Here is a 57,671-nt window from a genome sequence, read left to right on the forward strand (position 1 = left end):
GCGAGCACAAGAAGCTCGCTCTACGCCAAGCCGCATGACCAGCTTCATGATCGCCCATTTTGCAGAACTTGACGCACACAACCATTTCCAAAAAAGGGGCTGTTCGGCAGGCGGGCAGGGCGTCTTCCTGACCCTCCCCCTTGTGGGGAGGGTCGATGCGAAGCAGCGGGGTGGGGGTCCGCGCGGCGCTGCTTGGGTTGCAAGCGCAGGCCTTCTACCTCAATCGCCCTTCGTCGCACCAATCCAGTCAGCCGCCATTTCGGCAAACAGCCAGTCGCGGAACGCCCTGATCTTCTTCTGACGCAGCGCGCCGTCGCGGTAGACGACGTAGTAGCGCGAGGCGGATTTCAGCGCGCGGTCGAAGGGACGAACCAGCCGCCCGGCGGCGAGGTCGGCCGAGACCAGCGCGCTTCGGCCCAGCAGCACGCCTTCGCCATGCACCGCGGCCTCGACGGCGAAGGTGGCGGAATCGAAGCGCACGCCGCGCTTCGGATCGACATCTGCCACGCCGGCATGTTGCAGCCATGTCGCCCAGTCGATGCGAAACGCATCATGGATCAATTTGTGATGCCCGAGATCCGCCGGCAGGCGCAACGGATGTTCGCCTTGCAGCAGTTCCGGGCTGCAGACCGGGAAGACCTCTTCATCGGCGAGAAATTCCGCGGTCACCCCGACATAGCCGCCCTTGCCGTAGCGGATGGCAATGTCGATGCCGTCGCTGACGAAATCGGAAAGCACGCCCGAGGTCGACAGCCGCACGTCGATATCGCCGTTGGCGCGATGGAAGCGATGCAGCCTCGGCACCAGCCAGCGGCCGGCAAAACCGTCCGATGTGCTGACATTCAGGATACCCGTGGTGCGGTCGGGCGTGGCGGCGATGGTGGCGGCGGCGATCTGGTCCAGCGCCTTCCTGACTTCCAATGCGTAGGCCGCGCCAACAGGAGTCAGGCGCACGGACCGCGTCCCCCGATCGAAAAGCTGGATGCCCAGCCTGTCCTCGATGTTGCGGATGGCGCGGCTGACCGCACCATGGGTGACGTTGAGTTCGCCCGCAGCCTTGGAGAAACTCAGATGCCTGGCGGCGGCCTCGAAGGCGGGCAGGGCAGTGAGCGGCGGCAGTCTGCGCGGCATGGTCCACCTGTGAGCGTTGCTCACAAATCCTGCACAAAGAGTCGTTTGTCGTCCAGCCCGGAAATGTCCAATCTACTGACGTAGCAGCGCATCCAAATCGGGTTTTCCATCTCACCGCTGCGCTGAACGACCAGAACAGTGTGAGCAATCGTCATGCTCGTCCTCCGCGGACGGCCTTGGCACGCTTGCGCCCCGGGTAAAACACAGGAGACGAACAATGAACCCGACCTTCGAATCCATCGGCGCCGCGATGAGCGGTCTTGCACTCAGAACCGCTGCAGTCGTCGAGCGCCGCCGCATGCTGCGCCGAGTTTCACGCTTCTCGAACCAACGCTTGCACGACATCGGCTTCGAGCGCGACTGGGACGGTTCCATCCTGCGCAATGGGAGGGCGATATGACCAGCACCCTGATCATCGGCGCGACGGGGCTGCTGGGTGGCGAGATGGCAAAGGCCAGCGCACACAATGGCGATCGCCTGCACGTTCTGGTTCGTCCGGCAACAGCCGGTAATGAACAGCGGCTGCGCCCGCTGAAGGAACTCGGCGCCACGGTGCATGTCGGCGATCTCGACGATTATGACAGCCTTGTCCGCGCCGTCGGCAAAGTGGATCGCGTCATCTCCTCAGTGCATGTGGATTCGGCCAGCGAGATGACGCTGGTGCGGGCGCTCAGGGATGCCGGCGTCTCCCGCTATGTACCTTCCGCCGGCTTCGGTCTCGACTTTGCCGCCGCCGCACCAGGCTCGGTCCCACCACTCGACCTCAAGAGAGCAGTCTTCGACGCGATCAAGGAGGCTGATCTGCCCTATACGGTGATCTACACCAATGGTTTCTTTTCGACCTGGGTGGCAACTCTGGGCGACCTGATGCGCTTCGGCTCGTCGCCTCTGCCGCCCGATGAGGTGACGCTCTATGGCGACGGCAATGTGCCGGCGACGTTCGTCAGCGAGAAGGATATCGCCGCTGTCACCTTGCGCGCGCTGGAGGATCCCGATGCTGTTCGCCGCGAGATGCGGATCGCACAGAATCGGACAACCCAGAACGCGATGATCGACCTGTGGCGCCGGGTCAGCGGCCGCTCGCCGCGCATCGTGCCCCAGAGTGCGGCGGAGCTTGAGGCGATGATCGCATCAGCCCCCTGGCTCGGACTGCTGCGAGCGTTTTGGATACGCGGTGAGACGGCGCTCGAAACGGCCACGCCGGAAGCCGGCGCGCTCTATCCGGAGCTGACGTTCGAGACCATCGAGAGCGCCTTTGTGGCGATGGCGGGCACCGCTGGGTGGTAGTAGCAGAAGCGCGGCGTTGCAACTGCGATCTCTCCCACAAGTGGCAGGGCTGTCGCATATGGAATTCCTGAGATGTCTGCCCGGCACGGACCCCCACCCCTAACCCCTCCCCACAAGGGGGAGGGAGACTTCCGTTGGCGCTGACCCAAGAGAATCGCCTGTCTTTTCGGCGCCAAGAAGAATTAAAGGCACGCGGCAGCGTTCCCTCTCCCTTGTGGGGAGGGTTAGGGTGGGGATTCTTCTTCGCAAGAATCCGTATGCGATAGCCCTGCCCTTGTGGGGAGATTGGCCGTGTCACTCCTTCCGCTTCTCCACCTCGGCCTTCCTCAGCAGGAACCGCTGGATCTTGCCGCTCGGCGTCTTCGGCAACTCGCTGACGAACTCGACTTCGCGCGGATAGGCGTGGGCCGAGAGGCGCTTGCGGACATGCTGCGCCAGTTCCTCGGCCAGCGCCTCGCTGCCTCGAAAGGCGGGCGCCAGAACGACGAAGGCCTTGACGATTTCGGTGCGCTGCGGGTCGGGCACACCGACGACGGCTGCCTCGTTGACCGCCGGGTGTTCGATCAGCGCGCTTTCGACGTCGAACGGGCCGATGCGGTAGCCGGCCGAGGTGATGACGTCGTCGGCGCGGCCGATGAAGGAGATCGAACCGTCGGGCTCGAACTCGACCGTGTCGCCGGTGCGGTAATAGCCGCCCGCTATGGCCGGCGTTTCCGCCTGGTGATAGCCGCCGAACCAGCGCAGCGGCGAATTGGCGATGTCGACGGCGAGAATGCCGGGCTGGTTGGGGCCAAGTTCGTGGCTGGCCTCGTTGAGCACGACGATGCGGTAGCCCGGCATGGCAAAGCCGGCCGAGCCGTGGCGCACCGGGTGCGACAGGCCATGATGGTTGTTGACCATCATGCCGTTCTCGGTCTGGCCGTAATGGTCGTGGATGGGGGCGGCGAGATGAGCGTCGAACCAGCGGATCACCTCCGGGTTGAGCGGCTCGCCGGCGCTGCTCACCACGCGCAGCCGGCCCTTGACGCGGGCGGCTGCCTCGGGTCCTTCGGCCAGCAGCAGGCGGAAGGCGGTGGGCGAGCCTGCGAGGCTGGTGACGCCGAGGCGCTCGATGATGTCGTAGGTGCTTTTGGCGGTGAAGGCGCCCTCGTTTAAGGTCGTGGCGATGCCAAGCAGCAGGGGGCCTGTGACGGCGTAATAGAGGCCGTAGGCCCAACCAGGATCGGCGATGTTCCAGAAGACGTCGTCGGGCCGCAGCCCGATGGCATCGCGCATATAGGCGCCGAAGGCCAGCAGCGCGCTGAGCGGCACCGGAACGCCCTTGGGGAAACCGGTCGTGCCCGAGGTCGACATCATCATGAACAAATCGTCGCCCTTGCGGATCACCGGCTGGCAGTCAGGCGAGGCGGCGGCAAAGGCGGCGCGGAAATCGATGTCGCCGGCCGGCAGGGCTTCGCCTGGGGCAAGGATGGTCGCAACGCGAGGGCAATCCTCCACCTCATCGAGTTTGCCGCGATTGGCAATGTTGGTGACGACGAGCTTCGCGCCGCTGGTCTTTAGCCGGTGGTCGATGGCCTTGGGGCCAAAGGCGGTGAACAGCGGCTGGTAGACCGCGCCGATACGCCAGGTGCCGAGGATGAGCGCCACCAGTTCGGGAATGCGCGGCAGCATGCCGGCGACGATGTCGCCGGGGCCGACACCAGCCGCTTTCAGCATGTTGCCGACGCGCGCCGACATCTCCTTGAGATCGTCGAAGCTGAACTCCCGCAGCTCGCCATCGGCAGAGATGGCGCGCAGCGCCAGCCGGTTCTGGCCGGTATGGCGATCGCAGCATTCGATGCAGGCGTTGATGCCCGTCGCGGGATCGCCGTGAAGTCTTGCGATCTCATCGTCGATGCGAAAGCGTGCAATGGCATCGACATAGCGCGGCAGCGCCGGTGTGTTGGTCATGGCAGTCCTCCCTGGCGGCGCCGCATCTCCCCATGCGGCGCTGTCGGGTGCGAGCTTGCCCGAAATTGTGGTTGTGGTCGATGCGGCGAAAGTTGGTGGCGGGAAGGGTTGGCGCTTGAACACCCCCCTCTGTTCTGCCGGACATCTCCCCCTCAAGGGGGGAGATTGGATGCCGCGCCGGCTTTCGCCAATTTCCAGCGGTTCAGCGGCGAAGAAAGGCGCGAAGCATGCTGCTGCCAATCTCCCCCCTTGAGATGTCCGGCAGGACAGAGGGGCGCGCGAGAAGGATCGCGGCGCTGACAATCCTGCGGCAATGCACGTGCTTGACCCGCCCGCCCATCCGGCCGATAGCACCGCCAGATTGCCCGAGAAACCCGATGACCTCAGACACCAACCTCCACGACGCGCGCGCCGCCGACCCCGATACCGCCTGGCAGGCCGAAATTCGCGCCGGCGTGCGCCACGTGCGCGATCTGGCGTCCCTGCCGTTGTCGCCAGCTGAGCGCGCGGCGGCGCAAGCGGCGGCCGCGAACCACAAGGTGCGCGCGCCCAAAGCCTATCTCGACCTGATCGACTGGAACGACCCGGCCGATCCGATCCGGGCGCAGGTCATCCCCTCTCCGCAGGAACTGGAGGAGGTGGAAGGCGAACTCGACGATCCGATCGCCGACCATGACTTCAGCCCGGTGCCGCGATTGACGCATCGCCATGCCGACCGGGTGCTGCTGTTCCCGACCTATCAATGCGCGGTCTATTGCCGGTTCTGCTTCCGCAAGGAATCGCTGACCTCGATCGGCAGGGGTTATACGCGCGAGGCGCTGGAGCCGGCGCTGGCCTATATCGCGGATCACCCCGAAATCCGTGAGGTGATCCTGACCGGCGGCGATCCGCTGTCGCTGCCTGACAAGGCACTGGCCGAAATCTTTGCGCGCATCGAAGCGATCCCCCATGTGCGGCTGCTGCGCATCCATACGCGCGTGCCGGTGGTGCTGCCGTCGCGCATTACATCAGGGCTCGTCGCGGCGCTGCAGGGCCGGCTGATGGTCACTGTCGTCACCCATTTCAACCACGCGCGCGAGATCACCGACGCAACCGAGGCCGCCTGCCGCACGCTTCGGCAAGCCGGCTTCGTGCTGCTGAACCAGAGCGTTCTGCTCAAGGGCGTCAACGACAGCATCGAGGCGCTGGAAGAACTCTGCCGCGAGCTGATGTACCGCCTCGGCGTCAAACCCTACTACCTGCACCATGGCGACCTCGCGCGCGGCATGGCGCACCGGCGCACGACGATTGCCCAGGGACAGGCGCTGACTGAAGCGCTGCGGGCGCGGCTGTCGGGCATCTGCAACCCCGTCTATGTGCTCGACCTGCCGGAAGGCGGCGGCAAGGTGCCGATCGGGCCTTGCCATGTCGAGGGACGGGACGGCGAGAACTGGCGGCTGCGCGGGCTCGATGGCGAGATGAGGGCGTATACGGAGATCGTCGGCGAATAGGGCCGCGCGCTACCGCGCGTTTTTCTCGACAAATGCCAGCACCACCACGCGCGGGGCAACGCAGTAGGCGAGGCTGGCCTTGCGGCCCGTCTTCGTCGTCGCGTGGCCTGCGTTCAGGTCGATGGTGATGTCCTCATAGCCCAGCACCTCGCGATCGAGCGGATAGACGGCCTTGTAGACGGCTTCCTTGGCGGCAAAGAGGATGCGGCCGGCAAGATGCCGGTCGGCTGCGTCCGTGCGGTCCGCAGGTGTTGTCACGAGCGCCAAAATGTCATCCGGGAGAGGCTGCGCGGGCTCGACGTCGATGCCGAGCGAGGCGATATCGCCAATCGGTGCAATCGCCGCCACGGCCATGTCGTCGTCGTGCGCGAGCGAACCGGTTATGCCGTCGGGCCAGACCGGCGCGCCGGTTGGCGAGCGCAAGATGGCGACGTCGCCGACGCCAAGCTCCGCCAGCAGTCCGTGCGCGATCCACCGGGCCGCGCCGCTGGCGCGCCGCATGCCAGGCTGACGCGCGGGGATGGAATGCGCTTCCCCAGGCAGCAGATGGGCGTCGTCGCCGTCGCGGATCATCCGGCATCCGATCCGGACTCCCGATGGTGCGATGGCGGCGATCGCTTCGGCCAAGGCGATTTCCTCGGGCAGCCGCATCACGACTCGTGCGTCCGGGGCCGGCAAAGCGAGATCGGCTATCATTTCTCCGTCCTCGTCGAGCCCTTCTTCGACGAAACCGGCGCTGCGATAGAGATTTCGCGCCGCATCGTTCTCCGGTTCGTAGCAGATCGAGACGTGGCTGATGTGGCTGAGCCCCTGGATTTCGTCCAGTACCTTACGCAGCGCGGCCTTGCCGTAGCCTTTGCCCTGAGAAGCGCGGTCGATCATGAAGCGGTAGATGCGTGCCTCGTCGTCATCCGGAGGAGCCTCGTACATCAGGAAACCGACGACACGATCCCCGGCCATGACGACCCGTGGCCGGGCGTCTTCGTCAGTCCCGGCTTCTTCCAGCGAGTCCGCATTGCCGGCGACGAAATCCCTCTGCTCCGGCGCCAGTTCCAAGGCCGTGACCAGGGCCCGGTTGGCCTCGGTCACGGCAACGAGACGGATATCTCCGGTGTTCAAGCCGATGCCCTTCGTCAAGCCGAGGCCCTTCTTCAAGCCAATGCCGGGGCCGATACCTTGGAGCCATCGTCGGTGATCGGCTCGACGAAGCGGTGCAGCTTGGCCGGGTTGCCCCGCCATATGGAGTTGGGCTCCAGCTCTTCGCCCTTCATGACGAAGGAGTCGACATCGACCACCGAGCCTTCACCCATCACGACGCCGTAATGGACAAAGGCTGAAGGTCCGAGCGTGCAGCCCTTGCCGATGCGGATGAAGTCGGACTTGAAGGCGCCTTCTTCCAGCGAATGGGCCTGGATGACGCACCCCTCGTTGAGGGTGACGTCGTCGCCGATCTCCACCAGGGAACGTTCGGTCAAATTGCTGCCGCCGTCATAGACACGGCTGCCGACCTTGACGCCCAGCAGGCGCAGGATCATCGGCCGGAACGGCGTGCCGGCGAACAGGCGCACGATCGGCGAATCCGCGAGCTTCCAGTGGCGTTCGTGACGCCAGAATGCGACGTCGTAGATCGTCGTCATTTGCGGCTTCAGCCGGCCAAAACCAAGGCTTGCCCGCTCGACCAGGATGTAGAACGGAATGGTGATTGCCGAGGTCAAAAGCACGGCAACGAACAGGGCGACCTCGGCCCATTCGGTATAGTAGTTCAGCGCCCGATCCCAGATCGCTAGCGTGGCGAACAACATGACCCATTGCGTTGCCACGAACAGAAGGATCGTCACCATGTTGTGGCGGTTCTTCAGCGGGATGCGCTGGCGCCGGTCTGCCTCGTCGATGCCGGCGATAAGCTCCTTGTCGCGGTTCACCATGCGCGGGATTTCAAAAGCAGGCGAACCGAGAAGCCCAACATTCTCGCGCAACGGCCCGTCGATGGGGATCATCACCTTGGTGCCGAGCAGGACGTTGTCGCCCGTGCGGCCATCCGGCGGATAGTAGATGTTGTTGCCGAGATAGTTGCGCTCGCCGATGCGCGTCGGCTCGAGCCGGAAGGCCGAGGCGGACTTGTGCATATTGATCATGAACAGTCCATCCGACACCATGGTCTCGGTGCCGATCTCGCACAGAAGCGGGTTTTCGTGCTGCTGGTTGCTGCCGAAGTTGGAACCGGTCTGCACCACCTTGTTGAGGTTCCAGCCGATGGCGCTGATATAGTGCACGATGGCCGAGCTGTCGCCGAACAGGAGACCCAGGACGCGGGAGTTGCTGGTGAATTCGGCGACCGTCTGCAGCCAGTAGCGGAAACCGTAGAGCGTGTAGGTGCGGCCTGGCTTCAGGATCAGGTTTGTCAGGCGCGGCACCAGCGTCGCCGCCAGAAAAGCCACGGCGATGTAGCCGAACAGCGTGACCGTGGTGCCGATCGCGACGATGCCGATCGTCTCCTGATAGTCGTCGCCGACATTTTCCCAGTAGCTGTGGAACAGCAGCGGCAAGGGAGTGACAATGGCAAACAGGCCAATCAGCTGAACCGCTTCGAACAGGAAGCGCCGGATGTTGGAAGGATCGACATTGCGCACCTTGCAATAGTCCGCCGTGGTCGGCACGGCCGGCGATCCATGCCAGCGTTCGCCGTCCGGTATGCTTTGTCCGCGATGCAGCGAAGACGAATGGCCGAGCTGGGCGCCATCCCCGATCCGGGTGTCGATGTCGAGCGTGGAGCCGACGCCGACGAAGGCATCGCGGCCGATGGTCAGCGGCCCGGTGTGGATGTAGCCGGACTGGGCCCTGAAGCCGAGGATCATCGATTCCTTGCGCAGGATGGTGTTGGCACCGATTGAAATGAGATCGGTGCAGACGGGCACGGATTTCGATTCGATGACGGCATTCTTGCCGAGCTTGGTGCCGAGAAGCTGCAGGTAGATGCTGTAGAGCGGGCTGCCGCGGAACAGCACGACCGGCGCGGTGCGGATCAACGTCTTGACCACCCAGAAGCGGAAGTAACGCACGCCCCAGATGGGAAACGCCTCCGCCTTCCAGCGGCCGACGAGCACCCATTTGGCGATGACGGCAAAGCCCGACATGCCGAAGAACACGGCGGCCGAAAGTGCCACGCAGCGCAGATACAGCTGCAGCGGATCGTCGAGCGCGTCATACATCCAGTTGAGGCCGCCATTGATCGCCCACAGGGCGCCGTAGCTGTAGAGCGCGTAGAACAGCAGCTGTGCGGCGCCGCAGGTCCAGTAGGCGAAATTCGAGGCCCGGCGGGTGAGGACGGGCTCGTTGGTGGCCGTCGTCATCTCGTCCGCCACGCCGAGATGCAGCGCGAGCCGCGCCACGGTCGGGTGGAGATAGATGTCGCGCATCGACGCCGTCGCCCATTCCTTCCTGGTGCGCAGGCGCGCGCAGAAATGCGCCATCAGCAGCGAGTTGGCGCCGAGATCGTCGAAGAAATTGTCCTCGACGGACACGTCTTCGAATTTCAATACGGCGGCCAGTGCGTCGGCCAGGAAACGCTCGTCGTCATTGGCGGGCGCGACCATGGCGCGATCGCCCGAAAGCCGCACACTTGTCGGCTTCGGCAGCTGGCGCAAATCAACCTTGTTGGAGACCGTCATCGGGATCGCCGGCAGCTCCTCGAGATAGGAGGGCACCATGTAATCCGGCAGCCGCCGCTTCATCGTCCTGGCGAGGTCCGCGCGCGAGATCGACGGTTGGCCGGCCTTGGGGGCGTAATAGGCGACGAGTTCGACGCGGCCGGGCTCGATCTCCCAGGTGGTGACCGCGGCCTGGGCGATCTCGGGCTGATCGAGCAGCACCGCCTCGATCTCGCCGAGCTCGATGCGGTAGCCGCGGATCTTGACCTGGGTGTCGATGCGGCCGTTATATTCGATCTCGCTTTGGTCGTTGATGCGGCCAAGGTCGCCGGTCCGGTAGATGCGCTTCGACGGATTGTTCGGCAGGCCGACGAAATCGGCGATGAATTTCTGTTCGGTCAGGTCAGGCCTGTTGAGATAGCCGACCGCGAGCCCGATGCCGGCAATGCCGATCTCGCCCAGTTCACCGGGCTCGGCAAGTTGCGGCAGCGAGGCGTCGAGAATGACGATGGAGTAGGTCGGCAGCGGCGCGCCGATGGTGACGGGACTGTCCGGCGTGAGCGCGCCCATTGTGGCGGTGACGGTCGCCTCGGTCGGGCCATAGGTGTTGAGGATCTGCCGCCCCGGCTTCGACCAGCGCACCACCAGATTGTGCGGGCAGGCCTCGCCGCCGACCAGCAGCGTGCGCAGGCTGGGCACATCCGATGTCATCGACGACAGCAGCGTCGGGCTGCAGGCGATGCAGGTGATGTCATGGAGCCGCAGGAAATCGGCCAGTTCCTCGCCCACCAGCGGCATCTGGCCCGGTGCCGGCACCACCGTAGCGCCGGCGACGAACGGCACCCAGATCTCTTCGGAGGAAAAGTCGAAGGCGATGGTCATGCCCTGGTAGACGCGATCGCCCGGCCGGTAGCCGTAGGAGGCGGCGGCGACGCGGATGAAATTGACGAAACTCTGGTGCTTGATGACGACGCCCTTGGGCTTGCCTGTGGTGCCCGAGGTGTAGAGGATGTAGCAGGTGTCGTCTGATGAAGCGGCCTTCGCATTCGGCTTCAGCGGCGCGCCGGACTCTTTGGAGATTTCGGCGGCAGTGCTGTCGATCAGCAGATGCGGAACCGGCAGCTGGCCGGCGCGCGACGCATAGGCGGCGATGGTGACGATCAGGCTGACGCCGGCGTCCTCGATGATGAGCGCCATCCGCTCCTCGGGGAACGCGGTCGCCAGCGGCACGAAGGCAGCGCCCGCCTTCATCACGGCGAGCAGCGCGACATAGGTCTCCGCCGAGCGGTCGAGGATAAGCCCGACGCGGTCGCCCGGCCGCACGCCGCGCTTGACCAGCAGGCGGGCGAACTGGTTGGCCCGGCTGTCCAGTTCACGATAGGTCCAGACACGCCCGTCGGAGATCACCGCCGGCAGCGCTGCAAACATTTCGGCGAGCTGTTCGAAGACGGTGTCGAGCCGCTCGCCGGGCAGGCCTTGCCGGGCAAAGTCGGCGCCCGTCAGGATCTGCCCGCGCCTGGCTGTCGCGGGGGCCGTTTTTACCAGCGCATCGACATCTGCCGGGCCGCTTTCCAGCCCCGATCGTTCCGCGTCCAGTTCGGCGATGTCGACACCGTGATCCATTTCCATACTTTCCCGTCCAGGCCGGGCATCGCCCGGCACGGCCATTTTTCCAGTTGTTGTGGGAGCTTATGCCATCCGATCTTTTCGCCAGTTTTTCCGAACTGTTGAATATTGTTTCTGAACTGTGTCTGGGCGCTCTTTTGAGCCTCCCTTGGCGGCTCTCGCCGGGCGCGCTCGGCGGCACGCGAGGGCGTGCACCCGGCGTTTTTCTGGAACCAGCCTTGAGGCCCCGCATTCTATGAGCAGGGACTTAAGGAGCGTGTCGTGAAAGCGGTTTTGGGACTGGTCTGCGGCTTCGTGCTGACCCTTGCGGTCTTCGGCAGCGGACTGGGCTTCGCCGCCTGGCTGCTTGCCGCAAAGCCGTCGCGCCAGGCAACGGCCACCGTCAGCGTGGCGGAGCTGTGGACCAAAAAAGCGCGGCCGGTGAACAAAGCCGGGCAGGGCCTCGAACGCCTGCCGGCCAAACAGTCCGCGCCGACGGACATCCCCGCCAAACCGCAGGAAACACCGCCCGACCCCACCGTCACCGGCGCCATCGCGCCCAAGACGACCGAATTGCCGCCTCCGCATCTCGCCTGGTGCGCCAGCCGCTATCGCTCCTACCATCCGGACGACAACAGCTATCTCTCCTACAGCGGGCAGCTGCGCCCCTGCATCTCGCCCTATCTCGAAGCCGCCGGTCAGCCCGTCCAGCCCACTGCCGGCGATGGCGACGAAAACGGCGCCGGCCTGGGCGTCTACGTTGCCGACGATGGCGGCGAAGCACTTTCGGCCGACCATGTCGATTACTGCTTCAGCCGCTACCGCTCCTATCGCCCGGAAGACAACTCCTACCAGCCATACTCCGGCGGGCCGAGACGGCAATGCCAATAGAGCCCGCGCGCCGCACGATCCGATCGCGCGGATTTTCCGGAGCGTTCGCATTGGCGCGGCGTTCAACCCTGACCCTAAGGAGGACTGACCATGAGCGACGACCGGGACGACAGAATTCGTGAGCGCGCCTACCAGATCTGGGAACGGGAAGGTCGCATGCAGGGCGACCCCGAACGGCACTGGCACCAGGCCGAGGCCGAGATCGACCGCGAGGCGGCCCTGCCGCTGACGGCGGACGATGCGCTGCCTGAAACCGGGGAGATCGCCAGCACCGATGTGCTGGAGGTCGAGGCGCTGGCGGTGCGCACCGGCATATCGGGCGACGAGGCACAGGAACTGATCGACCGCCTGGGCAACGACCGCGCCGCGGTGGAACAAGCCGCCCGCAGCCTCAAGGCCAAAAGGCGGCGAAACCCCGATGAGGGACTGGCCAAATGATCGAAAGCTGAAGGATGGAAATACCGGCTCCATTCACTCAAGAAGGGCGAAAACGGCGACGCCTCATCATCTTCGGCTCTGTCGCCAATCTTTTTCGCCATGGCCAGAGCCTTGGACTGGTCGTGAGCACGGCCCGCCAACGCGGCTTCTCGAAACGCTCAGGTTGCGACGGGCTGGTCGGTCATCACTTGCGCTGGACCGCGAAAGCGAAAGCCCGCGCCTCTGGCGGAGGACGCGGGCCGATCGGACGGCCGATCTTCGGCAGGCGATGGAGGGCACCACCTGCCGCACAGATCAACAATTAGCTATGGCTAATGTTCCGTCAAGCTGGATCTGAATTTACTTTCGTTCGAATGTCGGCCTCCACCGCAATTGCGCCGCTGCCTGTTTGGTCGGGAATGCACGGGTCCGGCGAGCAGCTGGTGCTGACGTCGATAGGAATTTTTTCTTGACGGGTGAGGGCAGCTATGCTACATTTCTGCCTATGGTGCTGATTTGCGCCAGTGACCCGCCGCAAAGGCGGGTTTTTTGTTGACCCGCCGCACAGTCGTCACCTGCAAGATCTCTCGCCCGCAAGATTTCTACGCCGCGCGTGGTTCGGCCGGCCTGGGCTTGACCATTGTGCGAGGACGATGCCGGCGACGATGAAGGCCGCACCGACCAGATCGTAATCGTGCAAGCCTTCGCCGAGCAGCAGATAGGCGAGGATAGCCACGAACACCGTCTGCAGGTAGAGCAGCATGCTCGCCCGGCTCGCGCCCAGCGTTTGCACGCTTTTGTTGTAGAGATAGTACATCAGGGCGCCGCCGGGGCCAGCCAGATAGGCGAGCGCGAGAAGGCTGTGGAGGTTCATGGCGGAGCGTTCGTCGTTGAACAATTCCCACAAATGGAAAGGCAAGGCGACCAGCGCACCGGCGCCGAGCAGCAGCACGACCATCGGCAGGAGTTCGATGCCGAATTTGGCACGGCGCAAAAGCACGGTGTAGACGCCCCAGCAGAACGCGCTGGCAACGATCCACAGCTCGCCGGCGTTGACCTTGAGTTGCAGCAGCGCCGTCAGGTTGCCATGGGCAACGATGAAAATCATCCCGGCAAGCGCAACCAGCGCGCCAAGCGACTTCCACAGCCCGAGCGGCTCGCCAAGCACGAAACGGGCAAGCACCATCGTCATGACAGGCGACAGCGCCATGATGATACCGGCCGTGGTGGCGTCGGTGTGGTTGAGGCCGTGGTAGATCATACCCTGGCACAGCGTCAGGCCGATCGCCCCCACGGCGACGACCTCCACGGCGCGCGTTCGCAAAAGCCCGATCATCGCGTCGTGATGACGGTGCACGATCGGCAGCAGGATGGCGCAGGCAAGCGTCAGCCGCCAGAAGCAGAGGCCCCAGGGCGGCATTTCAAGCGCCACCCATTTGGCCGCAATATAGACACCAGCCGAAAGCAGCCAGCACAGGACGGCGGCCGGATAGCCGGCCAAGGAGGGGCCGGCCACGGGTTGCGCGGCTTGATGCGCTATCGGCATTGCCTGCATGTCATGCCCCCTTCGATGACCTCGGCCCGACGGGACAACATAAACTGTGTCGTTGGGTCGTGCATCCGTTTTGAAAGGGTGGGGAGGAATCGGCGCTCGGGCGCGCGGACGGCGGAATTTGGGGACGTTTATACGCGGAGGCTGCGGATGAGCATGAGCGAAAGGTGCAGTATTCTAGGTGGCATTCGAGGGTAATCTGATGTGCATCAATTTGGAAGGCTAGAGATGGAGCCTTGCTTACGATTCTTCAGGATCCTCCTCCAGTGCGCATCTACATCCATAGTAGTAGAAAACTATCGTGGCGAGAATGTCCGAGAGCATTCTCAAATGACCATGCTCGACATCATCGAAATGCTTCTGTCCAGAATTTATGGCCGCGTATACACGGCCAGTAGCGGCGAGAATTAAATCGTCAAGACGGCCACTCATCATCAGACCCTGTTCCAGAAGGAATCCGTAGTCATCTCCACGCCAGCGTCCGCCTTGTTTTTCTGCTGAGAAAATTGACGAAACACATCCTACGATGATGTCTTCATGATCATGGTAGCGGCCAGGTGGCGTGGTCGCAGCGATTTGATCGATCACCTCATTCAAGTCGGCAGCCAGGCTAAAGGGTTCTGGGAGATATCTGCCGCTGTGCGGATCCCATCCGACTTCCCAATTGTGTTTAATATGGCTCAGTCGTCTAAGCACCATGCCGGGCACAAACGGACTCCGCGCAAAGAAATCACGAATTTGCTCCGGTGGTAGCTTGGTCATGAAGACCCGCTCTCGATTTTCTATGGTAAGAATTTGTCAAGCGACTGGAACACTCCCGCACTTTTCCAAAGAGCTCGGTTGCCGATGACATATACGGCTTCCTTGGCCCGTGTGACGGCGACGTTCAGCAGGTTGGGCCGTCCACCAGCCCATCCTCGTGCTCCGCGTTGCTCGGCATTGGGTGCTCCAAGGATGAAGAAGACCGCCTCGGCCTCCCGCCCTTGGACCGTGTGGACTGTTCCGACACGCTCGTAGATCCAAGCGAAGGGATTCTCGACCCATCCGTCAAGCAACCCGCTTGTGCGCAGCATTTCACGCATGCGGTCCTGCACCACTACAAAAGGGGTCACAATGTAAAAGTCAGGCGTGATGTCTTGCTGGCGAAGCTGCCGGAGCAAACCTAGCAATACTTGGCCCTCCTGCTGGCACCATTTCTCCTGCCCGTGTCCTTCCACATCGATCCACCGTGACGGACCGAGTACGTTCCTGATAGCCGAGGTCTTTGCAGTCCTCGCCTGAACCATCAAGTTCTCATAGGCAATTGCGTTTGACAGGCCGAACATCGGCTCTTCGCATCGCCGATGAACCAGAAGTGGTACCCCGACTTCCCGCATGCCAAGTTTGGTTTCGAAGGTGCCGTAATATTCCGTCGCGCTGTCGGCCAGTGTTTGGACAGATGCTCCCGGCGGGCTATAGATCACGGGATCGACCCCGAATTGGTGACACATCGCTTCGGTCAATTGATCTGGCAAGACCACGACAGGTTCGATCTGAATCGGATCGCCCACAACGATAGCTCGCTTCGTTCTTATTAAAGCGCCGACAGCCGCCTGCGGTAGGGCCTGACCGGCTTCATCGACAAGAAGCCAGCCGAATTCTTCGGGGCCGATCTTGGGGAACATGCGGGAGACTGACGCGAACGTCGTGGAAACAACTGGCACGAGAAGAAAGAGAGTCGACCACAGGTGGGGGATAAGTGCGTCCTTTTCTTCACTGCCAAGTGATCGAGTGCCAAACCCGTCCATCAGCGCATTCAGATTGTGACGAATTGGCTGGGCCGCCGCATCGATGAATGCGCGATGCAGCGCCATCGCTGCCTCGAAGACATCATTGCGAAGCCGCGCGCTTTTCCCGTCTAACCACGGTGCGGCCTTTTGTTTGTCCGCGTGCCGTTGATCGAAAAATTGGTCAGATACAACAGTGCCCGGATACTGGCGAACGAGAGGTGAGTAGCGCTGTTTGTCTTGATCCAACGCCGAGGTCAGACCTGCTTTTGTCTTTTGTAGCCTTTGGAGATCCGCTGCCAACCGTGCATGTTCATGAATCCTAGTATCGGAAATCTTCTTCGAGTCAGCACACAAAGTCCTCGCCTCGGTGAGCCTTGTAAGGACCGCGCCGTGCTCGGCTTGCCATGTGCGGTAGGGCGTCGTTCGGAAAACACGACTCAAGAAGCCGGGCCGGGAATGCAACGCGCCAGCTGCATTGCGTTGAGAGGTTTCTAAATTTTTTTGCTGTTTTTGATGGATCAGAGTTGCTGCCTGAGCGACATCTTCGGCACGACCGACAGTGGGCTGCAGAGACGCAATCTCAGCCTCAACCTCTGCGATAGCTGCCTGTCCCTTTGCGATGGCAGCCAAAAGATCATGGATATGTTGCAGGTCCGCGAGTGCTTTCTTCGCCTCGGTGAGCACCGCTGTAAACCGCTGGCGCGCCTTGCGCCACCGCCGCAAGGCCTCCTCATGATCTGCTGGCGGGCGTTCCTGTGCAACGACACGAGGCGGTCTTTGCCGTGTCCCGTCCTCGGTCTTTTCGTTGATCAGCTGCGGGTTGCCGCTTGCCTGCTGCAAATAGCGCTGGAAGCCGACATCCTCATCCCACCAGAAGGTTTGCCGGAAATCGTTTCTGTTTCGGGCGTTGCCGAGAACTGCTGCAACAACGCCCCAGCTATCGCGCGCCAGCAGCGCATCTGAAACCGTTTTGAAGTAACGCAGTTCCGTGGCATCGGCGGCGATAGCGCCCATCCCCGGCAATTCAGCGCTGACATTTTCGACCGCCTTGTTGTTCGAGGAAGCGACGATGATTTCATGCCCTCGAAGCTTATCGTGGAGTTTGTAGAGGTGAATGAAAGAATTCCCTCTTTTGAGTTTTGACCGGAAGGCGAAAACGCGTCCTTCGGATCACTAAAGGAACAAAGAAGCTCCGCCCGCTTGGTGACGATAGCAGCCACAACGTCCCGTAGGAGGGTTGTTTTGCCTGTACCCGGCGGACCGTTGACGGCAACAATTCCATCTGTTTTCAAATCGTGCAGCGCCAGATTGACGGCACATTGCTGGAGCATCGCCAAGGGATGTCGTCCGGCGCCGGGCCAGGAACCTAGGGGAAATTTTGCAGGCTCCAACGCATCTGCTATCGCGCGGTTGTCCGTCATTAAATTTCGGCGAGCTTTCGGCTTCGTAGCGCCGATGTAGCGGTTGAAATTACCCGTAGCTTTGCCGTCGGCAGCCAACCCCTGGGCTAGGGCAAGGTCTTCGAGAAAGAATGAATTCAGCAGGATCGATTCAGGAGGATCTTGCAATTTGAAATACTGATACGAGCGCACTGCGAATACAGGCGCTTTCGTGAAGCGAGAGTCGATTCCGATTTTCGCTACCAGCCAGCGATAGGCCGCTTCGATTGCATTTCTCGTGAGAGGCTTCGGCCGTCCTTCATCATCTTCGGTTACGACCCGTTGGCCAAGTTCTTCAGTTAAACGCCGCTCGATTTGAGACCACGTGCCGAGGTCTCTCAGTTGTCCGGACAAGGCCACCGGCATACCCCAGCCGAAACTGGAAATAGCCACGGCGTCGCTTTCAACGGGGCGGCCCTCACGATCAACCATGATGGTTGCAAGCACAGCCTCGCCCCGCGCTGATGGTCTCTCAATTCTGCTGTCGGTGTAGACCTGCAGAAGCGCGGAAACGGCAGCCTCCATGTCAACGCTTCCCAGAATAATCTGATAGTAGAGTTTCTGGTTAGGACGGCTGCGCTCTCCGCCGCTCTCCCATGGAAGATCCGGCTTGTCGAGCTGTGCAATTCGGGAGCGATCGCCGCTGGCCAGGTCCTCAGGTTTGCGGAAGGACGGGGGCGAAAGCACCTCCATTGCGGTCCATGTTGACAACACATCGGCTGCGTTGTTCGTGATGGGTGGCCGCTGGAGTAACGGTCGCGATGCTGCTGGGGTCGGCCCCTTTTCCGGTTGCGAGGGTGGTTCGAGCGTAACTTGCTGTAAGGGCGTCGCCACTACCCTGACGGCCGGCGCGACGGCGGCGGCAGTAGCATCCTCATTCCGAATGCCGTTGCGGTGCTGGGTTGTTGCCTTTGGATTCGTCCCAGCTGCCTGTATCGCTCGGCGCTTTAGTTCCTGCGCGCGAGGGACCGTTCGCTCGGCTAGCTCGGCAATCAGAATTTTCAGAAAATTCGGATCATCGCGTTTTTGGTCGAAGAGCTTTTCAAGCTCCGCTACCCCTTTTTGCATCAATGGTCTTGGAGGCATAATTCTTCTGTCGTATCCTAGTCTTCTAAGATTTTTCGCGAAATTTCTCTTCGGATCAATTTATCAAGATTTCCGACGAGACGTCCATCAACCCGTCAGGTGCTTTGAATGCGTGCGTTCATTTGTGCCTCTTCGTCACTACCTAAGTTCATAGTGAACCTACCGAAAATGTTCGCCGTTACCAGCGCTTCAGGCACCGACTGGCGCTGTCAGGAATTTGGCTCCCGACCCCATCCCACCCCTCCTCATTAACCATTCGTTAACCATTCCTTCGCTAGCGTTTACCTCTCAGTAAGGATTCGCCAGCCGTGACCTTTGCCGCCCCCATCGAGGCCAAATCCATTCGTTTTCGCGCGCGTTCTTTCGTCGCTTTCACGCTGACGCCCGAAGCGCCTTTGGACGTGTGGCTCGAGGGGCTGGATCACTGGATCGGCAACTCGCCGGGCTATTTTGCCGGGCGGCCGGTGGTGCTTGATCTCAACACCTTGAAGCCCGATGTCGCCGCGATCGAATCGCTGGTCGGCGTGCTTGGCCATCGTGGCATCCGCATCTACGCCATCGAGCTCGACGGCCACACCGCACTCGAGCCCAACCTGCCGCCGGTGCTGGTCGGCGCCAAGGAGGCGACGACGGATGGGTTGCTGCCCCGCGAGGCGCGGGCGGAGAGTTTCGACAAGGCCGAGGGCAGGGCACCTAAACAACTCGCGGACGCGGGTAGCTCGGCCAAGGTCGGCGACGGCAAGGCTGGCGCAAGCAAGGCCGGCGATAGCGAGCCGCAGGTTGAAGCTTCGGGCACGCTGATGGTCAAGTCGCCGATCCGCTCCGGCCAGACGATCGTGCATCCGCATGGCGATGTCATCGTGCTGGGTTCGGTCGCTTCCGGGTCGGAGATCATCGCGGCGGGTTCGATCCATGTCTACGGCACGCTGCGCGGGCGCGCTTCGGCGGGTGCGCTGGGCAACAAAAGCGCGCGCATCTTCTGCCGCAAGAACGAGGCGGAACTGCTGGCGGTCGACGGCTGGTACGTCACCGCCGAGGAGATGGAAGGTGTTTCGCGCGGCAAGCCGGTGCAGGCATTTCTCGACGGGGACGCGCTGCGGGTTTCGACGCTGAGCTGACTTCGACCGGGCGGCGAGGGCCGCTCGACCAAAAACAAATGAACAACAACGGAGGCTATTCAATGGGCAAGGTAGTGGTGGTCACCTCGGGCAAGGGGGGCGTCGGCAAGACGACCTCGACGGCGGCCCTCGGGGCGGCCGTGGCCAAGACCGGCAAGAAGGTGGCCTTGGTCGACTTTGACGTCGGCCTGCGCAACCTCGACCTGATCATGGGCGCCGAGCGGCGGGTGGTGTTCGACCTCGTCAACGTCATCCAGGGCCAGGCGAAACTCTCGCAGGCGCTGATCCGCGACAAGCGGGTCGAGACGCTGTTCCTGCTGCCTGCCTCGCAGACGCGCGACAAGGATGCGCTGACCGAGGAGGGCGTCGGCGAAGTCATCGACAAGCTGCGCTCGGTGTTCGACTACGTGTTCTGCGACAGCCCGGCCGGCATCGAGCGCGGCGCGCAGCTCGCCATGCGCTTTGCCGACGAGGCGGTCATCGTCACCAATCCGGAAGTGTCGTCGGTGCGCGATTCCGATCGCATCATCGGCCTGCTCGATGCCCGCACCTTGCGGGCCGAGCAGGGCGAGCAGATCGCCAAGCATGTGCTGGTCACCCGCTACGACGCGGCGCGCGCGTCGCGCGGCGAAATGCTGTCCATCGACGACGTTCTGGAAATCCTGTCGGTGCCGCTGCTCGGCATCATCCCCGAGAGCCAGGACGTGCTGCGCGCCTCCAACCTCGGTTCGCCGGTGACCCTGTCGGAACCGCTCAATGCGGCCGCCAAGGCCTATATCGACGCCGCCAGGCGGCTGGAGGGCGAGGAATTGCCCGTCATCGTGCCCTTCGAGCGCAAGGGCTTCCTCGATCGTCTTTTGGGAAGGAGGGCGGCATGAACCTGCTCGACATCTTCAAGCGGCGCTCCAGCGCCCCGGTGGCGCGCGAGCGGCTGCAAGTGCTGCTCGCCTACGAGCGCCGCAACCGCAGCCAGCCCGACCTCGTCTCCATCCTGCGCGAGGAGATCATGGCCGTCATCGCCAAGCATGTGCAGATCGACCAGGATTATCTGCAAGTCTCGATGGACCGCGGCGAGACCATGTCGACGCTGGAAATCGACATCCAGATCCCCAACAAGAGCGCCGTGCCGCTGGCCATGGCGGGGTGACTTTACCTCCCCCTTGTGGGGGTCCGAAGGACGGGCGAGACCGGTGGCTCGCCCCCGCAAGTCGATCCGCAAAGCGGATCGGGGTGGGGGTTGGCGCCAGCACCCCCACCCGGACCTGCGGTCCGACCTCCCCACAAGGGGGAGGTGGGGAGCCCAGTCCGCTCCCTCCGCGTGTGGAGCGGCATCGCCTGCCATCGTTAGGACGTTGATAAGCATTTGGTAATAAAAAGCCGGAAATGAGATGCTGGCTCGATTTGACATGCGCAATGCTGTCGTTCTCGGCGGAGCCATGACATGCGTATCAAGAGCCAGATCATTCTCTCCATGGTGGCCGCCGCGGCCCTGATCGGGCTGGTCGGCGGCGTTGCGATCTTTACGCAGATAGCGGCGACCAAATCGTTGGGGTTGACCGAAGCGACCAACGTCGCGCGGGAATTGGCCGACACCATCGTTTTCAAATCATCCGATGGGACGCCTTCGCTGCTCGAGCGGCCCGAGGCGCTCAAGCAATTCATGGAGCACCAGCACCGCCGCCTGCACCGGGATTTCCTGGTCCTCGACAACAACAAGACCATCCTTGCCCATGCCGCCGACGAAGAGCACCAGGTCGGCGACAAATTCGGTCACGACCCCGGCAACGAAATAGGCCAGACCTTGGCGGACGGCATTCCGCGCAGATTTGTCGACCCGGAGGAAGTGAACGCCATACTGGCCGTTCCGATCGAAAATCCCAAGGATACGATCATCGGCGCCGTGCTGCTGGAATATGACCCCGTTCTGCAGGCCGCCGAACAAAGCACCAACAGCCTGCTCTGGCTGGTTGGCCTCAGCGCGACGGCCGCCGTGCTGGTCGCGGTCGGCTTCGCATGGCTGCTGCTCCGTCGTTTCAGCTCTGGCCTCGGGGACATGATGCGCGGCATGGAAGCGCTGGCGAAAGGCAACGCCATGACGCGCATCAGCCACGCCCGCAACGATGAATTCGGGCAGCTGGCCCATGGCTTCAACACGATGGCGGACCAGCTTGCATCGGCGCGTGCGCATGTCGAGGACATCGTCGAAACGGCTGCCGAAGGCATCGCGGTTCTGAACGGCGACGGCCGCGTCGCCAGCGCCAATCCAGCGGCGGCAACGATGATCGGGCGGCGCGCCGACAAGATCGTCGGGCAGCAATGGGATTCGGTGCTGACGGTTCGCGACCCCAGAGGCGGTGCGTTCGCCGCTGGCGCTTCTCCCATCGAAATGGCGTTAGCCACGGGCCGGCAACACCAGGGCGAAGTGCGCCTGACCAGATCCGACGGCTCGCATCTGCCGGTCATCGCCAGTTGCAGTCCGCTCAGCAGATCCGAAGGCGGCCTGGTCCTCACGCTCAACGACATCAGCGAGCTGCGCCGCGCGGAAGGAGTGGTCAATGAGCGTGCCGATCAGCTGGCGCTCCTCAACCGCGAACTGCACGACAAGTCCGAAACCACGACTCGTCTGGTGAAGCTTGGCGAACTGCTGCAGGCCTGCGTCACCTTCCCGGAAGCGTTCTCGGTGGTCGGCACGGCCATGGCCGAGTTCCTCGGTGGCTTGAGCGGAACCGTCCACTTGACCAGCGCGTCGCGCAACCTGGTGGAAGAGATGGCGCATTGGGGCGACGTGCGCTCGAGCGCCACGCAATTCGCGCCGGAAGACTGCTGGGCGCTCAGGCGCGGCCAGGAACATGTCGCTGGCCCCGGCATGCTCACGCCGCGCTGCGCGCATATCACCGAGAACGGCAAAAAGGGCTATGTCTGCATGCCCCTGGCGGCCCAAGGCGAAACGCTGGGCATCCTTCATCTGTGCGAGCCGAATGCGTCCGAGAAGCCACAATGGCTGTCTGAAAGACAGCAGATCCTGCGCGGTGTCGTCGACACGCTGGCGCTCGCCCTGGCCAATCTGCGCCTGCGCGAGACGCTGCGGCAGCAGTCGATCCGCGATCCGAACACCAGTCTGTTCAACCGGCGATATCTCGAGGAGACGAGCAGCCGCGAACTGCGCCGGATGGAGCGCTCGGGCCAGCCGCTGGTGATCATCATGCTCGATGTCGACCATTTCAAGCAGTTCAACGATACGTTCGGCCACGAAGCCGGCGATCTCGTCCTGAAGCAGGTCGCCGCCACCTTGATCGAGCACGCCAGGGATAGCGATGTCGTGTCGCGCTACGGCGGCGAGGAGTTTGCCCTGGTCATGCCGGGAAGCTCGGTCCAGGAAGGTGCCGAGCGGGCGGAAGCGCTGCGCCAGGCAATCAGGAAGCTTCATTTGACGCATCGCGGCCGAACGCTGGGCACCGTCACAGCCTCCTTCGGTGTCGCCGCCTACCCCGAGCATGGCGTGGGCTGGGCCGAATTGACCAATGCCGCGGATCACGCGCTCTACGAGGCCAAGGGTAGTGGACGCGACCGCGTCGCCATCGCGCTGGGCAACGCGTCCGGCGAGCGACCTCCGATCCAGTTGGTACCAGCCCCGAAAAGCAGCTGAAACCGTTTGGGGTAGAGACTCGGCCCGGCCCGCGATAGTCATCCTGCGCCTGCCAAGAGGGATCAGGCAAGTTCTCTCTGCCCTCGAGGTCTTCGCGCGCGGGCTCTTCCTGAGCGGCCGCGGTCTTGCCGTCCTTCAGACCTCCACACTGTCAGAGGATCCAGCTCTTTTCGGCTGCGGCATTGGTTGTTCGGGCTATTTCAACCCCCAAATGTCCCAAATTTACCTTTGTGCCGACGGGGCTTCCCCTGCGCAAGCAGCGGATGTAAAGATATATTAGCAATTTGTTAAGTTCGAAGCGAGGTATGCGTAAGGGGAGTTTGGTGATGAACTTCAGAGGCCTGATCAAGCGTGCTGAAGACGTGGATAAAGCGATCCAGGACCTGCAGATCGATTTGGCGGACGCGCTGGATGCAAGTCTCGACGCCGACGACCTGGTGCCGTCGGAGAGCGACGATGTGCCGGATGCCCAGGCGGCACCCGATGACGGGCCACCCCAGGCCGACGCGGCAAATGACGACAACGCCAGGAAGGCCGACGCCGCGGGCGATGCGGACAGTTCCGAAACCGCGCCACGACTGACGGCCCATACACAGACCCGGCTGGCTGCATTGAGCGCCTTCGAGGGTCTCTTCCATGACGCCAGGGACTATCTGGAGGAGATCAACGACAAGCTGTCGGAGATCGGCACCTCACACCATCTGACGCGTGAATTCCTCAACATCCTGCACAGCGACATCCTGCGCGCCAACGAGTTGGAGGTTGCCAATGCCGCCCTGGCCGCCGAACAGAGGGCGCTGTCGGAGAAGCTGCACGATGCGACGAGAAAATTGCGCGAGCGTGACGGCGCTTTCGAAGCGCTGCAGCAGCGCGAGGCAAGCCTGGTTCAGGACCGGGAGACGCTTCGTGCGGCGCTTGCCGCGGTGAGGCTGGAACTGGTGGAGACAGCCAATGCGAGCGCCAAACGCGAAGCGGAGTTCGGCGACATCGCCAAGCGGCTGACCGCCAGGACGGTCGAGGCCAACAGGCGCTTGCGCGAAAGCAAGATGCTGCGCGAAAAGCACGTCAACCTGTCGCTCGAACTCGACAAGGCACTGAAGCGGGAATCGCAGGCGCGCCACAGGCTCGACGAGCTGTCGGCGGTCCATGCCAGCGAAGCAGCGCGGCTGGCGGAGCTGCTGGCGGCGCTAGGCAAGAGCGAGAAAGAGGAGATGCGGCTCCAGAAGTCGCTCGAGGCCGCACAGGCGAAGCTGTCGGAAACGAACGAAGCAGCACGCATGATGGAAGGCGACAAGGAAGCCGAGCTGGCTCGCAGCCAGGCGGAAATGCGCGGGTTGAGCTCGGAGATCCAGAACCTGCAATCGCGGCTGGAGCAAACCTCGACCGAAAACAGCGAAGCCGCAGGCGAGATCGCCAGGCTCAAGAGCGAACTGAACGATGCCTTGGCCGAAAAGAAGATCGCCGATGAAAGATTGTCCGCGCTGACCCAGGAGAGCGAAAGCGACAAGATGAGTCTTTCCAAGGTGAACGCCAACCTTTCTCAGCTGACGCTGCAACAGGCGTCCGAACAGATACAGTTCGACGTACAGAGTCAGGAGTGCGAGGACCTCAAAGCCGAAATCGCGTCGCTCAATGCCCGGATCAAGGAGTTGCTGCCCTACGAGCGGCTCCACAAGGCCACCAATGGCAGGCCGCGCGAGGACGGCGTGGTCGAGATAACCGGGGCGATGGCGAAGAAAGCACGGACGACGGGCAGGCGGCGCATGCGCAGGAATGTCGGCGCCGCTGGCTGAAGTGTGGCGCTGAAGGGCTTCCGGCGACCCGCTTCAGGTCTTTGTTTTTGTGCATGGGAGGCCGGCACCTCACCCGGAGAGTAAGCCCAATGGGGCACCGGCCAGGCGGATCGACAGGTCCGCCGCACAGACAAGGTAGCGCGCCTCGATTCCGCACGGCATTGGTGCGATCACGGAAGGTGCCAGCGGCACTTCCCCAAGCTTCTGATTCGAACCTTTGCGACGACCCGCCGGCCGGAGGCTGCAAACACGCCGGGAAACGATCGCGGCCGGTCCGGTGCCTCCTCAGTCGAGCGGCTCGTGCTGATAAAGCTCGTCCATGCTGAGCGAGGCCAGGGCGCCGAAAGGGGCCTGCTTTTTCACACGGCCGCCGCTCAGGATCACCACGTCGTTGCAGAACGAGATGGTGCTGTGGTGGTGGCTGATGACGATGGTCGTGCGGCGGCCGGCTCTCGACTTCAGGGTCTCGACGATGGCCGCTTCCGACAGCCCGTCCACCGCATTGGTGGCTTCGTCCAGGATGAGGAGATCGGGATCGCGGACCAGGGCTCTCGCCAAGGCGATCCGCTGCCTCTGTCCCGCCGACAGATTGACGCCCCTGTAGCCGACCAGCGTCTCGTAGCCCTGAGGCAGCCTTTCGATGAACTCGTGCGCTTCGGCCAGTCTTGCGGCGGCCTCGGCATCGCCGGCTGTCGCCGCATCCTGCCCGTAGGTTATGTTTTCAAAAATGCTGCCATCGACCAGTTCCAGTTCCTGACTGGCCAGGGCGATGTGCCGTCGCCACTGGCTGGCGTCGATCCCGTCGAGCGGCGATCCATCGACGAGAATGCTGCCGGTGTCCGGTTCGACGAAGCGGCACAGGAGATTGACGATCGTCGTCTTGCCGGCGCCCGAGCGGCCGATCAGCGCCGTCGAGCGGCCGCCGCGGATTTCGAATGTCGCCGCATGCAGCACCACCTCGCGCCGGTCCGTACCGGAATAGGTGAATGTCACATCGTCGAACTTGATGCCCTGGCGCAGGCCGTGGAACGGCTCGTCGCCTTGCGGCGGTTGCGGCTTGCCGGCGGGATCCAGCAGCCATGTCACCTCTTCGAGCGATCCGCTCAGGCCCTGCAGCTGGCTCCACGACCCCTGCAGGGCCCGCATATGCGGCTGCAGCCTGTAGAGCAGGATGACGAAGGCGATGATCAGCGGGAAACTCACCTGCGCCAGCCAGGCGCCGATCACCACCGCCAGGAACAGCATGGCGTGGAGAACCTCCGTCAGCGGCGGCAGCGCTCCCTGGCGCACGAGCAGCGCGAAGGAGGCGCGGCGAACCGCATCCGACGCCGTGTCGAATATCGCCTTTTCCCGGTTCTCCTGCCCGAAGATGCGGATCAGCCGTCCGGCATGCACAAGGTGAAGCATCTGCGAGGCGAGGTGGCCGTTGCGCGAAGCGACGCTGCGGCTGGGCTCCTTCAGATTGGCAGAGAAGATGGCGTGCGCGATCTGGACGAGCGCCAGTCCGAGCGTGACCAGAAGCGTCATGCGCCACGAAAGCAGCAACAGGAAAGCCAAGAGGATGATGGCGGCCGATGCGCTGACGATGGCCGACAGCATGATCTGGATCGCATCGGAGGCCCGCCAGGACTCGTTGGAGATGATGTTGAGCAGGCGTCCGGGGCTTTGCCGCAGGAAGAATGGGTAGCCGACCCGCAACAGCTGCTCCGACAGGGCGCCACGGATGGAATGGCTTGCCTTGCCGGAGATGAAGGTCGTCAGCAGCGTGTTGGCGAAGGCGAAGACGTTCTTCAGGATGATCGAGCCGAGGATGGCGACCGAAATGACAATCAGCCGGTCGCGCTCGCTCAAGCCCGATCCGACATGCTGGAGGACAGCGGAGAAGCCGCCCATTCCGGCCGCACCCCCGTGTCCCATGATGATGCCCAGCAACGGGATGATCAGGCCGATGCCGAACCCCTCGAGGACGGCGCTGAGCAGGCCGAGTACCACCACCGCCGGAAGCAGGCGCAGTTGCCGCTTTCCGAACGCCCGGAACAGCATGGGCAGGTTTGGCGGCAGCATTGGCATTATTGCGTTTCACCTCGCCTGGGCATTGGCTTGTTGATCTTGCCGCGCCGGCTCGGCCCGCGGCCGTCTGGCCAGCAGGAGAACCGCGAACCTGGCCGCGCCGAGCAAATTCATGGCGACGATCGGCCAGTGCGGCAGGTTGAGTTCACGATCGAAGGCGGGGCCTCCCGCCAATTCCCGGATAGCCCCTCTTGCAGCCCAGTAGAAATGGCGAAGCAGCCAGGGCGCGTGGCGAACATGCTTGAGGCAGAGCCCGCCATTGCCCAGGCTGTAGTCGCGGTGCAGCTTTTCGATGGCTTTGCGATCCCGCCGGCCATGATGATGGAATATTGTCATATCAGGCACATACTCGACTGCGATGCCGAGCAGCATCGCGCGCACGAGATAATCGGTATCCTCGGCCGACCGCAATGGTCCGCCGGCGCCGAAGCGTTCGTCGAAATAGCCGATGCGGGCCGCGACGTCGCGGTGCATCGTCATGTTGCAGCCCAGCACGAAACCGCCGGGATGAACATCTGGCGTCAGCCGCTCGCGCGCCCACGACCGCTTGATGGTGAACGGCAAATCCCTGGCATCGCCAAGCTCGACACGTCCGCCCCGGATGAGCCATTGTTCCCCGGACGCATAGTGTCGCTCCAGATCGCGCAAATAGTCGCGATGGACCGCGCAGTCATCGTCGACGAAGACCAGCACATGGCCGCGCGCGCGCCGCAGCCCGGCGTTGCGCGCGGCCGCCAGTCCGGGGCGCGGCTCGCAGATCGGCGTGAACGGAATGTCCGACGCAGCGGCGATGCTGGCCAGGCGTTCGGCCGTGCGGTCGCTCGAACCGTTGTCGACGACCACGAGTTCGGCGGCGAAGCCGGCATGTGCGCGGCAGGCGGCTTGCACCGACTTGATGCAGGCGTCGAGCACCGCGACGCGGTTGCGCGTGCAGATGATGAAGCTGACTTCCGGCGCCGATCGTTCCGGGCGGGGACCGGCCGGGGCAGGGCCAAGCGCCGTCGAACGATCGCGCTGCAGAGGTTGGTTGGCTTTGACGATCATCCCTCAGCCCGCCTGATAAGGTGCCAGCACCGCCGCGGCAGGCGCGGATTTGAAGAAATATGCCATGGCATCGGCTTGCCTGGCGGCCGACAGCGAGGCAAGGCTGAGCCAGGGCGCCCAGGCGCCGGGCCGCAGCGCATATTGCTCGCGGCGCCGGATGGCATTCCATTTGGCGGTCCGCGTCAGCAATTCATGCGTCAGCGCGGGCTGCTTTTCGTCGGCGACGAGCTGGTAGAGGAAATAGAACAGGTTCAGCGCGCCGGCCTCGAAGCTCGGCCGCGTCGCCGCCGGCAGCGAGCGGATTTCCTCCTCCAGCGCGACGATGAAGCTGGCCGCACGGGCGACCGTGTCGTGCCTGACCGCATCGCCGATGTCGCGCAGGTCCCGCGTGGCCTGCGCCAGACCCTGGCGCTCAAGGTTCTCGGCGACGATCCGCAAATGCGTCCTGCGCATCTCCGTGACGTGCTGGCTGGTCACGCTTGCCTGATGGACGCGGTACACGACCAGGTTTTCGGGCATCATGGCTGCCGGGTAACGGCTGGCCAGCCGCCTGAAAAGATCGAAATCCTCGGCGTGCCTGTAGGCCTGGTCGTAGTGGAGAACGCTGTCGTCGACGACCCTCCTGTTGTAGACGACCGTCGGGTGCATGAAGATCGTGAAGAACATCGCCAATACAGGTATGCGGCCGAACTGGAACACGGGATCGGGCTTGCCCCTGGCGATGCGGCCGCGGATCAACATGTCGACGCCGGCGCCGCAGAAGCCCAGTTCGGGCCGCCGCTCGAACAGCGCCACCTGGCGCGACAAACGCCAGGGATAGGCGACGTCGTCGGCGTCCATCCGCGCGACCAGTTCGCCCCGGGCGAGCGCCAGCCCTTCGTTGAGCGTCGCGACAAGGCCGCGGTTTTCGCGCGAGATGATCGAAATGCGGCTGTCGGCCTTTTGGCATCGCTCGAGTATCTCGAGCGAATTGTCGGTCGAGCCATCATCGATCGCGATGATCTCCAGGCGGCCGTAGTCCTGCCGCAGGATGCTTCCCAGCGCGGCGGCGAGATAGGGACCGGCATTGTAGACCGGCAACAGGACGGAGACGAGCGGCGCGGCGGTCATCGTCTTGTATCCGTGCGCTGGAGTTCGAGCGCCGGTGTGCGGCCATCGGGCTGTCCGACGGCTGCCGTCGCGAGCCAGCCGCCATGGCTGCCCTGTGCGGGGCGGGTGCGCGCGACATAGGGGAAGTGGCGCTTGAGGCTGTTGAGCGGCCTCTCGAAAACCACCCAGGAAATCCAGGCCGCGACAATCGTGGCGGCGCTCGCAACCAGGAATCGCCCTGGCCCTTGCTCCGAGACGTTGAGCGGAATCCAGGGCTGCGCCTTGACGGCGAGCGACAGCAATATTGGATGGTAGAGATAGACACCGTAGCTGATGCGGCCGAGGCCAAGCAGCGGCGGCAGTTCGGCAAGCTTGCCAAGGGGGCCGCCAAGGCCGCGCGAACAGGCCGCGACGATAGCCATCAGCGGTACCAGGGGCAGGACTTGCCGCACGAGCCAGTGGGTCCATTCCAGCATCGGATCGGCAGGCGCTGGCACAAACCACTCGATGAAAAGGAATGCGGCCGCGAAGGCAGGCCAGCCCAGTCGCATCCAGTGCGGCAGGGCCGCCCCCCTGGACCTCCAGCAGGCAAGTAGCGCGCCCGTCGCCAGCGCATCCATGGACGCCGGCGGCAGCAGGTCGCGCGCCAGCGCCGGCGTGGCGGTGATCGGCCAATAGAAGCGATAGGCCAGCGACAGCGCGATGACGCCGATGCAGATCTGTTCGAAGCGGCGGCGTGGGGCCAAAAGGACGACCAGCGGCCAGGCAAGATAGAACTGCTCCTCGATGCTCAGGCTCCAGAAATGGCACAGCACCCAAGGGTTCCAGTCATTGCGCAGCGCATACCAGAAATTCGACAGGTAAAGCGCATGCCAGACCAGCGATCCCCTGGATTGGTCCAGGTCGACCAGCCAGACGAAACCCAGGACGGCAAAATAGGGCGGAAATATCCGCAAGCCTCGCCTGATATAGAAGGATCGCAGCGCGGGGCCGGTCTCGAATTCGGCGGCCGAACGCGCGTCCAGGAGCAGGCGCGTGATGAGGAAGCCGCTCAGCACAAAGAACAGCCGCACGCCGATATGGCCCCAGAATGAAGATCCTCCAGCGGCGAAGAAATGGGAATACAACACCATCGTCACGGCGATGGCTCTCAACGCATCAAGTTGGACGTCGCGGGCGCTTCCCATCAGCGGCTTCCGCCGGCGTTACGCCAGCCCGCCGTTTCGAGCGGCAGGCCAAGGCGGACGAGATCCGCCATGGCGCCGGCAAACGCGCGCTTTGCGAGTCCGATTGGGGCGAGTCCGTTCGGGCCGGGCCCGAAATCGACGGACGGACAGCTCAAGCTAGTCAACCTGACGGGATCCTCCACGGCATATGTCCAGTCGCAAACGAGTCCCCCAGGAGATCGTTCGGCTACGGCATTGTGCGGCGCAACACAAAAAATCTACCCAGCTGAAATACTTATGTGAGCAAGCGCTAAAAATTGACAAAAACCGGGCGGTTATCGCCAATTTTGGCAATTTTCTTCAGAACTTAAACGCTGTGGTTTAAATTGTTCCGATGTTCCCGCCTCGGTTGATCGGAGAACACTTGGCTTGAGAGCCTAGTTCTTTGTTAGATCACAAGAAATTTTGTAATCTATATTCTGGCTATATGGGCTCGGTCCTGGATCCTTAGAGAAATGATTTGGAACCATTGGCTTTGCGCGGTGCAGCATCGTCTCTATTTTTCGTCGGTTGCCGTGCGCAACGCCGGTTACTCGGCTGACCGCCGACCGTCACACGGCCTCGAACACCACCGTCTGCTCCAGTCCGCCGCCCCGGCGGTTTTGCAGCGTCACGATGCCGCCGTAGCGCTCGATGATTTCCTTGGCGATGGCGAGGCCAAGACCGGCTCCGGGGACGGATTGCAGGCGGCCGGGGTCGACGCGGAAGAAGGGCTCGAACGCCTTGTTCAGGAGTTCCGCGGGTATGCCCGGGCCATGGTCAGATATGGTCAGCACGGCGCGATTGTCGGCTGCCGCCAGGTCGATGCGGCATGCCTTGCCATGGGTGGCGGCGTTGACGATCAGATTGCGCAAGGCGCGGCGCAGGCCAAGCGCGCCGGCCCGCACGCAAACCTTGTCCAGGTGCCCGATCGAGACCGCATGGCCGAGCGATACCATCTCGGCTTCGATATCGCGCACCGTCTTTGCCAGGTCGACCGGTTCGACGGCGTCCTGGTTCACTTCTTCGCGCACCAGGCGGATGGCGCTATCGGCGATGCGGTCGAGCTCGTCGAGGTCGTGAAGCCATTTGTCGCGTTCGTCGTCGAGGAATTCGGCGCGCAGCCGCATGCGCGTCATCGGCGTTCGCAGATCATGGCCGGCGGCGGCGACCAGCCGCATTCGGCTTTCCATGGCGGTCCGCAGCCGCGACGAGAGCTGGTTCAGCGCATGCGCGGTGGCCTTGACCTCGGCCGAGCCCACTTCCGGCACCGCCGCCAGCACGCCGTCCGATCCTATCTTGGAGACGGCGGCCTCCAGCATCTCGAGCGGGCGGATCAGCACCGAGGTGAAATAGACCGACACCGCCGTGGCGCCGGCGACGATCAGCGAGATCCAGCCGGCCAAGACCAGCCATTCGCGCCTTGGCGGCTTGAGATGCGGCACCTCCATGATCGCCCAGCGGCGGTCAGGCAGGTGCATCGATGCGATCTGGCCGGGTTCGTCCGTCTTCTCGTTGACGACCGCCGGAAAGTCGAGGCCACGGCGGTGCAGGATGTCGTTGAGCATCGCCGTTTCCGCACGAGCCACCTTGCCGCCCGCCGGATGGTCGGCGAATTGCACCCGCAGGACGTCGGGGATCGGCCCCGGCAAAAGCCGCACCACCAATTCCATCTGTTGGGCAATCCAGGGTACGGTCAGTTCCGGCGGCGGTCCGCCGCCGCGCACGCTGATGACGGCGGCCGTCGCCAGGCCGACGACGCCGACGATCGAGGCGACCAGCAGCAGGATGAGACGGCGGCGCAGCGAGTTCACGCGTGGCTCTCCACGGTCTCGACGCGCGCGGTGAGTTGGTAGCCGCCATTGCGCACGGTCTTGAACAGCGGCCCGTCGCCGGTGTCGGAAAATTTGCGGCGCAGCCGGCTCACCAGCACATCGACCGAACGCTCGAGCGGGTCGCGCTCGCGGCCTTGCGTCAGGTCGAGAAGCTGGTCGCGCGATAAAAGCCGGCCGGGGCGGTCGAGAAACACCTGCAAGAGGTCGAACTCGGCGCCCGTAAGGTCGACGGCCACGCCTTGTGCATCCGTCACCTTGCGGGTGTCCGGCTCCAGCCTGTAGCCGGCGAAGCGGTAGGTACGCGCGCGCGGGGAGGCGGGCGCCTCCTCGGGAGCCGAGCGCCTGAGCACGGCACGGATGCGGGCAATGAGCTCACGCGGGTTGAACGGCTTGCCGAGATAGTCGTCGGCGCCGAGTTCCAGGCCGATGATGCGGTCGACGTCTTCTTTCAGCGCCGTCAGCAGGATGACCGGGATATGCGGCTTGCGGTCGCGCAAGGCCCGGCAGATATCGAGCCCCGAGCCGTCCGGCAGCATGACGTCGAGCACGATCAGGTCGAACTGGCCCGCGCCCAGCCTCTGCTCGCATTCGCGCCGGTCCGCCGCAGCTGTGACACGAAAGCCCTGGCTGTCGAGATAGCGCTGGAGAAGTGTCCTGATCTCGCGGTCGTCGTCGACGACGAGGATATGGGGTTGTGACTGCATGACCGTGCCCTTGCCTTGGCCGCGATTATACGGAGAGCCGCGTCCAAGCGGCACGGAAAATTGCAACTGAATGTTTCCGGCAGGCCGTGGGAAACATTCAGTTACAAATTGCCCTCTTGCGGAAACCTTCGGCAATACGCCGACGCGAAGCGGACAAACACGCTTCCTATCCTCTCATTTGTCCGAAGCATGAGAGAAAGGAACACCGTCATGCGAAGCAGACTTCTTGCGCTCGGCCTGTTTTCCGTCGCCGCAATTCACCCCGTGCTGGCGGCACAGCGCGATCCGGGTGCCGCCCCCGGCGAGCCGCCACCGGTCATGGCCCAGCAGAGTGGGGCAATGCAGGATGGACCCGATCATGGCCCGATGGCCGGACCCGGCCCGCACGGGCCGATGCGGCATGGTCCGCAGGGTTTTGGCCCGCGAGGTTTTGGACCGGAAGGCTTTGGCCCCCGCCGCATGGGTCCGCCGCCGGAATTCATGCTGGCCGCCCGGCTGGCCGCGCTCGAGACCCGCGTTGGCATCCGCACCGAACAGCTCGACGCCTGGCGCGACTACACCAGCGCGCTGCAGGCGGTGCTTTCGCCGCCACGGCCCGATCATGGGCGGCCCGATGGTCCTGATGGCTCCGGCGGTCCTGAAGCGAAGGGCTCCGACTCAGCCGGCCCTGACGGCAAGCGCGATCCCTTCGCCTTCCAGGAAAAACTGGCCGACGACGTCACGGCCCGCGCGGTTTCGGCCGGCAAGCTGAAAGACGCGATCGCGGCACTGCGCGCCAAGCTGACGCCCGAACAGCTCGAAATCCTCGCTTCGGCGGAACGTCCCCACGGACCACCCCCCGGTCCCTGGGGCGGTCCGCCGGATGATGCAGCCGGCCCCCGAGGTCTGCCCAACGATGGCAGTCCGCCGCCCCAGCCCGGGAACGGCTGAGAACTCTGACCGGCTGCGCCGGCCGGCCCGGTACCCAACCCGTTCTCGGGCCGGCCGGTCTCTTTCAGGGATGGCGGGCGTATCTTCGCCATCCCTGTTTTTCAAATCATGCCCAGTTCAAATCAACGGAAGCACGACAATGTGGGAAGCCATGATACTGCTGCGGCTGCTCGCGTCCGCCAGCCCGAGATTGTCACTCGACCATGCCGGACGCGGTCTTCCGCTGTCCGGACGCGGTCTTCCGCTGTCCGGACGCGGCCTGCCACTGGCTCTGCCGGCCGACACGCTGAAGGGCGCGATCCGCCTGCGCTTCGCCGCCTGGCGGCTGTCGCTTCCGCTCTCGCAGTCGCTCGACAACCATGGACATCATGACCGCAAGATCGCGTGAACTCCGGCAAGGCGCTTGGCATGTCCTCGCTGATCGGCATAATGATGTTGGTGGGCATCGCGGCCAGCTACTCGACCTTCGAGCAGCTCCGGCCGACGAGAAGGAGCGCGACATGAGCCGCTTCGAAGCATTGCTCGTCGCCGCCCGCCGACGGGTGCGGCCTATCATCATATGGATCGGCATGCCCTCGACCAAGCGGTCCATTGCCAGCGCGTACGCAACTCCAGGGAAAGATCCAGGCCATGATTTCCAAGTCTAGCCAGCCTCGTTTTTCGGCACGCCGTCTGGCGCCCTGGGCCGCGATGTTCGCCGCCACTCTTCTGCTGGCGTCCTGCTCGCAGGAGGGCAGCGCCCCCGCCGGCATGGGCGCGCCCGGCAAACCGGAAGTCGGTGTCGTCACCTTGCATCCGCAATCGGTGGCGATCACCGCCGAGCTGTCGGGACGCACGGCGGCCTCGCTGGTTGCCGAGGTGCGCCCGCAAGTGAACGGCATCATCCAGCAGCGCCTGTTCAAGGAGGGCAGCGAGGTGGCGGCTGGACAACCGCTCTACCTCATCGATCCGGCGAGCTACAAGGCGTCGTATGACAGCGCGGTCGCCGCACAGCAGAAGGCGCAAGCGGCGGTGCCCACCGCACAGGCCAAGTTCGACCGTTATGCCGGTCTGTTGAAGCAGAACGTTGTTTCCAAACAGGATTATGACGATGCCGCCGCCACGCTGGCACAGGCGCAAGCCGATGTCGCCTCGGCCAAGGCCAGTGCCGAGACAGCGCGCATCAGCCTCGATCGGACCTCGATCACCGCGCCGATCGCCGGGCGCATCGACAAGTCCACGCTGACGCCGGGTGCGCTGGTGACCGCCAACCAGGACACTGTGCTGACGACCATCCGTGCCCTCGATCCCATCAATGTCGACGTCACACAGTCGAGCACCAACCTGCTCAACCTGCGCCAGGCGATCTCGGAAGGGCGGCTGAAGTTCAGCGGCCCCAATGTCAGCGTCAAGCTGAAGCTCGAGAACGGCACCATCTACACGCAGACCGGCAAGCTGGAATTCGCCGGCGCCAATGTCGACCAGACCACCGGCACCTTCGCGCTCAGAGCCGAGTTTCCCAATCCCGACCGCCTGCTTTTGCCCGGCATGTATGTGCGGGCGCTGGTCGAGGAGGGCGTCGCGCAGAATAGTTTCCTGGTGCCGCAGCGCGCCGTCAGCCGCAACACCAAGGGCGAGGCCACCGCCATGGTCATCAATGCGCAGGGCAAGGTCGAGACGCGCGTGCTCGCAGTGCGCAACAGCGTCGGCAACAATTGGCTGGTGGATTCGGGTGTCGGCGACGGCGACCATGTCATCGTCGAGGGCATGCAGCTGGTGCGTCCCGGCGGCGATGCGACGGGCGTCGAAGTGACGATCGACGAGACGACAGGCGAGGTCAAGGACCGCGGGCAGGGCACTTCCGCCGCGCCGGCCGCGTCCAATGCGGCGAAACCGGCGCCTGCCGCCGCGGCCGGGAACTGAGCGATGTCCGTATTCTTCATCAACCGGCCGATCTTCGCCTGGGTGATCGCCATCGTGATCATGCTGGGCGGGCTTCTGGCGCTCACCTCGCTGCCGATCTCGCAATATCCGCAGATCGCGCCGACCACGGTCAATATCAGCGCCACCTATCCGGGCGCCGACGCGCAGACCGTCGAGAACTCGGTGACCAAGGTCATCGAGCAGGGCATGACCGGCATCGACAATCTCGACTACATGACGGCGACCTCGACCTCGACCGGTTCGGCCTCGATCACGCTGACCTTCACCACATCAGCCGATCCCGATACCGCCCAGGTGCAGACGCAGAACAAGCTGCAGCTGGTGCAGTCGCAGCTGCCGCAGGTGGTGCAGAGCAACGGCATCACCGTCTCCAAATCCTCGACCGGCTTCCTGATGGTCATCGGCTTCGTGTCGACCGACGGCAAGATGAACTCGACCGATCTCGCCGACTATGTCGATGCCACCGTCAACGACACGCTGAAGCGCGTCGAGGGTGTCGGCTCGACGCAGCTGTTCGGCTCCGGCTATGCCATGCGCATCTGGCTCGACCCCGACAAGCTCGCCAAATACGCCTTGATGCCGAGCGACGTGGCCTCGGCGATCGAGGCGCAGAACACGCAGGTTTCGGCCGGCCAGCTCGGCGGCCTGCCGGCGCGCAAGGGCCAGCAGCTCAATGCCACGGTGACGGCCAAGAGCCGGCTGCAGACCGCCGAACAGTTCCGCAACATCATCCTGAAGAGCCAGACGGACGGCTCGCTGGTACGCCTCAACGACGTCGCCACCGTCGAACTCGGCGCCGAAAGCTATACGACACAGGCCAATTACAACGGCAAGCCGGCGGCTGGCGTCGCCGTCAATTTGGCGACCGGCGCCAACGCCATCAACACCGCCGAGGCGGTGCGTTCGACGATCGCCCGGCTGAGCTCGACCTTCCCGCAAGGCGTCGAGGTCGTCTATCCCTACGACACTTCGCCTTTCGTGCGGCTGTCGATCGAGGAGGTGGTCAAGACGCTGGCCGAAGCGATCGTGCTGGTGTTCCTGGTGATGTTCATCTTCCTGCAGAATTTGCGCGCCACCATCATCCCGACGATTGCCGTGCCGGTGGTGCTGCTCGGCACGTTCGGCGTGCTGTCGCTGTTCGGCTATTCCGTCAACACGCTGACCATGTTCGCAATGGTGCTGGCGATCGGCTTGCTGGTCGACGACGCCATCGTCGTGGTCGAGAATGTCGAACGCGTGATGCAGGAAGAGGGTCTGCCGCCGAAGGAGGCGACGCGCAGGTCGATGCACGAAATCACCGGCGCGCTGATCGGCATCGCCACCGTGCTTTCGGCCGTGTTCGTGCCGATGGCTTTCTTCGGCGGTTCGACCGGCATCATCTACCGGCAATTCTCGGTGACCATCGTCTCGGCGATGGTGCTGTCCGTGCTGGTCGCACTGGTGCTGACGCCCGCACTTTGCGCCACGATCCTGCGGCCGCCCAAGGACCATGCGACGCAGACCGGTCCGTTCGGCTGGTTCAACCGGGTCTTCGATCGCGGCACGCTTGCCTATCGTGACGGCTCGCATGGCATCATCAACCGGTCCTGGCGCTTCCTCGTCGTGTTCCTGGCCATCGTCGTTGCCGTGGGCTGGATGTTTGCCCGGCTGCCGAGTTCGTTCCTGCCGGAAGAGGACCAGGGCATCCTGATCACCAGCGTGCAGCTGCCGGTCGGCGCGACGCAGGATCGCACGGAGCGCGTGCTGGCAGAGGTGACCAACCATTATCTCAACCAGGAGAAGGACGTCGTCGACGGGGTGTTCACCGCCTCCGGCTTCGGCTTCGGCGGCGCAGGGCAGAATGTCGGCATCGCTTTCGTGCGGCTGAAGGATTTCGACCTGCGCAAATCGCCGGCCTCGGCCGCACAGGCAATCGCCGGCCGGGCAATGGGCGCGTTTTCGAAGATCAGGGATGCTCAGGTCTTTGCGCTTGCGCCTCCAGCCATCCAGGGCTTCGGCAACACCAACGGCTTCGACTTCTACCTGCAGGACGTCAACGGCGCGGGCCATGACGCGCTGATCCAGACGCGCAACCAGCTTCTGGCCCTGGCCGGGCAGAGCAAGGTGCTCGCCAACACAAGGCCCAACGGGCAGGAAGACCAGCCGCAATTCTCGGTCGACATCGACCAGGAAAAAGCCAGCGCGTTGGGCGTCAGCCTGGCCGACATCAACAACACGCTTTCGACCGCCTGGGGCAGCGACTACGTCAACGACTTCATCGATCGCGGGCGGGTGAAACCGGTCTATCTGCAGTCGGACCCGAACTTCCGCATGCAGCCGGAAGATTTGGACAAATGGCAGGTCCGCAATGCCAGCGGCGCGATGGTGCCGTTCTCGGCCTTTGCCTCCAGCCATTGGACATTCGGTTCGCCCAGGCTGGAGCGCTACAATGGTTCGGCGGCGGTCGAGATCCAGGGAGCGGCGGCCACGGGCGTCAGCTCGGGTGCCGCCATGGACGAGATCGACAAGCTTGTCGCGCAACTGCCTGCCGGCTATTCCCACGAATGGACAGGGCTGTCGCACCAGGAGAAGCTTTCCGGCAACCAGGCACTGTCGCTCTATGCGATCTCGGCCCTTGTGGTGTTCCTTTGCCTGGCAGCACTTTATGAGAGCTGGTCGATCCCGTTCGCGGTCATGCTGTCGGTGCCGATCGGCATCTTCGGCGCGCTGCTGGCGGCAAGCCTGTTCGGCCAGTCCAACGACGTCTATTTCAAGGTCGGCCTGCTGACCACGATCGGTCTCGCCGCCAAGAACGCCATCCTGATCGTCGAGTTCGCCATCGAGCGGCAGACCGCCGGGATGGGGCTGGTCGAGGCGACACTTGAGGCAGCACGACAGCGGCTGCGGCCGATCCTGATGACGTCTCTGGCCTTCATCCTCGGCGTGCTGCCGCTGGCGATTGCCAGCGGCGCGGGCTCGGGCGCGCAGAACTCCGTCGGCATCGGCGTGATGGGCGGCATGATCGCGGCGACGGTCATCGGCGTGTTCCTGGTACCGCTATTGTTCGTCACGGTGCGACGCATCTTCAAGGGCAGGGCGGCCAAACCAGATACGGGCGAGACGCCGGTGACGGTCAACCAGCAATAAGGAAAACTTCACATGACAGGCTTGGAACGTGGCTCGGTGGCCGCGAGGCGGCTCCTTGCGCCTATGCTTACCGCTGTCCTGCTCGCGGGATGCGTCGTCGGCCCGGATTATCAGACGCCGATATTGGCGATGCCTGCAAGCTGGAGCGGCCAGAAGCCAAAGCCTGCCCAGCCGGCGCAACTGTCGAAATGGTGGCAGCGGCTGCGCGATCCCGAGTTGAACACGCTTGTCGAGGAAGCGGTTGCCGGCAATCTCGATGTCGCCACCGCCAAGGCAAAAATCCGCGAGGCGCGCGCCAGCTATCGCCAGAGTGCAGGCACGTTGCTGCCGTCGGCCGAGGGCTCCGGCTCGGTCTCCCGCAACAAGTCGTCAGAAGCCACGTCTGGCTCTGATGCCACCTACAGCGAGTATCAGGCCGGCTTTGACGCCAGCTGGGAACTCGACCTGTTCGGCGCCAACCGCAGGGGCGTCGAGGCTGCCCGCTATGGGCTGGACGCCTCGCAGGAGGAACTGCGCTCGACGCTTCTCACCCTGGTCGGCGATGTCGCTTCCTATTATGCCCAGGCGCGCGGCTACCAGGCCCGCATCGCGCTCGCCCGCCGTTCGGCCGCGTCGCAAAGGCAGACCGCCGAACTTACCCGCACCATGGCGCAGGCGGGCACGGCGACCGCCGCCGATGTCGCCAAGGCGATGGGGCAGGCAGCGAGCACCGAAGCCGCGGTGCCGACACTGGAGGCAAGCTATGCCCAGGCCGTGCATCGTCTCGCGGTGCTGGCCGGCCGGCCGCCTGCCTCGCTCAACGAGCGGCTGAAGCGGGTCGCGCCAATCCCTGCACCACGCCTGCCGATGCCTACCGGAATTCCCGCCGACCTCCTGCTGTCGCGGCCCGATTTGCGCATGGCGGAGCGCCAATATGCGCAATACACCGCCAAAGTCGGCCAGGCCGAAGCCGCCCGCTATCCCTCCGTCAGCCTGACGGGAGACATCAGCACGGCGGCGCTGAAGCTCGGCGATCTCGGCAAGAATTCGTCGATTGGCTGGTCGTTCGGGCCGACGCTCAGCGTGCCGTTGTTCAATGCCGGCCAATTGCAGGCCGCCGTCGAGGTCGCCAAGGCGCAGCGCGATCAATATTTCATCGCATACCGGTCTTCGGTGCTGACGGCGCTCGAGGATGTCGAGAACGCGCTGGTGCTGTTGTCGCAGGAGCGCATCCGGATCGGCAAGCTCGCCTCGTCGGCGAAGTCCTATGGCGAGGCGGCAAGTCTCGAAGGCACGCTCTACAAGGCCGGCGAGACCAGCCTTCTCGATGTGCTCGACGCCCAGCGCTCTCTCTACTCGGCCGAGGACTCGCTGCTGCAAAGCCGCGTCCTGCTGGCGACCAACTACATCGCCCTCAACAAGGCGCTCGGCGGCGGTTGGGACGGCGCGGTGGACAGTGCCAAGCCAGAGATCGTCGACCTCAAGACCGGTCCACGGCTGGCGTCGAAGCCGGCGGCCTGAGCGGTTTCCAAGGCTTCGGTCAAGTATTTCGAGGCGGCTACGCAGATTTCGAGATTGTGCGACACACCGCTCGTGGCGGCGCGCGAAATGCCGCCTCGTGCTTTGGCGATGGCGGCGTGATCGTATCGCTGTTATTGATGGTGATTACACAGCACAGGCGCCGCAGATGACATCCGATACACAGAAGGCCGAAGCGGTCGGGCAGCTGCTCGAAACGCCGGACCTTGCCAGCGCGCTGGAAAGCGAACAGTTCAAGAAGTTCCTCGACCAGGTGCCGATCGCCATTGCCGTCTCCGACCTCGGTGCGAAGGAGCGTGTCGTCTATGCCAATCCGGAATTCGAGAAACTGTCCGGCCTCAAGGCGGCGACGCTCGCTCGGCAACACTGGGCGGCGCTTTCCGGCACCGGCCTGCACAAGCAGAAGGGCCGGCCGCTGTTCGAGGCCGTGGTCGAGGACACCGATTTCATCGGCACGTTCCGGCTGGAGCGGAAGGAAGACCAACAGGCGATCGTCGACGTCTATTCCAATGTCATCGAGGACGACAATGGCAAGGCCTGCTTCCGGCTGGTGGCGCTGGTCGACGTCTCTGCCCATGGCGAAACCGAAGATGCGCGATCGATTGATGAGCGCATCCGCGAGAAGGACACGCTGCTGCGCGAACTGCAGCACCGGGTGAAGAACAATCTGCAAATGATCACCGCGCTGATCCGGATGGAGACGCGAAACGCGGCCGAACCGGATCAGAAGCGTTTCGAGAGGCTGGCAGGTCGCGTCGATGCGCTGGCGATCCTCTACCAGACGCTGTCGGGGGACGATGGCAAGGATGAGGTCGATCTCGGTGTCTATCTCAGCCAGATCGCGTCGGCGGTGATGAACTCGCATGCGGTCGAGGGCATCCGCCTCGACATGAAGGTCGATACCTATCCGGTGTCGATCAATGTCGCCATGCCGACCGGGCTGGTGGTGAACGAGCTTATGACCAATGCGCTCAAACATGCCTTCCAGGGACGCGACGGCGGCACGATCACGCTGCACAGCATCGTTGACGGTGATGGCTGCCGCATCGTGATCGCCGATGACGGCATCGGCCTGCCGGACGGCGAGAGCTGGCCCAAGAGCGGCAAGCTCGGCGCGCTGATTGCCCGCTCGCTAACCGAGAATGCCAAGGCGGAGTTCGATGTGAAGTCGAGCGCTGCCGAGGGTACGCGGGTCACCATCGTCTTCAAGCGCTCGGCCGCCACCGCCTAAAGCGTTGTCGTTGCGCTCTCACACCTACAGGATCATCTCCAGCTATTCCTTGTCCGCCGCGGCAATGAACGCTTCGCGGCCCGGGAGGCTCATAGCGTGCCTGCAGTCCGTGCCCCAGCAGCCAGTTGCCGCTGCCTCACGACAGGCCGGCCGGTTCGCCCTATCTCCATGCCGCCGGTCGGGTTTGGACCCGGCGGTATGGAGGATGGGATCACGTGACATCGACGCCGATTGCCAGTCGCGAAGCAGCGCCCTTGCCGGTCGCGGCACTGATGGGCGCCATGGTGTCGATCCAGATCGGCGCCACCTTCGCCAAGGGCCTGTTCCCGCAGATCGGCGCGCAAGGCACGACGACGCTTAGGCTGGTCATCGGTGCGCTGATGCTGATCGCGGTGCTGCGGCCCTGGCAGATGCGGCCCTCGCGTGCCACCATGCCGTGGCTGGTCGCCTATGGGGTGACGCTGGCCGCGCTCAATCTCCTGTTCTACGCAGCGCTGGCCAGGATTCCGCTCGGCATCGCGGTGGCGCTGGAGTTTACCGGCCCGCTTCTGGTGGCGACCTTGAGCTCGCGGCACGCCAGCGACTTTGCCTGGATCGCGCTGGCGGTGGCTGGCATCCTGCTGTTGTCGCCTTTCGTCCATTCTGTCGCGCCGCTTGACCCGATCGGGGTGATGCTGGCGCTGGCGGCTGGCGGCTTCTGGGCGCTTTATATCGTGCTTGCCCAGAAGGCCGGCGCGGAGCTTGGCACCCGCACCACCGCCTACGGCATGGCGATCGCCGCCGTGCTGGTGCTGCCCTTCGGCGTGGCACAGGCGGGAACCGCGCTGCTCGCACCGTCGATCCTAGTCAGCGCGCTGTTGGTCGGCCTGTTTTCCAGCGCGTTGCCATTCTTCCTGGAGATGGTGGCGCTGACCCGCATGCCGGCGCGCATCTACGGCACGCTGACCTGCCTGGAGCCGGGGCTGGGCGCACTGGCCGGCTTCCTGTTCCTGCATGAAAGCCTGACCGCAACGCAACTGGCCGGGATCGCAGCCGTCGTTGTCGCCGCCTTCGGCACGGCGCTGACATCACGGCCGCCGGTTCCATCGCCGGAGTAGGGTGGGGCGGAGTAGGGTGGGAGGGATATGCGGGATCGTGCCGTAAAGCCGGTCCCGTCGCCGACCGCCGTTCGGGCGTTGCCTTTGTCCGGCCGGCGCGCTTCGTTGCCGTCAGAACTTGATACCGAGATCGACCTTGGCGCCCTGATCGACCGTGCCGCCACCGAACTGGCCGGAATAGGACACACCGAGCGTCGCGTTGGCCGACATGTTGAAGTCGAGACCGGCCTCGATGACGGCCGCATCCCTGGCGATCGGCACGCCGGCGATGCTGAATTGATCGCCGCCGGCGAAGGCGAAGCTGGAGGTCGGCGTGACGTCGCCGAACGCGTGGCGCCAGCCGAGCATGCCGCGCGCCGTGGCGTTCATGCCCCCGAGCGCGAAATCGGTCGAACCGCGCAGGCCCAGCGTGGTGAAGGTCGCATCGGTGTTCGAGCCGGCGCTGGTCAGTGCCGCATCGCCACCGTCTTCGGTGAAGCCGTCGGTATGGACGCTGACATAGGCCAGGTTGGCGAACGGTTCGAACTTGAATTGTCCGGCATCGGCCTTGTAGGCGAGTTCGCCGAACATTTGCGCGGTACCGGCATCGTAGTCGGCCGACAACCCATCCGTGAAGCCGTTGAAAGCAACCGAGCGTTTGGTCGAAAGGCTGCTCCAGGAGTAGGCAGCACCGGTACGGAAAGCGATGGCGCCCCAGTTGGTGCCACCATAGAGGCCGAGATGATAGCTGTCGCTCTTGCCCGAAGAGTTGCGATCGTCGGCGTCGAAGCTCGAATGGCTGTAGCCGCCGAGAACACCGACGCGCCAGCCGCCGACCAGCGTGTCGGCGCCGGCCAGCAGGCCGCCGGTCGAACGATCGAAGGCGGCGGCGTTGCCGTCGCTGTCGGTATTGCCCCAGGACCCAAAGGCCTGGCCCCAGACGGCGAAACGGTCGGTGTCGGCCGCGACCATTTCGGGGCCACCTTCGCCATAAGCCATGACCGGCAATGCGGCCGCGCCAATATCGCCGAAAGCGGACATGATACGATTGGTGACTGCGTCGCGGACGAAGCGGCTGTCCTCGACCAGCATGCCCTTGGCCGAGGCGTGGATTTCGCCCGAAAGCTGGTCGAAGGCTGCCCGGGCTTCGGCGTCGCTCGGCAATGCAAAGATGGCATCGAAAAGCGTATTGCCGCTGCCAAGACTTTCCGCGCCGCCGCCCGTGGCGATCTGGTTGGGCGTCAGGCCGACCGAGGCGAAGGACTTTGCCTGCACCACGTCGAGATAGACATGCGTTAGGTCGTAATTGGCGACAAGGCCGATGAACGGGCCGGCGCCGCTGAGCGTGTAGGTGCCGGTGACGCCTGTATCGGCCTGCAGCACGGTGTAATGCGTGCCCAGCACATAAGGCGCGGCATCGGTCTTGACCACGTCGAGGACAGCGCCGGCCGCGATCGTCGCGGTGCCCGTCGCCTGGATGAGATCGGACTGACCGGTCGAGGTCAGCTCGACCTGATAGATCGAGCCCGCCGTGTGATCGACATTGCCCGCGACATGGAGCGTGCCGATCGAATTGCCCGGTTCGATGACACTGCCCGGCTGTGCCAGGATGCCGCCGACCGTGCCGTTGCCGCTCAATATGCCGCCGGAGATCGTCACCAGCGAACCGGCCAGCGAACCATTCACGGCCAGCCGTCCGCCGACCACGTAGGTGGCGCCGGTGAAGCCGCTCGAATCGGTCGTCAAGTTCGTCGTGCCGGCGATCTGGTTGATCGTGCCGATACCGCCGATCGCCGAGGCGAAGGCGTAGTTCGTGTCGGTGTGGTTGAAGTTGATTGTGCCGGTGCCCGATCCGAATTGGACGCTCGCGGCGTTGAGCAAGCCCGGCGCCAGCGCAGCCGCTCCAGTCGCGCCGCCGATATTGAGGGTGCCGACGGAGCTGGCGTGGCTGGCTATGGTAACTATGCTCCCGCCTGAAACCGCGCCGCCGTTCGAGATCGTCAGCGTACCCGTGCCGTCGAGGCCGACCGCGAGGCCCGCACTGCTGGTCCAGGTCGAGCCGGCGCCATCGACCGTCGCGGTGCCGGTCGAGCCTGGATTGTAGCCGACATAGCCCATGGCATTGCTGACCGCGCCGCCGTTCAAGACATTCAGGGTGCCGGTTCCGAGGTTGCCGAGGTAGACATCGCCGCTGTTGATCCAGGTGGAATTCGCACCGCCCACCGTCACGACGCCCGTACCTGTGCCGACGCCGCCAACGGTGCCGGCAGCGCTCTTGACGGTTCCGCCGTTCGAGACGGTCAGCGTGCCGGTGCCCGCGGTGCCGACGGACAAGGCCGAGCTGTTGATCCAGATCGAACCCGTTCCGTCGACGGTCACCGTTCCGGTGGAGCCGGCCGAGTTCCCCAGGTGGCCAACGGTGTTTTTCACAATGCCGCCGCCCTGGATAGTGAGCGTGCCGACACCGCCCCCGCTGACGCCGACATAGAGGGCCGAGCTGCTGTTCCATGTCGAGCCTGTGCCAGTGACCACGGCGGTGCCGACGGAGTAGTTGCCGAGATAGCTCAGCACGCTGTCGACGGTGCCGCCGTTCGAAATGGTCAGCGTGCCGGTTCCTGCACGGCCGACGACGAACAAGCTTCCGCTGTTGGTCCAGGTCGAGCCGGCGCCGTCGACCGTCACGGTGCCGACCGAGACGGCACCATAGCCGATATAGGTCGAGTCGCTGCTGACGGCGCCGCCGTTCGAGATCGACAGCGTGCCCGTGCTGAGGCCGCCCACATACATGTCCGCGCTGGTCCAGGTCGAGTCGGCGCCGGCGACGGACACCATGCCGGTCGAGCCGGCCGAATTGCCGACATAGGCTGTGTCGTTGCTGACGTTGGCGCCGTTGGTGATCGCCAGAGTGCCGGAACCGAAATCGCCGACAGCCAGGTTGGAACTGTTGGTCCAGGTCGAGCCGGCACCGTCGACGAACACCATGCCGGTCGAGCCCGCGATCGCGCCAATGGCCCCGCCGCCATTGCTGACGGCGCCGCCATGGGTGATCGCCAGGTTGCCAGTGCCGAAATCGCCGACGGACAGCGATCCGCTACTGGTCCAGGTCGAGCCGGAGCCATCGACGAACACCATGCCGGTCGAGCCCGCCAAGTGGCCGACACGGGCCGAGGCGTTGCTGACGGAGCCGGCGTTCGAGACCGTCAGCGTTCCCGTACCCTGATCGCCGACGAGCAGATTGGAACTGTTTGTCCAGGTCGAGCCCGTACCGTCTACCGTCACCATGCCATTGGAATCTGCATGCCAACCGATGGTGCCCAGGGCATTGCTGACCGCGCCGCCCTTGGTGACGACAAGCGTGCCGGTGCCAAGTCCGGCGATATAGAGGTCGCCACTGTTGGTCCAGGTCGAGCCGGTACCGTCGACAGTCACGGTGCCGGTGCCCTGGCCGTAGCCGACATGGCCGACAGTGTCGGTTACGGTGCCGCCATTCGAGATCGCCAAGGTGCCGTTGCTGTTGGTACCCAAAGCAAGGGAAAGATCCGAACTGTTGTTCCAGGCCGAGCCTGCTCCCGTAACGGTCACGACGCCGTTCGCGTTCGAAAGATAGCCGACAAAACCTGCGGTGCTGGCGAGCGTACCGCCGTTTTTGATCGTCAGCGAGCCTGTATAGCTGTCGATGGTGCCAAGATACAGATAATGCGCGGCCGCGTTCGGCCCATTGACCACGGTCGGATTCGGGAACGCCGCGTTGAGCACAACGTCGTCACCCGACGTGGGAACAGCGCTGTTGTTCCAGTTTCCGGCGGTGAACCAATCCGTGGAAATAGCCCCGGCCCAGGTCTCGGCAGCCGAGGCAGTGATTGGCTGGCCAAGACAGACCAGTGCGGTCGACGTCAATGCGAGATACTTCAACGTCTTCGCCTTGCGGCACCCCAAACCATTCTGCGGCATTCAGTCCCCTGACGTCACGGTCGTTTCACCCTGAGGCTGACATCGCATCGCGGACAGGGATTGTCTTGGGCTGGGCCGCACTGGAATTGGACTGGAGTGAAGAGCGGTTCATTTTGTGCGCACTGTGGCAGTTCGGTGCGATCGCGCAGGTGCGCCGGCGGAGGAGCCAACCCTATCTGGCTCTCGTCGGCGTATGGCCGAACCGGCGGCGAAAGCAGCGGTTGAAATACGACACATCGCTGAACCCGCTCATCATGGCGATGTCGCTGACCCGCGTGTCATCGTGTCTCTGCGAGAGCACCTTGCGGGCGCGCTGCAAGCGCAGTTCGAGAACGCGCTCGGTGAAGCTGGTGCCCGTCTCCTGAAGAAGGTCGTGGACGTAGCGCACCGAGAGGCCGAGTTCTTGTGCGACGCCTTGGGCGGAGATGCCGGGGTTGACGAAATCGTCGGCGATCTTGGCCAGGACCGCTTGCAGGCGGGCGGCGCGCAGGCCGCGAAGGCCCGCCAGTTCGGCGGCCTTGCCTTTCGCGCCGGTCACCAGCCCGATCAGATCGACAATCGTTTCCGTGGCGTGCGCTATGAGATCGGGCGAGGCGAGGGGGCGGCCGGCTTCAAGAAGCAGGCAATACCGCTTGAGAAGATCGAGCGCTTCGTTTTCAGCGCCGATCTTCAACGCCAGCCTGTCGTCGATCTGTGGGAAGGCTTGGGTGAGGATGGCGCGCGGGACAACTATGTTTGCCCACACATTGCTGTCGGCTCCGCCCATTTTCAGCGCTTCCGACGCCGTGACGAGGACGGCTTCGCCCTGACCGATGCCGTATTCGCGGCCGAGCTGAGCCCCGGACAACACGGTGTCGGCCTTATTGATCAGCAGCAGGTATCCGTCATTGTCGTCGTCGGCGATGTTGCTCGCCCTCCTCGTCGCGTCCTTGATGGTTCCCGACATCTGGCCAAGGACGAGCGGCCCGACAGCCGTGGCTTCGATCGCCGCTTCGAAAGGCAGGTTTTCCGATATGCCGTACTCGACCGACCATATCTGCGCGACGTGAATGTCTTGCCAGAGGGCAAATCGTTCGCGTTCGCTAAGATGCGATGGCAACTGAGCCGATGAAAAGATCGTCTTTTGTGACAATGGTGCAACCCGATATATATTCGCTCTCTCTAATATATTGAGCGCGATGCTTCCCATTCCTAGAATAACCAGCGACAATAGCCGCCAGGTATCAACTGATCGAATTCAAATCCTTAATCGAGATCAACCGCGCGTGGCGTCACCTGAAAGTATGACGCCACAAATTCCTTCGAGGCGAGATCGGAGCAAAATGGGGGGCGTGTGGAGAGGCTGAGCAGCGAAATTCTCTGTTCGATCATCGGCGATATCTATGATTGCGTCCTGGACCCCGACGGTTGGGCGGGGGTGATGATCCGGATCACTGGGGCTGTCGACGCGGCCTATACGACCATCGCGCTTGCCAGCACCGCCGGCAACCATGGCCGCTTCGCGGCCCAATCGCCCTGGGATCCCGAGCAGATGCGCGTGCTCCAGGAGGATTATGATTTTGACATGATTCCCGGGCTGAAGGCTGCGGTCGTCGGCGACATCGACACCCCTGTCGCAACGCTGTCGCAGATGAGCGAAGCCGAGCTCCAGCAAACAGCATTTTTTCTGAATTGGGCCAAACCGCAGGGGCTGCGAGAAGGCTGCATCACCAAGTTCGTTCATACGCCGGACCGGATCGGGCTGATGGGTTGCACCACGCGGGCCACCAGGGAGGCCATATCAGCCGAAGATCAGCGTTTCCTGGCGTTGCTCTCGCCGCATCTGCGCCGTGCGTCGCTGATCGGAGACCTGCTCGATCAGAGCCGCGTCACCGCCAATCTCTACCGCCAGGCACTCGACCATCTGGCGGTGCCTGTTGTCCTGACCGGTGCCAATGGAGCGATCCTCCACGCCAACGGCGCCGCCGAAGGGATGTTTTCCGCGCAAGGCCCCATTCTTTCCAGGAACGGCGTGCTCCAGGTGCAAAATCCGGCGGTGGCCCGCGCCCTGCTGGAAGCGATCGCCAGCGCGGCGAGCGCGGATTTTCTGCTTGGCTCCCGCGGCATTGGCCTGCCCATTTCGGCCCCGGGCCAGCCGCCCGCCGTGGCATATGTGCTGCCGTTGAGCGAAGGAACGGCTCGCGCCGCTTTCCAGCCCGCATGCGCCGCTGTCTTCGTGTCGACGACGACGTCCTCTTCCCCACTCCCCGAGGCCGTTCTCACCACCTTGTTCGACCTTACGCCGGCGGAGGCGCGGGTCCTGCTGCGCATCGGCAGCGGATTGTCCGCCTCGAAGAGCGCATTGTCGCTTGGCATTGGCGAGAACACGCTGAAGACGCATCTCAACCGTATCTTCGCCAAAACTGGCACGAGACGCCAAGCCGATCTCGTCAAACTCGTCTCGGACATGGGCACGCCGCTCGCGGTTCAGGCTCAATAGGATAGAGCCCGCCGCTCGCCGCCGAACACCTCCCGAGCGCCCGTGGAGCGGGGACGGGTCGCGATCAGGCTCGATGCTGACCTGCCGAACACAGGCAGCCGATCGCCTGAGGCTGAATGGCCACACCGACCGAGAAAGCGTCGCAGTGCTCTCCAGGACAATTCGGGTGCGGCCCAGCCCAAGACGCGGCCGGCGGACAATGCAACACCGTATTTCTCGACAACAGCTGGATCTCCGCGGGCAACCTCGGCGGGGACCATGACAAATTGGGGCAGCAGACAACAATGAAAACTCTTCTTCTCGCAACGGCCTTCATTCTCGCGCCGCTCGGTATGGCGTGTGCGGCCGACATCAATGAGGCTTCGCCTGTTGCCTCCACCTATGACTGGTCAGGCCTCTATGCTGGCGTTCACTTCGGTTACGCAGCCGGAAAATCCAATCTGTTCATCGCCGGCGGCGGACTGGGCGGGGCCACCGATCTCAATGTCTCCACCGATCCGAACGGGTTTATCGGCGGCGTCCATATCGGCGCCAATTACCAGATGGAGAACAGCTTCGTGATCGGCGCCGAGGCCGACATTGTGTACAGCAATATAGATGGGCTGACGGCCCTCGACGCCGGCGGCGGCGGTGTCACCACCTTGCTCAAGAGCGAACTCAAATGGTCGGGGTCGGCGCGGCTGCGGGCCGGCTATGCTTTCGATCGGACCTTGCCCTACATCACTGCCGGCGTCGCCGCGGCCAAGTATGAGCTTATTGCGGTCAGCGCCGGTGGCCCTGCCGCCGAAGTAACGCTCCACAGCGACAGCCATGTCGGCTGGACCGTTGGCGCCGGCATCGAGCACGCCTTTACCGACAAGTGGATCGCGCGGGCCGAATATCGTTACTCGGATTTCGGCAGCCAGGACCTCTCGGTGGCCGCCGGCCTGCCTACCGAAACGCATGTCGATCTGCAGACGCAGGATATCCGGGTCGGGCTCAGCTACAAATTCTGACCTGTCGTCGCTGAACAAACCCCCGCGCTTTTTTCGCGCGGGGCGAGGCAATAGTTTCGGGATAGCAAACGATGAAAACCATCCTTCTCGCCACAGCCTTCATCCTCACGCCTGTCGGTATGGCGTCCGCAGCGGACACCAGCGAGGTCTTGCCTGTCGCAGCCACCTACGACTGGTCCGGCGGCTATATTGGCGCGCATGCCGGATATGCCTGGGGGAACGCAAGGGCAGGGCAAGTCTTTGCCCCGGACAGCTTCGACAATTACGGCTGGGGCTACAGTCCGTCCGGTGGTTTCGGCGGTCTTTATGGCGGCTACAACAAGCAGTTCGACGGTGGGCTGGTTCTCGGCATCGAGGGCGACTACAGCTTCGCAAGCGTGAAGGACACGACGCTCTATCGGGCGCTCGGCATCGATGACCCGGCCTTTGGCGGCGAGCTCAAGATGGAGTCAGTTGGCTCCGTGCGCCTGCGGGCCGGCTATGCGATGGATCGCTGGCTTCCCTTTGTCACCGGCGGCCTGGCTGTGGCAAGCTACAAGCACACCACCACCGATATTCCGGGCGGTCCCTATGCCGACGTGAAGGATACCGTAACGGGCTATACGCTGGGCGCCGGCGCCGAATACGCCGTCACCGACAATTGGGTGGTTCGCGGCGAGTACCGGTTCGCCGATTTCGGCCGCCACAACTCCCTGCGTCACGCGTTCGTCAACGGAGCTCCCCTCAATCCCGACGAGATTGAACTGACGACGCATGATGTCCCGGATCGGCGTCGCCTATAAGTTCTGATCGTTGGAACTGCCGAACTCCCCCAAGCCGGTTCCGAAGGGGGGCGGCAGCTTCGGTGTTGCTCTCTAGATCAGCTTCTCAAGCGTGATCGGCAAATCCCTTACTCTCTTTCCCGTCGCATGGAACACCGCGTTGGCAATCGCCGGCGCCACGCCGACAATGGCCAGTTCGCCGACGCCTTTGCCGCCGAGCACGGAGGAATGCGGGTCGGGGATGCCGACCGAGATCACCTCGATGTCGGGAATGTCGGCGTTGGTTGGCACGAGGTAATCGGCGAGGTTGTTGTTGACGACACGGCCGTGGCGGCGGTCGACGATGCCTTCTTCCAGCAGTGCCTGGCCGATGCCCATGATGATGCCGCTCTTCCATTGGCTTTCGGCAAGTTTCGGGTTGTAGAGCCGCCCCGAATCCAGCGCCGACACCACACGCGATACACGCACCGTGCCGAAATCCTCGTCGACGCGCACCTCGATGAAATGCGCGCACCAGGAGTGGCGGGAATAGTCGCCCTCGGTGTGCGGCACCGACATGGCGATGGTGGTGTAGTTCTTGTAGCGCTCCTCGGCGGTCGAGTTTTCCGGCATGGTGTCGCCGGTGGCTTCGATATGGTCGCGGCCGACGCTTATAAGTAGTTCGGCGATCGAGGCATCGGGGCCGTCGCCGCGCGGCGAGGCGATGCGGCCATTGGCGACGACCAAAGTGTTCGCCTGCAGCGCATGGAAGGGCGAGCGCGGGTCGCTGATCGCCAGCCCGACCAGTTGGTCCAGCGCCGAGGTCGCCGCCTTATGGACCGCGCCGGTCATCACACCGGCCAGCCGCGAACCGCCGGTGACGCCGGCCCGGGGGAAACGGGAGTCGCCGAGCTTCACCACCACGTCGTCGGCTCGCACGCCGACCGTTTCGGCGGCGGTCTGCGCCAGGATGGTGTAGGTCCCTTGACCCATGTCGATCGACGAGCTTTCGACCTCGACCGAGCCGTCGGCCAGGATGCGCACGATCGCCTCGCCATAGGCGCGCCGAACCGGATAGGTGCCGGCCGCGACTCCCCAGCCGATCAGCTGGTTGCCGTCGCGCATCGAGCGCGGTTCGGGCGAGCGCCTGGCCCAGCCGAAGCGCTCCGCGCCTGCGGCAAAAGCCTCGCGCAACTGTCTGGTCGACCAGGCTTTCTTGGCATGCGGATCCTGCTCGGCATAGTTCCGGAGCCGGATTTCCAGCGGGTCAATGCCGACCACGTAAGCGAGCTCGTCGATGGCGCTTTCGATGCCGAAGGCCGAGGGGTTTTCGCCCGGCGCGCGCATGGCGCCCGGCACCACCGAATTGACCCGCACGACATTCTGCTTCGAGGAGAAATTTGGCGTCGCATACATGATCGAGGTGACCGATCCCAGCGGCTCGACCCACATGCCGTCGATGGATGTTTCATTGACGCCGCGATGCACGATCGACTGGATTTTTCCTTGCGCGTCGGCGCCGATCGTCACCGTCTGCCGCGTTGCGGCACGGCCGCCATAGCCGGTGAAAGTCTGCGGCCGCGTCATCACCAGCCGCACCGGCCGGCCGAGCATCTTGGCCGCACATGCGGCCACCGCGCCATGGCTGAGCGCCAGCGCCTTGGAGCCGAAGCCGCCGCCAATATAGGGCGAGACCAGCCGCACATTCTCGAACGGCACGCCGAACCATTCGGCATAGGTGCGCGCCATACCGTCCAGCCATTGGCTTGGCTCCCACACGGTGAGCTTGTCGCTTTCCCAGCGCGCGATCAGGCCATGCGGCTCCATCGGCGCCTGGTATTCGCGCGGCGTGTTGTAGGCGGCGCAGATGCGGACCGGTGCCGAGGCGAACGCACCTTGCGCATCGCCCCATTCCTTGGTCATGGCGTCGATCGGGATGCCGTCGCCGGCCTTGGCATCGCTGAGGTCGACGATGGAAGATGTCTCGTCATAGCTGACCTTGACCAGGGCCGCCGCCGCGACCGCCCGCTCGAAGGTCTCGGCGACGACAGCGGCGACATGCTGGCCCGAAAAAGTGATGTCGCGCGCGAGCGGGCAATAGGGCTTGTCGGGCGGCGGCGTGCCGAACCAGTCCGCCGCGGTCCTCAGGCTGATGATGGTGTCCGGCGTCAACACCTGCAGCACGCCGGGCGCCGCCTCGGCGGCAGTTGTGTCGATCGAGCGCACCTTGCCAGATGCAATCGTGCTTTCGACCAGCACGGCGTAGGCGAGGCCTTGGAGTTGCTGCTCGACGGCGTATTTCGCCGCACCGGTGATCTTGGCCGGGCCGTCGACGCGCGACAGCCGGCCGCCGACGGCTTCGGCAAAAGCGCCGTCGGACGCATCGCCGTGTCTTCCGACGGGAACGGTCCTTGCGATGTGAACGGTCATGCCGTTTCTCCCAATTTGAGGATGGCGCGCGCGACGACGCGCGGCGCGAGCTCGATCTTGTAGTGGTTGGCGCCATGGTCGACGGCGCCTTCGACAGCGAGCAGGCTGGCGGACCGCACGGTTTCCGGCTCCAGCGCCTTGCCCTTCAGCGCGTCTTCCACGGTCCGCGCCCGCCATGGTTTCGTCGCGACACCGCCGAGTGCGACGCGCAGATCGCGGATGGTGCGCCCGTCAGCCTCGAATTCGATACCGACAGCCGCACTTGCGGCGGCAAACTCATAGGATTGCCGGTCGCGGATTTTCAGGTAGGTCGACCGCCGGGCAGCGGCCGAGCCGGGGATCTCGATGGCGGTGATCATCTCGCCCGGTTCCATCGCATGTTCCCTATCCGGCGTGGTGCCGGGCAGCAGGAAAAAGTCGTCGACCGGGATCTGGCGCTCGCCCACATGCACGATCGCGTCGAAGGCGACCAGCGCCACGGCGAGGTCGCCCGGATACATGGCGATGCAGGCCTCGCTGGTGCCGAGCACGGCATGGCCACGGGTAACGCCCCCGATCGCCGAACAGCCAGAGCCGGGCTCGCGCTTGTTGCAGGCGGAAAAATTCGCCGGGTCGCGGAAATAGGGGCAGCGCGTGCGCTGCATCAGATTGCCGCCGATGGTTGCCATGTTGCGGATCTGCGCGGAAGCCGCCTGCCACAGGGCTTCCGACACCGCAGGAAAGCGGCTCTTGATGTCGGCATGGTCGGCGACATGGCTCATCCTGGCCAGCGCGCCGATGGTGGCGCCGCGTTCGTCCACCTCGATGCTGTCCAATCCCTTGAGATGAGCGATGTCGACCAGTGTCTCGGGCTCGGCGACGCCGCATTTGGCGAGATCGATCAGCGTGGTGCCGCCGGCCAAGAGCATGGCGCCGGGCAGGGCGGCCGCCTGGCGTGCCGCATCGACCGAGCTGGCGCGAAAATAGGAAAAGTCCCTCATGATGCGACCTCCAAGGCGGCTTGGCGAATGGCGGCGACGATGTGCGGATAGGCGCCGCAGCGGCAGAGATTGCCGGCCATGTATTCGCGGATCTCGTCGTCGGAGCCGGCATGGCCTTCCCGGATGCAAGCGACCGCCGACATGATCTGGCCCGGCGTGCAATAGCCGCACTGGAAGGCGTCCTGTTCAAGGAAGGCAGCCTGCACGGGATGCATTTCGCCCTCCCGTGCAAGCCCCTCTATGGTGGTGACGGTGCGGCCTTCGGCCTGGGCGGCCAGCGTCAGGCAAGCCAGTACACGCTCGCCGTCGATATGCACCGTGCAGGCGCCGCACTGGCCGTGGTCGCAGCCCTTCTTGGTGCCGGTCAGGCCGAGCCGGTCGCGCAAGGCGTCGAGCAGCGTCACACGCGGCTCGATGTCGAGCCCGTGAAGGTGGCCGTTGATGTCGAGATGGACGGGGATCGTTGTTTTCGTCATGGGCATCTGGCTCCAGTTGCTTGACGCGAAGTCGTTGATCTTATGTTGGGCCGGCGAGGACCTAACGCCCGCTGTCCGGCCCTTCGCTGTCGCTCCGGACCCTTCGGGCGTTCAGCCCTTAAAAGGTCCGCTGGACCTTTTGATCCGCCCGAAAGCGGACCGGGCTTTCACCGTTCGTCGTTCGGGAAGCCGAGCAATTGGCTTCCCGTCCGCTAGGCGGACCACTCCTCACCCCAGCAGGTCCTCGATGCGGATCGGAAAGCGCCGGGGCCGCACGCCGGTTGCATGCCAGACTGCATTGGCGACGGCGCCGGCCGTGCCGGTGATGCCGATTTCGCCAACGCCCTTGATGCCGAGCGCGTTGACATGAGGGTCGTCCTCGTGGACCAGCAGCGCCTCGACCGACGAAACGTCGGCATTCACCGGGACATGATATTCGGCGAGGTTGGCATTCTGGATCCGGCCCGAGCGCCGGTCGGTGATGGCTTCCTCATGCAGCGCGAACGAGACGCCCCAGATCATGCCGCCATAATACTGGCTGCGCACCAGCCTGGGATTGATGATCCTTCCAGCGGCGAACGCGCCGACAAGTCTTGTGACGCGGATCTGGCCGAAATCCGGATCGACCTTCACCTCGGCAAACACGGCGCCATGCGCGTGCTTGGCATAGGCCTCCTGGGACGCCGGGTCGGGAGCGCCCTTGCCATGGCCCTCGATCTCGGTGAGGCCCGCGCGCGTGAGGATCTCGGCATAGCTTTCACCGCGGCTTTCATCGTCGCGCCGATAGAGGTGGCCACCGCGCGCCAGCACGCCTTCATTGCCGGCGCCGAACAGCGGCGAGGCCTCGTTGCCGGTGGCGAGATCGGCGAGCCTGGCGATGACGGCGGCGCCCGCATTGTGGATCGCCATGCCGGCCGTCGCCGTGTGGCCGGAGCCGCCGGCAATGCCTGCATTGGGCAGATCGGAACTGCCGGCCCTGAAATCGACTTGGTCGATATCCAGTCCCAGCCCGTCGGCGGCGATCTGGGCAAAGGCGGTCCAGGCGCCTTGCCCCATGTCCTGCGCGCCGGTCTCCATCAGGCCGCTGCCATCGCTTCTCAGCACGGCGCGGGCCTCGGCCTGGAACATCAGGGCCGGAAACGTCGCCGTGCCCATGCCCCAGCCGGTCAGGAAACCGTCCGCGTCGCGCATCAGCCGGGGCTGAAGCGGGCGGCTCGCCCAGCCGAACGTCTCGGCCGCTTGCCTGTAGCACTCGCGCAGCGCCTTGGAGGAAAACGGCTTGCCGGTCATCGGCTCGACCTCGGCATAGTTCCGCAGCCGGAACTCCAGTGGGTCCATGCCGCAGGCGTGTGCCGCCTCATCGATGGCGCTTTCGAGCGCGATCGAGCCGGTGGCTTCGCCGGGCGCCCGCATGAACAGCGGCGTACCGGTGTCCAACCGCACCGCATCGTGCGAGGTGGCGATGGCCGGGCTGGCATAGAGCGTGTGCGAGGCATCCGCCGCCGGTTCGAAGAAATCGTCGAACGTGCTCGACGCAGTCTTGGCGTGATGGTCGAGTGCCGTCAGCCGCCCTTCGCCATCCATGCCCATGCGCAGCGTCTGGCGCGTCGGCGCACGGTGGCCGACCGGGCCGTACATCTGCTCACGCCGCAGCACCAGCTTGACCGGACGGCCGACGAGGCGCGCCGCCAGGATGCCGAGCACCTGCGGCCCGGAGATCATGCCTTTCGAGCCAAAGCCGCCACCCAGGAACGGGCTCCGGATGTGGACGTTTTCCGGCGCGATGCCGAACAGGCCGGCGATGCGGCCCTGCGCCATGGCAAGGCCCTGACTCGGCGTGTCGATCGACAGTGTGTCGCCATCCCAGGCGACGACGATCGCATGCGGCTCCATGGCGTTGTGGTACTGGGCCGGCGTCTCGTAGGTGGCCTCTATCCGCGTCTTTGCGGATTTGAGGCCGGCCTCGACATCGCCCTTGTGCTGCACCGCCGGACCGCCGACGCCGACACCGCGCGGCACGAAGCTTTCAGCGCCGTCGAGGCCAACGCGCGCCGGCAGCACTTCATAACGCGGCGACAGCAGCGCCGCCCCCTCGGTCGCCGCCTCCAGCGTCTCGGCGATCACCACGGCGATGCTCTGGTTGGGGTAGCGGACCTGATCGTTTTGCAGCAGGTCGAGCCGGAACATGAAGGGATGGTCCTTGGCATCCGGATCGGCGGCGAGCGCCGGCCGGTTCTTGGGCGTCATCACCTCGACCACGCCCTGGTGCGCCTTGGCCGCCTCGATATCCAGCGCGGCAACGCGGCCGCGCGCGATGCTAGAGACAGCGAGCACGGCGTAAAGCATGCCGGGCGGATGGTTGTCGGCGGCATAGCGCGCGGCTCCGGTGACTTTCAGAAAGCCGTCGCGACGGGTCAGCGGCTGGCCGATGCTGGAGCCCTGCCGGGCATGGGCGGGTTGCTGGTTGAGGCTGAGTTCAAGCGTCATGGCGCGCTCCGGGAATGTTTGAGAACGGGGAGGCAGGAAGGGCTGGCAGCCGCTCGGGCGTTCCCGCCTGGGCAGACATCAGCGCCCTGACCACGATGCGTCGGGCAAGCTCGATCTTGAACGCATTGTCGCCGGATGGGCTGGCATCGGCCAGGGCGGCCTCCGCGGCGCTGGCGAAGGTCACCTCGTTGGCGTCGGCGCCAAGCAGGACGGCTTCCGCCGTTCGTGCCCGCCACGGCTTGGCCGCGACGCCGCCCAGCGCCAGCCTTGCGGCGCGGATCTTGCCGCCATCCACGACGAGCGCTGCCGCGGCCGATACGACGGCAAAAGCATAAGAGGTGCGTTCGCGGACTTTCAGGTAGCGGGCATTGGCGGAGAAGGAGGCCGCCTCCGCCGGCAGACGCACCGCCACGATCAGGTCGCCGGGCTCCAGCGCATTCTCCCGCTGCGGCGTTTCGCCGGGAAGCCGGTGGAATTCCTCCAGCGTCACATGGCGCCGGCCCTTCTTGCCTTCGATCTCGACCACGGCGTCGAGCGCCACCAGCGGCACGCAGAAGTCCG

The 57,671-nt window shown here is 64.1% G+C and carries 42 protein-coding genes (1 of these 42 running past the window's edge); 20 read left to right on the forward strand and 22 right to left on the reverse strand.

What is annotated here, in order from left to right; translation table 11 throughout:
- Window positions 1–219: 219 nt before the first annotated feature.
- Together NKH52_RS18665 and NKH52_RS18670 are read right to left on the reverse strand one after the other, a co-directional pair.
- The gene (locus NKH52_RS18665; RefSeq protein ID WP_352732424.1) at window positions 220–1,131 is read right to left on the reverse strand and encodes a transcriptional regulator GcvA; all 912 of its coding nucleotides are present in this window, start codon (window positions 1,129–1,131) and stop codon (window positions 220–222) included.
- Window positions 1,132–1,151: 20 nt separating this feature from the next.
- Window positions 1,152–1,286, reverse strand: coding sequence for a hypothetical protein (locus tag NKH52_RS18670; protein WP_352674136.1), 135 nt, complete (start codon window positions 1,284–1,286; stop codon window positions 1,152–1,154).
- Between the two features lie 62 nt (window positions 1,287–1,348).
- Between NKH52_RS18670 and NKH52_RS18675 the strand changes: the two genes are divergently transcribed.
- A complete protein-coding gene (locus tag NKH52_RS18675) occupies window positions 1,349–1,531 on the forward strand; it encodes a DUF1127 domain-containing protein (protein ID WP_352674138.1) in 183 nt (60 codons plus the stop codon).
- On the forward strand, window positions 1,528–2,418 hold the full coding sequence (locus NKH52_RS18680) for an NmrA family NAD(P)-binding protein (RefSeq protein WP_352732421.1): 891 nt from the start codon (window positions 1,528–1,530) through the stop codon (window positions 2,416–2,418). Before NKH52_RS18675 ends, NKH52_RS18680 begins: the two co-directional genes overlap by 4 nt.
- Before the next feature lie 294 nt (window positions 2,419–2,712).
- Here the strand turns inward: NKH52_RS18680 and NKH52_RS18685 are convergent, their stop codons facing one another.
- Window positions 2,713–4,368 carry an acyl-CoA synthetase gene (locus NKH52_RS18685; RefSeq protein ID WP_352732418.1) on the reverse strand — a complete coding sequence of 552 codons (1,656 nt, stop codon included), beginning with the start codon at window positions 4,366–4,368 and terminating at the stop codon, window positions 2,713–2,715.
- 377 nt (window positions 4,369–4,745) lie between these two features.
- On the opposite strand from NKH52_RS18685, the gene NKH52_RS18690 reads away from it, so the two are divergent.
- Window positions 4,746–5,858 carry a KamA family radical SAM protein gene (locus NKH52_RS18690; protein WP_352732415.1) on the forward strand — a complete coding sequence of 371 codons (1,113 nt, stop codon included), beginning with the start codon at window positions 4,746–4,748 and terminating at the stop codon, window positions 5,856–5,858.
- 9 nt (window positions 5,859–5,867) lie between these two features.
- Here NKH52_RS18690 and NKH52_RS18695 read toward each other — a convergent pair whose 3' ends face one another.
- Window positions 5,868–6,995 carry a GNAT family N-acetyltransferase gene (locus NKH52_RS18695; protein WP_352967584.1) on the reverse strand — a complete coding sequence of 376 codons (1,128 nt, stop codon included), beginning with the start codon at window positions 6,993–6,995 and terminating at the stop codon, window positions 5,868–5,870.
- Window positions 6,996–7,009: 14 nt separating this feature from the next.
- Entirely contained in the window at window positions 7,010–11,134 is a 4,125-nt protein-coding gene (locus NKH52_RS18700; RefSeq protein WP_352732410.1) for a Pls/PosA family non-ribosomal peptide synthetase, read from the reverse strand.
- Between the two features lie 258 nt (window positions 11,135–11,392).
- Here NKH52_RS18700 and NKH52_RS18705 point away from each other — a divergent pair, with 258 nt between their 5' ends.
- A complete protein-coding gene (locus tag NKH52_RS18705; protein WP_352732407.1) occupies window positions 11,393–12,001 on the forward strand; it encodes a BA14K family protein in 609 nt (202 codons plus the stop codon).
- Between the two features lie 90 nt (window positions 12,002–12,091).
- Window positions 12,092–12,439 carry a DUF2934 domain-containing protein gene (locus NKH52_RS18710; protein ID WP_352732404.1) on the forward strand — a complete coding sequence of 116 codons (348 nt, stop codon included), beginning with the start codon at window positions 12,092–12,094 and terminating at the stop codon, window positions 12,437–12,439.
- A gap of 550 nt (window positions 12,440–12,989) precedes the next feature.
- On the opposite strand, the gene NKH52_RS18715 is transcribed toward NKH52_RS18710, so the two are convergent.
- The 4 genes from NKH52_RS18715 to NKH52_RS18730 form a co-directional block, all read right to left on the reverse strand.
- Window positions 12,990–13,973, reverse strand: a complete 984-nt coding sequence (locus NKH52_RS18715) for a DMT family transporter (protein ID WP_352732402.1) — start codon at window positions 13,971–13,973, stop codon at window positions 12,990–12,992.
- Window positions 13,974–14,210: 237 nt separating this feature from the next.
- Window positions 14,211–14,732, reverse strand: a complete 522-nt coding sequence (locus NKH52_RS18720; RefSeq protein WP_352732399.1) for a hypothetical protein — start codon at window positions 14,730–14,732, stop codon at window positions 14,211–14,213.
- A gap of 20 nt (window positions 14,733–14,752) precedes the next feature.
- Window positions 14,753–15,823, reverse strand: coding sequence for a DEAD/DEAH box helicase (locus tag NKH52_RS18725; protein WP_352967626.1), 1,071 nt, complete (start codon window positions 15,821–15,823; stop codon window positions 14,753–14,755).
- A 725-nt stretch (window positions 15,824–16,548) separates the two neighbouring features.
- Window positions 16,549–18,246, reverse strand: a complete 1,698-nt coding sequence (locus NKH52_RS18730; protein ID WP_352732395.1) for a hypothetical protein — start codon at window positions 18,244–18,246, stop codon at window positions 16,549–16,551.
- Between the two features lie 326 nt (window positions 18,247–18,572).
- On the opposite strand from NKH52_RS18730, the gene minC reads away from it, so the two are divergent.
- The 5 genes from minC (at window position 18,573) to NKH52_RS18755 (ending at window position 24,821) form a co-directional block, all read left to right on the forward strand.
- On the forward strand, window positions 18,573–19,382 hold the full coding sequence (gene minC / locus NKH52_RS18735; protein ID WP_352732392.1) for a septum site-determining protein MinC: 810 nt from the start codon (window positions 18,573–18,575) through the stop codon (window positions 19,380–19,382).
- Window positions 19,383–19,444: 62 nt separating this feature from the next.
- Window positions 19,445–20,260 carry a septum site-determining protein MinD gene (gene minD / locus NKH52_RS18740; protein WP_127296957.1) on the forward strand — a complete coding sequence of 272 codons (816 nt, stop codon included), beginning with the start codon at window positions 19,445–19,447 and terminating at the stop codon, window positions 20,258–20,260.
- On the forward strand, window positions 20,257–20,529 hold the full coding sequence (gene minE / locus NKH52_RS18745) for a cell division topological specificity factor MinE (RefSeq protein WP_024501686.1): 273 nt from the start codon (window positions 20,257–20,259) through the stop codon (window positions 20,527–20,529). The genes minD and minE overlap by 4 nt, the downstream gene beginning before the upstream one ends.
- A gap of 294 nt (window positions 20,530–20,823) precedes the next feature.
- The gene (locus tag NKH52_RS18750) at window positions 20,824–23,028 is read left to right on the forward strand and encodes a sensor domain-containing diguanylate cyclase (RefSeq protein WP_352732389.1); all 2,205 of its coding nucleotides are present in this window, start codon (window positions 20,824–20,826) and stop codon (window positions 23,026–23,028) included.
- Window positions 23,029–23,354: 326 nt separating this feature from the next.
- Window positions 23,355–24,821 (forward strand): coiled-coil domain-containing protein, encoded by a 1,467-nt coding sequence (locus NKH52_RS18755; RefSeq protein WP_352732387.1) that lies wholly within the window; start codon window positions 23,355–23,357, stop codon window positions 24,819–24,821.
- A 285-nt stretch (window positions 24,822–25,106) separates the two neighbouring features.
- On the opposite strand, the gene NKH52_RS18760 is transcribed toward NKH52_RS18755, so the two are convergent.
- From NKH52_RS18760 to NKH52_RS18785, 6 genes are all read right to left on the reverse strand, one after another.
- On the reverse strand, window positions 25,107–26,891 hold the full coding sequence (locus NKH52_RS18760) for an ABC transporter ATP-binding protein (protein WP_352732385.1): 1,785 nt from the start codon (window positions 26,889–26,891) through the stop codon (window positions 25,107–25,109).
- A gap of 9 nt (window positions 26,892–26,900) precedes the next feature.
- Window positions 26,901–27,935, reverse strand: a complete 1,035-nt coding sequence (locus tag NKH52_RS18765) for a glycosyltransferase family 2 protein (RefSeq protein WP_127296961.1) — start codon at window positions 27,933–27,935, stop codon at window positions 26,901–26,903.
- Window positions 27,936–27,938: 3 nt separating this feature from the next.
- Entirely contained in the window at window positions 27,939–29,045 is a 1,107-nt protein-coding gene (locus tag NKH52_RS18770; protein ID WP_352732381.1) for a glycosyltransferase family 2 protein, read from the reverse strand.
- Window positions 29,042–30,211, reverse strand: coding sequence for an acyltransferase family protein (locus NKH52_RS18775; protein ID WP_352732378.1), 1,170 nt, complete (start codon window positions 30,209–30,211; stop codon window positions 29,042–29,044). Before NKH52_RS18775 ends, NKH52_RS18770 begins: the two co-directional genes overlap by 4 nt.
- 590 nt (window positions 30,212–30,801) lie before the next feature.
- Window positions 30,802–32,043 carry an ATP-binding protein gene (locus NKH52_RS18780; RefSeq protein ID WP_352732376.1) on the reverse strand — a complete coding sequence of 414 codons (1,242 nt, stop codon included), beginning with the start codon at window positions 32,041–32,043 and terminating at the stop codon, window positions 30,802–30,804.
- On the reverse strand, window positions 32,040–32,768 hold the full coding sequence (locus NKH52_RS18785) for a response regulator (protein WP_127296965.1): 729 nt from the start codon (window positions 32,766–32,768) through the stop codon (window positions 32,040–32,042). Before NKH52_RS18785 ends, NKH52_RS18780 begins: the two co-directional genes overlap by 4 nt.
- 210 nt (window positions 32,769–32,978) lie before the next feature.
- Here NKH52_RS18785 and NKH52_RS18790 point away from each other — a divergent pair, with 210 nt between their 5' ends.
- From NKH52_RS18790 to NKH52_RS18820, 7 genes are all read left to right on the forward strand, one after another.
- Window positions 32,979–33,698, forward strand: a complete 720-nt coding sequence (locus NKH52_RS18790; protein WP_352732373.1) for a hypothetical protein — start codon at window positions 32,979–32,981, stop codon at window positions 33,696–33,698.
- 139 nt (window positions 33,699–33,837) lie between these two features.
- Window positions 33,838–34,086, forward strand: a complete 249-nt coding sequence (locus NKH52_RS18795) for a hypothetical protein (RefSeq protein ID WP_352674162.1) — start codon at window positions 33,838–33,840, stop codon at window positions 34,084–34,086.
- Between the two features lie 242 nt (window positions 34,087–34,328).
- Window positions 34,329–35,600, forward strand: a complete 1,272-nt coding sequence (locus NKH52_RS18800; protein WP_502908060.1) for an efflux RND transporter periplasmic adaptor subunit — start codon at window positions 34,329–34,331, stop codon at window positions 35,598–35,600.
- A 3-nt stretch (window positions 35,601–35,603) separates the two neighbouring features.
- Entirely contained in the window at window positions 35,604–38,747 is a 3,144-nt protein-coding gene (locus NKH52_RS18805) for an efflux RND transporter permease subunit (protein WP_352732370.1), read from the forward strand.
- A 12-nt stretch (window positions 38,748–38,759) separates the two neighbouring features.
- Complete coding sequence (locus NKH52_RS18810) at window positions 38,760–40,247, forward strand: efflux transporter outer membrane subunit (RefSeq protein WP_127296970.1); 1,488 nt, start codon at window positions 38,760–38,762, stop codon at window positions 40,245–40,247.
- 166 nt (window positions 40,248–40,413) lie between these two features.
- Entirely contained in the window at window positions 40,414–41,496 is a 1,083-nt protein-coding gene (locus NKH52_RS18815) for a sensor histidine kinase (protein ID WP_352732367.1), read from the forward strand.
- A 215-nt stretch (window positions 41,497–41,711) separates the two neighbouring features.
- Complete coding sequence (locus NKH52_RS18820) at window positions 41,712–42,593, forward strand: EamA family transporter (RefSeq protein ID WP_127296972.1); 882 nt, start codon at window positions 41,712–41,714, stop codon at window positions 42,591–42,593.
- Between the two features lie 111 nt (window positions 42,594–42,704).
- Here NKH52_RS18820 and NKH52_RS18825 read toward each other — a convergent pair whose 3' ends face one another.
- Both NKH52_RS18825 and NKH52_RS18830 read right to left on the reverse strand, forming a co-directional pair.
- Window positions 42,705–46,523, reverse strand: coding sequence for an autotransporter outer membrane beta-barrel domain-containing protein (locus NKH52_RS18825; RefSeq protein ID WP_352732364.1), 3,819 nt, complete (start codon window positions 46,521–46,523; stop codon window positions 42,705–42,707).
- Window positions 46,524–46,695: 172 nt separating this feature from the next.
- Window positions 46,696–47,622 (reverse strand): AraC family transcriptional regulator, encoded by a 927-nt coding sequence (locus NKH52_RS18830; protein ID WP_352732362.1) that lies wholly within the window; start codon window positions 47,620–47,622, stop codon window positions 46,696–46,698.
- 234 nt (window positions 47,623–47,856) lie between these two features.
- On the opposite strand from NKH52_RS18830, the gene NKH52_RS18835 reads away from it, so the two are divergent.
- From NKH52_RS18835 to NKH52_RS18845, 3 genes are all read left to right on the forward strand, one after another.
- Window positions 47,857–49,002, forward strand: coding sequence for a helix-turn-helix transcriptional regulator (locus tag NKH52_RS18835; protein ID WP_352732359.1), 1,146 nt, complete (start codon window positions 47,857–47,859; stop codon window positions 49,000–49,002).
- 284 nt (window positions 49,003–49,286) lie between these two features.
- On the forward strand, window positions 49,287–49,997 hold the full coding sequence (locus NKH52_RS18840; RefSeq protein ID WP_352732356.1) for an outer membrane protein: 711 nt from the start codon (window positions 49,287–49,289) through the stop codon (window positions 49,995–49,997).
- A 71-nt stretch (window positions 49,998–50,068) separates the two neighbouring features.
- On the forward strand, window positions 50,069–50,779 hold the full coding sequence (locus NKH52_RS18845; protein WP_352732353.1) for an outer membrane protein: 711 nt from the start codon (window positions 50,069–50,071) through the stop codon (window positions 50,777–50,779).
- A gap of 72 nt (window positions 50,780–50,851) precedes the next feature.
- On the opposite strand, the gene NKH52_RS18850 is transcribed toward NKH52_RS18845, so the two are convergent.
- The 5 genes from NKH52_RS18850 to NKH52_RS18870 all read right to left on the reverse strand — a co-directional run.
- Window positions 50,852–53,167 carry a xanthine dehydrogenase family protein molybdopterin-binding subunit gene (locus NKH52_RS18850; protein ID WP_352732350.1) on the reverse strand — a complete coding sequence of 772 codons (2,316 nt, stop codon included), beginning with the start codon at window positions 53,165–53,167 and terminating at the stop codon, window positions 50,852–50,854.
- Window positions 53,164–54,147 (reverse strand): FAD binding domain-containing protein, encoded by a 984-nt coding sequence (locus NKH52_RS18855; protein ID WP_352732348.1) that lies wholly within the window; start codon window positions 54,145–54,147, stop codon window positions 53,164–53,166. The genes NKH52_RS18850 and NKH52_RS18855 overlap by 4 nt, the downstream gene beginning before the upstream one ends.
- Window positions 54,144–54,623, reverse strand: coding sequence for a (2Fe-2S)-binding protein (locus NKH52_RS18860; protein ID WP_352732345.1), 480 nt, complete (start codon window positions 54,621–54,623; stop codon window positions 54,144–54,146). The genes NKH52_RS18855 and NKH52_RS18860 overlap by 4 nt, the downstream gene beginning before the upstream one ends.
- Before the next feature lie 228 nt (window positions 54,624–54,851).
- Window positions 54,852–57,110, reverse strand: a complete 2,259-nt coding sequence (locus NKH52_RS18865; RefSeq protein ID WP_352732342.1) for a xanthine dehydrogenase family protein molybdopterin-binding subunit — start codon at window positions 57,108–57,110, stop codon at window positions 54,852–54,854.
- On the reverse strand, window positions 57,100–57,671 hold the 3' portion of the coding sequence (locus NKH52_RS18870) for an FAD binding domain-containing protein (protein ID WP_352732340.1). The gene runs 487 nt beyond the window's last position; only the last 572 of its 1,059 coding nucleotides appear in the window; the start codon falls outside the window, past its right edge — the gene reads right to left on this strand; its stop codon occupies window positions 57,100–57,102. The genes NKH52_RS18865 and NKH52_RS18870 overlap by 11 nt, the downstream gene beginning before the upstream one ends.

The organism is Mesorhizobium sp. M1066, assembly GCF_040318635.1.
Classification (GTDB): domain Bacteria; phylum Pseudomonadota; class Alphaproteobacteria; order Rhizobiales; family Rhizobiaceae; genus Mesorhizobium.

Excerpts from the sequence above, each read along its gene's own strand:
- NKH52_RS18730 (WP_352732395.1), bottom strand. The coding sequence starts at position 18,246 with ATGCAAAAAGGGGTAGCGGAGCTTGAAAAGCTCTTCGACCAAAAACGC.
- NKH52_RS18790 (WP_352732373.1), top strand. The coding sequence starts at position 32,979 with ATGCGAAGCAGACTTCTTGCGCTCGGCCTGTTTTCCGTCGCCGCAATT.
- NKH52_RS18755 (WP_352732387.1), top strand. The coding sequence starts at position 23,355 with ATGAACTTCAGAGGCCTGATCAAGCGTGCTGAAGACGTGGATAAAGCG.
- NKH52_RS18840 (WP_352732356.1), top strand. The coding sequence starts at position 49,287 with ATGAAAACTCTTCTTCTCGCAACGGCCTTCATTCTCGCGCCGCTCGGT.
- NKH52_RS18720 (WP_352732399.1), bottom strand. The coding sequence starts at position 14,732 with ATGACCAAGCTACCACCGGAGCAAATTCGTGATTTCTTTGCGCGGAGT.
- NKH52_RS18690 (WP_352732415.1), top strand. The coding sequence starts at position 4,746 with ATGACCTCAGACACCAACCTCCACGACGCGCGCGCCGCCGACCCCGAT.
- NKH52_RS18750 (WP_352732389.1), top strand. The coding sequence starts at position 20,824 with ATGCGTATCAAGAGCCAGATCATTCTCTCCATGGTGGCCGCCGCGGCC.
- NKH52_RS18685 (WP_352732418.1), bottom strand. The coding sequence starts at position 4,368 with ATGACCAACACACCGGCGCTGCCGCGCTATGTCGATGCCATTGCACGC.
- NKH52_RS18865 (WP_352732342.1), bottom strand. The coding sequence starts at position 57,110 with ATGACGCTTGAACTCAGCCTCAACCAGCAACCCGCCCATGCCCGGCAG.
- minE (WP_024501686.1), top strand. The coding sequence starts at position 20,257 with ATGAACCTGCTCGACATCTTCAAGCGGCGCTCCAGCGCCCCGGTGGCG.
- NKH52_RS18860 (WP_352732345.1), bottom strand. The coding sequence starts at position 54,623 with ATGACGAAAACAACGATCCCCGTCCATCTCGACATCAACGGCCACCTT.
- NKH52_RS18785 (WP_127296965.1), bottom strand. The coding sequence starts at position 32,768 with ATGCAGTCACAACCCCATATCCTCGTCGTCGACGACGACCGCGAGATC.
- NKH52_RS18805 (WP_352732370.1), top strand. The coding sequence starts at position 35,604 with ATGTCCGTATTCTTCATCAACCGGCCGATCTTCGCCTGGGTGATCGCC.
- NKH52_RS18760 (WP_352732385.1), bottom strand. The coding sequence starts at position 26,891 with ATGCCAATGCTGCCGCCAAACCTGCCCATGCTGTTCCGGGCGTTCGGA.
- minD (WP_127296957.1), top strand. The coding sequence starts at position 19,445 with ATGGGCAAGGTAGTGGTGGTCACCTCGGGCAAGGGGGGCGTCGGCAAG.
- NKH52_RS18795 (WP_352674162.1), top strand. The coding sequence starts at position 33,838 with ATGTGGGAAGCCATGATACTGCTGCGGCTGCTCGCGTCCGCCAGCCCG.
- NKH52_RS18700 (WP_352732410.1), bottom strand. The coding sequence starts at position 11,134 with ATGGAAATGGATCACGGTGTCGACATCGCCGAACTGGACGCGGAACGA.
- NKH52_RS18800 (WP_502908060.1), top strand. The coding sequence starts at position 34,329 with ATGATTTCCAAGTCTAGCCAGCCTCGTTTTTCGGCACGCCGTCTGGCG.
- NKH52_RS18665 (WP_352732424.1), bottom strand. The coding sequence starts at position 1,131 with ATGCCGCGCAGACTGCCGCCGCTCACTGCCCTGCCCGCCTTCGAGGCC.
- NKH52_RS18855 (WP_352732348.1), bottom strand. The coding sequence starts at position 54,147 with ATGAGGGACTTTTCCTATTTTCGCGCCAGCTCGGTCGATGCGGCACGC.
- NKH52_RS18810 (WP_127296970.1), top strand. The coding sequence starts at position 38,760 with ATGACAGGCTTGGAACGTGGCTCGGTGGCCGCGAGGCGGCTCCTTGCG.
- NKH52_RS18670 (WP_352674136.1), bottom strand. The coding sequence starts at position 1,286 with ATGACGATTGCTCACACTGTTCTGGTCGTTCAGCGCAGCGGTGAGATG.
- NKH52_RS18715 (WP_352732402.1), bottom strand. The coding sequence starts at position 13,973 with ATGCAGGCAATGCCGATAGCGCATCAAGCCGCGCAACCCGTGGCCGGC.
- NKH52_RS18815 (WP_352732367.1), top strand. The coding sequence starts at position 40,414 with ATGACATCCGATACACAGAAGGCCGAAGCGGTCGGGCAGCTGCTCGAA.
- NKH52_RS18675 (WP_352674138.1), top strand. The coding sequence starts at position 1,349 with ATGAACCCGACCTTCGAATCCATCGGCGCCGCGATGAGCGGTCTTGCA.
- NKH52_RS18775 (WP_352732378.1), bottom strand. The coding sequence starts at position 30,211 with ATGGGAAGCGCCCGCGACGTCCAACTTGATGCGTTGAGAGCCATCGCC.
- NKH52_RS18725 (WP_352967626.1), bottom strand. The coding sequence starts at position 15,823 with ATGGCGCTGCATCGCGCATTCATCGATGCGGCGGCCCAGCCAATTCGT.
- NKH52_RS18845 (WP_352732353.1), top strand. The coding sequence starts at position 50,069 with ATGAAAACCATCCTTCTCGCCACAGCCTTCATCCTCACGCCTGTCGGT.
- NKH52_RS18825 (WP_352732364.1), bottom strand. The coding sequence starts at position 46,523 with ATGCCGCAGAATGGTTTGGGGTGCCGCAAGGCGAAGACGTTGAAGTAT.
- NKH52_RS18770 (WP_352732381.1), bottom strand. The coding sequence starts at position 29,045 with ATGACCGCCGCGCCGCTCGTCTCCGTCCTGTTGCCGGTCTACAATGCC.
- NKH52_RS18680 (WP_352732421.1), top strand. The coding sequence starts at position 1,528 with ATGACCAGCACCCTGATCATCGGCGCGACGGGGCTGCTGGGTGGCGAG.
- NKH52_RS18765 (WP_127296961.1), bottom strand. The coding sequence starts at position 27,935 with ATGATCGTCAAAGCCAACCAACCTCTGCAGCGCGATCGTTCGACGGCG.
- NKH52_RS18850 (WP_352732350.1), bottom strand. The coding sequence starts at position 53,167 with ATGACCGTTCACATCGCAAGGACCGTTCCCGTCGGAAGACACGGCGAT.
- NKH52_RS18710 (WP_352732404.1), top strand. The coding sequence starts at position 12,092 with ATGAGCGACGACCGGGACGACAGAATTCGTGAGCGCGCCTACCAGATC.